56 protein-coding genes, 1 tRNA gene, 1 other RNA gene and 1 pseudogene (2 of these 59 only partly in view) are annotated in these 57671 nt (G+C 45.3%); 8 read left to right on the forward strand and 51 right to left on the reverse strand.

Annotated elements, in window-relative coordinates; genetic code table 11:
* From DP120_RS14800 to DP120_RS14835, 7 genes are all read right to left on the reverse strand, one after another.
* On the reverse strand, window positions 1–187 hold the 5' portion of the coding sequence (locus tag DP120_RS14800) for a thioredoxin family protein (protein ID WP_112224448.1). It extends 125 nt beyond the left edge of the window; the window shows 187 of its 312 coding nt (coding positions 1–187); its start codon is at window positions 185–187; its stop codon lies beyond the left edge, outside the window.
* A gap of 6 nt (window positions 188–193) precedes the next feature.
* Complete coding sequence (locus DP120_RS14805) at window positions 194–532, reverse strand: toprim domain-containing protein (protein WP_112224449.1); 339 nt, start codon at window positions 530–532, stop codon at window positions 194–196.
* Window positions 533–710: 178 nt separating this feature from the next.
* Window positions 711–1091, reverse strand: coding sequence for a glycine cleavage system protein GcvH (gcvH, locus tag DP120_RS14810; protein WP_112224450.1), 381 nt, complete (start codon window positions 1089–1091; stop codon window positions 711–713).
* 78 nt (window positions 1092–1169) lie between these two features.
* Entirely contained in the window at window positions 1170–1523 is a 354-nt protein-coding gene (locus DP120_RS14815; protein WP_112224451.1) for an arsenate reductase family protein, read from the reverse strand.
* 98 nt (window positions 1524–1621) lie between these two features.
* On the reverse strand, window positions 1622–3403 hold the full coding sequence (locus DP120_RS14820; RefSeq protein ID WP_112224452.1) for an acyl-CoA dehydrogenase family protein: 1782 nt from the start codon (window positions 3401–3403) through the stop codon (window positions 1622–1624).
* Window positions 3404–3801: 398 nt separating this feature from the next.
* On the reverse strand, window positions 3802–4977 hold the full coding sequence (locus tag DP120_RS14830; protein WP_112224454.1) for an acetyl-CoA C-acetyltransferase: 1176 nt from the start codon (window positions 4975–4977) through the stop codon (window positions 3802–3804).
* Window positions 4978–5004: 27 nt separating this feature from the next.
* The gene (locus DP120_RS14835) at window positions 5005–7389 is read right to left on the reverse strand and encodes a 3-hydroxyacyl-CoA dehydrogenase/enoyl-CoA hydratase family protein (RefSeq protein WP_112224455.1); all 2385 of its coding nucleotides are present in this window, start codon (window positions 7387–7389) and stop codon (window positions 5005–5007) included.
* Between the two features lie 263 nt (window positions 7390–7652).
* Here DP120_RS14835 and DP120_RS14840 point away from each other — a divergent pair.
* From DP120_RS14840 to DP120_RS14850, 3 genes and pseudogenes are all read left to right on the forward strand, one after another.
* A pseudogene (locus tag DP120_RS14840) lies at window positions 7653–7982 on the forward strand (thioredoxin family protein); the annotation flags it as partial.
* A 178-nt stretch (window positions 7983–8160) separates the two neighbouring features.
* On the forward strand, window positions 8161–8625 hold the full coding sequence (locus tag DP120_RS14845) for an STAS domain-containing protein (RefSeq protein ID WP_112224457.1): 465 nt from the start codon (window positions 8161–8163) through the stop codon (window positions 8623–8625).
* Between the two features lie 27 nt (window positions 8626–8652).
* Window positions 8653–9168, forward strand: coding sequence for a cysteine peptidase family C39 domain-containing protein (locus tag DP120_RS14850; RefSeq protein ID WP_112224458.1), 516 nt, complete (start codon window positions 8653–8655; stop codon window positions 9166–9168).
* 232 nt (window positions 9169–9400) lie between these two features.
* Here DP120_RS14850 and DP120_RS14855 read toward each other — a convergent pair whose 3' ends face one another.
* From DP120_RS14855 to DP120_RS14865, 3 genes are all read right to left on the reverse strand, one after another.
* Complete coding sequence (locus DP120_RS14855) at window positions 9401–10276, reverse strand: 5'-3' exonuclease (RefSeq protein ID WP_112224459.1); 876 nt, start codon at window positions 10274–10276, stop codon at window positions 9401–9403.
* Between the two features lie 167 nt (window positions 10277–10443).
* Entirely contained in the window at window positions 10444–11940 is a 1497-nt protein-coding gene (locus tag DP120_RS14860; protein ID WP_112224460.1) for a glycine betaine uptake BCCT transporter, read from the reverse strand.
* Window positions 11941–12224: 284 nt separating this feature from the next.
* Window positions 12225–13001, reverse strand: a complete 777-nt coding sequence (locus tag DP120_RS14865; protein WP_233785934.1) for a class I SAM-dependent methyltransferase — start codon at window positions 12999–13001, stop codon at window positions 12225–12227.
* Between the two features lie 183 nt (window positions 13002–13184).
* On the opposite strand from DP120_RS14865, the gene DP120_RS14870 reads away from it, so the two are divergent.
* Window positions 13185–14039: an alpha/beta fold hydrolase gene (locus DP120_RS14870; protein ID WP_112224461.1), complete on the forward strand. Its 855-nt coding sequence runs from the start codon at window positions 13185–13187 to the stop codon at window positions 14037–14039.
* Window positions 14040–14126: 87 nt separating this feature from the next.
* Here the strand turns inward: DP120_RS14870 and DP120_RS14875 are convergent, their stop codons facing one another.
* The 15 genes from DP120_RS14875 to DP120_RS14950 all read right to left on the reverse strand — a co-directional run bounded on the left by DP120_RS14875 (window position 14127) and on the right by DP120_RS14950 (window position 28940).
* A complete protein-coding gene (locus tag DP120_RS14875; protein ID WP_112224462.1) occupies window positions 14127–15197 on the reverse strand; it encodes an aldo/keto reductase in 1071 nt (356 codons plus the stop codon).
* 111 nt (window positions 15198–15308) lie between these two features.
* Window positions 15309–15851 carry a dihydrofolate reductase family protein gene (locus DP120_RS14880; protein WP_112224463.1) on the reverse strand — a complete coding sequence of 181 codons (543 nt, stop codon included), beginning with the start codon at window positions 15849–15851 and terminating at the stop codon, window positions 15309–15311.
* 144 nt (window positions 15852–15995) lie between these two features.
* Window positions 15996–16349: a transfer-messenger RNA gene (gene ssrA, locus DP120_RS14885) on the reverse strand.
* A gap of 87 nt (window positions 16350–16436) precedes the next feature.
* On the reverse strand, window positions 16437–16901 hold the full coding sequence (gene smpB, locus DP120_RS14890; RefSeq protein WP_112224464.1) for an SsrA-binding protein SmpB: 465 nt from the start codon (window positions 16899–16901) through the stop codon (window positions 16437–16439).
* Between the two features lie 54 nt (window positions 16902–16955).
* Window positions 16956–19274 (reverse strand): ribonuclease R, encoded by a 2319-nt coding sequence (rnr, locus tag DP120_RS14895; protein WP_112224465.1) that lies wholly within the window; start codon window positions 19272–19274, stop codon window positions 16956–16958.
* Window positions 19275–19297: 23 nt separating this feature from the next.
* Window positions 19298–20044, reverse strand: coding sequence for an alpha/beta hydrolase (locus DP120_RS14900; protein WP_112224466.1), 747 nt, complete (start codon window positions 20042–20044; stop codon window positions 19298–19300).
* A 572-nt stretch (window positions 20045–20616) separates the two neighbouring features.
* Complete coding sequence (secG, locus tag DP120_RS14905; RefSeq protein WP_008429540.1) at window positions 20617–20844, reverse strand: preprotein translocase subunit SecG; 228 nt, start codon at window positions 20842–20844, stop codon at window positions 20617–20619.
* Between the two features lie 103 nt (window positions 20845–20947).
* A complete protein-coding gene (gene eno, locus DP120_RS14910; RefSeq protein ID WP_112224467.1) occupies window positions 20948–22243 on the reverse strand; it encodes a phosphopyruvate hydratase in 1296 nt (431 codons plus the stop codon).
* A 15-nt stretch (window positions 22244–22258) separates the two neighbouring features.
* The gene (gene gpmI, locus DP120_RS14915) at window positions 22259–23791 is read right to left on the reverse strand and encodes a 2,3-bisphosphoglycerate-independent phosphoglycerate mutase (protein ID WP_112224468.1); all 1533 of its coding nucleotides are present in this window, start codon (window positions 23789–23791) and stop codon (window positions 22259–22261) included.
* Window positions 23784–24545, reverse strand: coding sequence for a triose-phosphate isomerase (gene tpiA / locus DP120_RS14920; protein WP_112224469.1), 762 nt, complete (start codon window positions 24543–24545; stop codon window positions 23784–23786). Before tpiA ends, gpmI begins: the two co-directional genes overlap by 8 nt.
* Window positions 24546–24595: 50 nt before the next feature.
* The gene (locus DP120_RS14925) at window positions 24596–25783 is read right to left on the reverse strand and encodes a phosphoglycerate kinase (protein ID WP_112224470.1); all 1188 of its coding nucleotides are present in this window, start codon (window positions 25781–25783) and stop codon (window positions 24596–24598) included.
* A gap of 111 nt (window positions 25784–25894) precedes the next feature.
* A complete protein-coding gene (gene gap / locus DP120_RS14930; RefSeq protein WP_112224471.1) occupies window positions 25895–26902 on the reverse strand; it encodes a type I glyceraldehyde-3-phosphate dehydrogenase in 1008 nt (335 codons plus the stop codon).
* 1 nt (window position 26903) lies between these two features.
* Window positions 26904–27947, reverse strand: a complete 1044-nt coding sequence (locus DP120_RS14935) for a sugar-binding transcriptional regulator (RefSeq protein WP_112224472.1) — start codon at window positions 27945–27947, stop codon at window positions 26904–26906.
* A gap of 107 nt (window positions 27948–28054) precedes the next feature.
* Window positions 28055–28285, reverse strand: coding sequence for a glutaredoxin family protein (locus tag DP120_RS14940; protein WP_112224473.1), 231 nt, complete (start codon window positions 28283–28285; stop codon window positions 28055–28057).
* Between the two features lie 583 nt (window positions 28286–28868).
* Window positions 28869–28940 (reverse strand) — tRNA-Arg (locus tag DP120_RS14950).
* A gap of 168 nt (window positions 28941–29108) precedes the next feature.
* Here DP120_RS14950 and clpP point away from each other — a divergent pair.
* The gene (gene clpP / locus DP120_RS14955; RefSeq protein WP_112224475.1) at window positions 29109–29723 is read left to right on the forward strand and encodes an ATP-dependent Clp endopeptidase proteolytic subunit ClpP; all 615 of its coding nucleotides are present in this window, start codon (window positions 29109–29111) and stop codon (window positions 29721–29723) included.
* A gap of 158 nt (window positions 29724–29881) precedes the next feature.
* Here the strand turns inward: clpP and DP120_RS14960 are convergent, their stop codons facing one another.
* The 20 genes from DP120_RS14960 to hprK form a co-directional block, all read right to left on the reverse strand.
* Window positions 29882–30139, reverse strand: a complete 258-nt coding sequence (locus DP120_RS14960) for an HPr family phosphocarrier protein (RefSeq protein ID WP_112224476.1) — start codon at window positions 30137–30139, stop codon at window positions 29882–29884.
* Between the two features lie 75 nt (window positions 30140–30214).
* The gene (gene whiA, locus DP120_RS14965) at window positions 30215–31165 is read right to left on the reverse strand and encodes a DNA-binding protein WhiA (RefSeq protein WP_112224477.1); all 951 of its coding nucleotides are present in this window, start codon (window positions 31163–31165) and stop codon (window positions 30215–30217) included.
* Window positions 31166–31188: 23 nt separating this feature from the next.
* Complete coding sequence (locus DP120_RS14970) at window positions 31189–32184, reverse strand: gluconeogenesis factor YvcK family protein (RefSeq protein WP_112224478.1); 996 nt, start codon at window positions 32182–32184, stop codon at window positions 31189–31191.
* Window positions 32185–32188: 4 nt separating this feature from the next.
* Window positions 32189–33070: an RNase adapter RapZ gene (gene rapZ / locus DP120_RS14975; RefSeq protein WP_112224479.1), complete on the reverse strand. Its 882-nt coding sequence runs from the start codon at window positions 33068–33070 to the stop codon at window positions 32189–32191.
* Window positions 33060–33548, reverse strand: coding sequence for an NUDIX hydrolase (locus DP120_RS14980; RefSeq protein WP_112224561.1), 489 nt, complete (start codon window positions 33546–33548; stop codon window positions 33060–33062). Before DP120_RS14980 ends, rapZ begins: the two co-directional genes overlap by 11 nt.
* A 1037-nt stretch (window positions 33549–34585) precedes the next feature.
* On the reverse strand, window positions 34586–35539 hold the full coding sequence (gene trxB, locus DP120_RS14985) for a thioredoxin-disulfide reductase (RefSeq protein WP_112224480.1): 954 nt from the start codon (window positions 35537–35539) through the stop codon (window positions 34586–34588).
* Window positions 35540–35607: 68 nt separating this feature from the next.
* Window positions 35608–37134 (reverse strand): tetratricopeptide repeat protein, encoded by a 1527-nt coding sequence (locus DP120_RS14990; protein WP_112224481.1) that lies wholly within the window; start codon window positions 37132–37134, stop codon window positions 35608–35610.
* A gap of 62 nt (window positions 37135–37196) precedes the next feature.
* A complete protein-coding gene (gene hisIE / locus DP120_RS14995) occupies window positions 37197–37841 on the reverse strand; it encodes a bifunctional phosphoribosyl-AMP cyclohydrolase/phosphoribosyl-ATP diphosphatase HisIE (RefSeq protein ID WP_112224482.1) in 645 nt (214 codons plus the stop codon).
* Window positions 37838–38590 carry an imidazole glycerol phosphate synthase subunit HisF gene (gene hisF, locus DP120_RS15000; RefSeq protein WP_112224483.1) on the reverse strand — a complete coding sequence of 251 codons (753 nt, stop codon included), beginning with the start codon at window positions 38588–38590 and terminating at the stop codon, window positions 37838–37840. The genes hisIE and hisF overlap by 4 nt, the downstream gene beginning before the upstream one ends.
* Window positions 38584–39312 (reverse strand): 1-(5-phosphoribosyl)-5-[(5-phosphoribosylamino)methylideneamino]imidazole-4-carboxamide isomerase, encoded by a 729-nt coding sequence (gene hisA, locus DP120_RS15005; protein ID WP_112224484.1) that lies wholly within the window; start codon window positions 39310–39312, stop codon window positions 38584–38586. The genes hisF and hisA overlap by 7 nt, the downstream gene beginning before the upstream one ends.
* Window positions 39281–39934, reverse strand: a complete 654-nt coding sequence (hisH, locus tag DP120_RS15010; RefSeq protein WP_112224485.1) for an imidazole glycerol phosphate synthase subunit HisH — start codon at window positions 39932–39934, stop codon at window positions 39281–39283. The genes hisA and hisH overlap by 32 nt, the downstream gene beginning before the upstream one ends.
* Entirely contained in the window at window positions 39931–40518 is a 588-nt protein-coding gene (gene hisB / locus DP120_RS15015) for an imidazoleglycerol-phosphate dehydratase HisB (protein WP_420812450.1), read from the reverse strand. The genes hisH and hisB overlap by 4 nt, the downstream gene beginning before the upstream one ends.
* Window positions 40515–41798 carry a histidinol dehydrogenase gene (hisD, locus tag DP120_RS15020; protein WP_112224486.1) on the reverse strand — a complete coding sequence of 428 codons (1284 nt, stop codon included), beginning with the start codon at window positions 41796–41798 and terminating at the stop codon, window positions 40515–40517. The genes hisB and hisD overlap by 4 nt, the downstream gene beginning before the upstream one ends.
* 8 nt (window positions 41799–41806) lie before the next feature.
* On the reverse strand, window positions 41807–42421 hold the full coding sequence (hisG, locus tag DP120_RS15025; RefSeq protein WP_112224487.1) for an ATP phosphoribosyltransferase: 615 nt from the start codon (window positions 42419–42421) through the stop codon (window positions 41807–41809).
* Window positions 42414–43577: an ATP phosphoribosyltransferase regulatory subunit gene (locus DP120_RS15030; RefSeq protein WP_112224488.1), complete on the reverse strand. Its 1164-nt coding sequence runs from the start codon at window positions 43575–43577 to the stop codon at window positions 42414–42416. The genes hisG and DP120_RS15030 overlap by 8 nt, the downstream gene beginning before the upstream one ends.
* Window positions 43578–44088: 511 nt before the next feature.
* Window positions 44089–44610, reverse strand: a complete 522-nt coding sequence (locus tag DP120_RS15035; RefSeq protein WP_112224489.1) for an acyltransferase — start codon at window positions 44608–44610, stop codon at window positions 44089–44091.
* On the reverse strand, window positions 44607–45260 hold the full coding sequence (gene ppaX, locus DP120_RS15040) for a pyrophosphatase PpaX (RefSeq protein WP_112224490.1): 654 nt from the start codon (window positions 45258–45260) through the stop codon (window positions 44607–44609). The genes DP120_RS15035 and ppaX overlap by 4 nt, the downstream gene beginning before the upstream one ends.
* Window positions 45257–46192: a nucleoside recognition domain-containing protein gene (locus DP120_RS15045; RefSeq protein ID WP_112224491.1), complete on the reverse strand. Its 936-nt coding sequence runs from the start codon at window positions 46190–46192 to the stop codon at window positions 45257–45259. Before DP120_RS15045 ends, ppaX begins: the two co-directional genes overlap by 4 nt.
* A gap of 42 nt (window positions 46193–46234) precedes the next feature.
* On the reverse strand, window positions 46235–47098 hold the full coding sequence (gene lgt, locus DP120_RS15050; protein WP_112224492.1) for a prolipoprotein diacylglyceryl transferase: 864 nt from the start codon (window positions 47096–47098) through the stop codon (window positions 46235–46237).
* A 21-nt stretch (window positions 47099–47119) separates the two neighbouring features.
* Window positions 47120–48046, reverse strand: a complete 927-nt coding sequence (gene hprK, locus DP120_RS15055) for an HPr(Ser) kinase/phosphatase (protein WP_112224493.1) — start codon at window positions 48044–48046, stop codon at window positions 47120–47122.
* A 215-nt stretch (window positions 48047–48261) separates the two neighbouring features.
* Here hprK and DP120_RS15060 point away from each other — a divergent pair, with 215 nt between their 5' ends.
* Both DP120_RS15060 and DP120_RS15065 read left to right on the forward strand, forming a co-directional pair.
* A complete protein-coding gene (locus DP120_RS15060) occupies window positions 48262–48687 on the forward strand; it encodes a DUF1801 domain-containing protein (protein WP_112224494.1) in 426 nt (141 codons plus the stop codon).
* 148 nt (window positions 48688–48835) lie between these two features.
* Window positions 48836–49450 carry a YIP1 family protein gene (locus DP120_RS15065; protein WP_112224495.1) on the forward strand — a complete coding sequence of 205 codons (615 nt, stop codon included), beginning with the start codon at window positions 48836–48838 and terminating at the stop codon, window positions 49448–49450.
* A 63-nt stretch (window positions 49451–49513) separates the two neighbouring features.
* On the opposite strand, the gene DP120_RS15070 is transcribed toward DP120_RS15065, so the two are convergent.
* From DP120_RS15070 to DP120_RS15085, 4 genes are all read right to left on the reverse strand, one after another.
* Window positions 49514–50680: a DUF4097 family beta strand repeat-containing protein gene (locus DP120_RS15070; protein WP_112224496.1), complete on the reverse strand. Its 1167-nt coding sequence runs from the start codon at window positions 50678–50680 to the stop codon at window positions 49514–49516.
* Between the two features lie 75 nt (window positions 50681–50755).
* Window positions 50756–53638 (reverse strand): excinuclease ABC subunit UvrA, encoded by a 2883-nt coding sequence (gene uvrA, locus DP120_RS15075; RefSeq protein ID WP_112224563.1) that lies wholly within the window; start codon window positions 53636–53638, stop codon window positions 50756–50758.
* Between the two features lie 5 nt (window positions 53639–53643).
* Window positions 53644–55626: an excinuclease ABC subunit UvrB gene (gene uvrB / locus DP120_RS15080; RefSeq protein ID WP_112224497.1), complete on the reverse strand. Its 1983-nt coding sequence runs from the start codon at window positions 55624–55626 to the stop codon at window positions 53644–53646.
* Between the two features lie 139 nt (window positions 55627–55765).
* Window positions 55766–56005, reverse strand: coding sequence for an IDEAL domain-containing protein (locus tag DP120_RS15085; protein WP_112224498.1), 240 nt, complete (start codon window positions 56003–56005; stop codon window positions 55766–55768).
* A 177-nt stretch (window positions 56006–56182) separates the two neighbouring features.
* On the opposite strand from DP120_RS15085, the gene DP120_RS15090 reads away from it, so the two are divergent.
* Window positions 56183–56734 (forward strand): competence protein ComK, encoded by a 552-nt coding sequence (locus DP120_RS15090; protein ID WP_112224499.1) that lies wholly within the window; start codon window positions 56183–56185, stop codon window positions 56732–56734.
* Here the strand turns inward: DP120_RS15090 and DP120_RS15095 are convergent.
* Together DP120_RS15095 and DP120_RS15100 are read right to left on the reverse strand one after the other, a co-directional pair.
* Complete coding sequence (locus tag DP120_RS15095; protein ID WP_112224500.1) at window positions 56731–57096, reverse strand: YhjD family protein; 366 nt, start codon at window positions 57094–57096, stop codon at window positions 56731–56733. The genes DP120_RS15090 and DP120_RS15095 overlap by 4 nt on opposite strands.
* Window positions 57097–57264: 168 nt before the next feature.
* Window positions 57265–57671 carry the 3' portion of an ABC1 kinase family protein gene (locus tag DP120_RS15100; RefSeq protein ID WP_112224501.1) on the reverse strand. Its footprint extends 1210 nt past the window's final position, so the window shows 407 of its 1617 coding nt (coding positions 1211–1617); its start codon lies beyond the right edge, outside the window; the stop codon is at window positions 57265–57267.

Below are 57671 nucleotides of genomic sequence, written 5' to 3' on the forward strand. Positions count from 1 at the left end.
AAGCGATTTCCTGTACATAATTCAAGTTTGCTTTGCCAATCGGCAAATCCGGCATGGCCGCGACTACAACTTCAAGCATTTTTGAAGCCAGCTGGCAAGTGCCGCACATGGGTGTGTATAGGTAATAAGCCGCCAGCTTATTGGTGTTTTTTGCTTTGCTCCACTCTTTATGGTTCCATTCTTTCATGTTTCGTCATCCTTCGGCTAATAGGTTATTGACTCGGACATTTGCTGCAATAAGAACATCAGTAAGAATACGCAAAGGGGTTGTAGCCACTTCCTTGTAGCTCCGATCAATATAAAAATGGCGGGCTTCCGGAAATTCACGTTTGACCAGCTTCCTGAGCTTTTCACCTGATTTATCTGCATCCACCAAAACAATGATATCCTGCCCTTCAAATGGCAACAGCAATTCTTCGAGCCTGGTTGCACTCACTGTACCATTTGTGCAAAGAATCGTCACGGATTCTGCAATGAGCGGCGCAATTCTGTTTTTATCCGAAATTCCCTCCACCACAATCACTTTATCCATAATCCAACACCCCACTGAATAATTGGAATAGAAAGCATGTCGATATCTATCTATATTATATACCCGTTACACCCTTATCAATTGATATGCTCGCCTCATCGATCAGTATTTCAAATATGATTCCCGTGCAATAAATGCTTATTAAAAAAAGCGCCGAAAAACAGGCGCTTACTGGTTCTTACTCGTTTGTCATTTCTTTGTATTGGTCAGCATCCATCAAATCGCCCATTTCATCTTCAGAAGGAGCTCCAATGACTACCATCCAAGCCTGCTCGTATGGAGACTCGTTAACAAATTCCGGGCTGTCTTCCAGCTCAGAGTTAACTTCAACCACTTTGCCGCTGACTGGTGCATATAGTTCCGATACCGTCTTAACAGATTCAACGCTGCCGAATGGTTCATTTTTCTTAAGTTCGTCGCCGACCTGCGGCAATTCAACGAAAACGATATCTCCAAGCTCAGCTTGCGCGAAATGAGTAATGCCGATGCGTGCTTTACCATCTTCAAGTTTTACCCATTCATGTTCTTTTGAATAACGAAGTTCTTGTGGTGTGCTCATCCAAACGCCTCCAAAATATGTAGTAGCTTCAATTTCAGTTTGACATATTAACCGTCCAATTACAAGATTGCACATTACTTAAGACCAGGTATTTTTATAACTCTCTTCCTTGAATCCAACAGTCGCCTCCGTGCCATTCCATGCGAGCGGACGCTTGATCAGCATGCCATTTGAAGCCAGCAGTTCCAGCTTTTCATCTTCGGACATTTCAGGGAGCCTATCCTTTAACTGAAGTTCGCGGTACTGCTGCCCGCTTGTATTGAAAAACTTCTTCAAATCGATTCCGCTGGCATCCACCATTCTTCTCAACTCATCCTTTGCCGGCGGGTTATCGACGATATGTATTTCCTTGAAGTCCACCCCGTTCGCGGTCAACCACTTTTTCGCTTTTTGGCAAGTACTGCATTTCGGGTACCAATAAAAATCCAACATATTTAAAACCTCCTTCTCATTACTATTCTAGCAAAGGCATGGTATGCGGGCGAATAAAAAAGAGCCGCCAAAAAGATGGCGGCCTTTCAAATAGTCTATTAAACTACGTATTTTTCAACATCGATCAACTTAACAGCAGCTTCGCGTTTTTTAGCGATTACATTGTAAGGAGTTGAACGAGTCAATTTGCGTAATGCTGAAAGCATCATGCGCTGGTTGTCGCCATCAATTGCAGCGATCAAAGTTTCCTTCGCATCTTTTTCGATCTTGTCGAATGCTTCCTGGCAATAGATTTGTGTATAAAGAAGTTTTTGCTTCGCTTTTTCTTCACCTGAAGCAGCGATTGCTTTCTCAGTACGCAGAACAGCTGATTCCATAGCGAATACATTGCTGACGATATCAGCGATGTTCACAAGAACTTCCTGTTCCTGTTCCAATTTCGTGCCGTAAATTTGAGCAGCAAGGCCAGCAGCAAGGATTGCGATTTTCTTCGCGTTGCCTACCAGATATTTTTCCTGAGCCAATGCTTCAGTGCCGACTTCTTCCGGCATCATCATCAACAACTCTTCCTGAAGTTTTTGAGCGTGCTGCAATAGTGGCAATTCGCCTTTCATTGCTTTACGCAACAATGTACCAGGAACCAGCAAACGGTTGATTTCGTTTGTTCCTTCAAAAATACGGTTGATGCGTGAGTCGCGGTAAATGCGCTCGATTTCATATTCCTGCATGAAGCCGTAACCGCCATGCAGCTGAACGCCTTCGTCAACGATAAAGTCCAGTGTTTCTGTACCGAAGAATTTATTCATCGAACATTCCACTGCAAATTCAGCGATTGAATCCGCAACCAATTTACCGTTCGCGTGTTCTTCATCCGTAAAGCCGCTCATGCGGTCCTCGAATAAACCAACAGTGCGGTAAACCGAGCTTTCAAGTGCATACAGTTGTGAAGCCATCGTCGCAAGTTTTTCACGAGTCAGGTTGAATGATGAAATAGGTGTTTTGAATTGCTGGCGCTGGTTCGTGTAAGGAATCGTGATTTCCATCGCACGTTTTGAAGCTCCGATAGTGCCTACTCCCAATTTGTAACGGCCAATGTTCAGGATGTTGAAGGCGATGATGTGTCCACGGCCAGCTTCTCCCAACAGGTTTTCAACAGGCACTTCTGCATCTTCAAGGATCAGTGTACGAGTTGAAGATGATTTAATCCCCATTTTCTTCTCTTCAGGTCCTACAGAAACGCCTGTGAATTGGCGCTCAACGATGAATGCAGAGAACTGCTCTCCGTCGATTTTCGCGTAAACTACGAATACATCCGCAAATCCAGCGTTTGTAATCCATTGTTTTTCGCCGTTCAATACGTAGTGTGTGCCTGCTTCGTTCAACTTGGCAGTCGTTTTAGCGCCAAGTGCATCCGATCCAGAGCTTGGTTCAGTCAATGCATATGCAGCGATCATTTCACCAGTTGCAAGGCGTGGCAGGTAGCTTTGTTTTTGCTCTTCGTTACCGAAAAGAACAATCGGCAATGAACCGATACCAACGTGGGCACCGTGAGTGATCGAGAAACCGCCTGCTTTGGACATTTTTTCAGCAATCAAAGCTGAAGCGATTTTATCGAGGCCTAAACCACCGTATTGTTCAGGAACGTCAGCTCCTAAAAGACCAAGGTCTCCTGCTGTTTTCAGAAGGCGTATGGAATGGTCGAATTCATGGTTTTCAAGGTTTTCAACAACCGGCATTACTTCTGTGTTCACGTAATCCTCAGTTGTTTTAGCGATCATCTTATGTTCTTCTGTGAAATCTTCCGGTGTAAATACGCGTGAAAGATCAGCGTCTTCGATCAGGAAGCTTCCGCCTTTAATTAATGTTTTTGATTCTGACATTTTATATTCCTCCTATTTTATAAAGCCTTATGAGATAAAAAAGCAGTTACTTTATACACCGTTTCGGCGCTTTGAACAGTGCAAAGATTATGCTCCTGCGCACTGCTCGTCGCAAAGGATACGCCATCTTCGTATGGCGAACCTTGCCTCCCACAATAAGCCGAGAAGACCACTCGTCTTTGCTCCGTCGGCATTCGCCTGCTCCTGAGCCGCGCCGGCACTTAAAGAATGGCTTAGATATGGAGCAAAACAGCGCAGACGCCCAGGGGAGCCCCCAGGCAAAACCATTGTGCTCCTGAATCGCTACGCTGCTTCGTCGCAAAGACTTAGCCTTGCAAGCTTCGGCTAATGTCTTCGAAGCTGTTTTGCGGAATATCGGTTATACATTTTAATGAATCCTACAGCATTTCAAAGACGCCTGCTGCGCCCATTCCTCCGCCGATGCACATTGTGACTACGCCGAATTGTTTGCCTTGGCGCTTCAGTTCACTCATCATACGGATTGTCAGGATTGAACCGGTTGCACCCAGTGGGTGCCCAAGCGCAATTGCTCCGCCGTTCAAGTTGACTTTATCGATGTCGATGTTCAATTTTCTGATGACTGCAAGTGATTGTGAAGCGAAAGCTTCGTTCAGTTCCCACACATCAATATCACTGACCGACAGGCCAGCAAGTTTCAATGCTTTTGGAATCGCTTCAATCGGTCCGATTCCCATTACTTCCGGCGGCACGCCGCCTGTAGCGAATGAACGGAATTTCGCAATCGGTTTGAGGCCGAGTGCTTCCGCTTTTTCACGTTCCATTACAAGCAAAGCACCTGCGCCGTCGGATGTTTGCGAAGAGTTACCCGCTGTTACTGAACCGCGTGCAGAGAATGCCGCGCGCAGTTTGTTCAATGTCTGCACAGTCGTACCGTGGCGGACGCCTTCATCCATTTCGAACATGAAAGATTTTTCCTGGTATTTATTGTTTTCATCAACGTATCTTTTCGTAACTTCAACAGGCACGATTTCTTCATCAAAATGCCCTTTTTCAATAGCAGCTGCCGCATTTTCATGGGAGCGTACTGAGAAAGCATCCTGATCTTCACGGCTGACGCCGTATTGAGTCGCTACCTGCTCAGCTGTGTGGCCCATGCTCATGTAATACTGAGGAGCTGTTTCAGCCAATTTCGCATTAGGACGGATGACATTCCCCATCATCGGCACCATACTCATCGATTCAACACCGCCAGCGATGATCGCTTCGGCGTGTCCAACCATGATGCGTTCTGCTGCATAGGCGATTGTCTGCAAGCCTGATGAACAGAAACGGTTGACTGTTACGGCAGGTGTCGTATCCGGCAAGCCTGCCAACGCTCCGATGTTGCGGGCGATGTTCATGCCTTGCTCGGCTTCCGGCATTGCACAGCCCATGATCAAATCATCTATAGGGCCGTCGTATCCGCCTGCCCGTTTTAATGTTTCCCGTACAGCGAGTGCACCGAAATCATCCGGGCGCACCGATGCAAGAGAACCTTTTTTCGCTTTTCCGACCGGTGTTCTGGCACTGGCCACGATTACTGCTTCGCGCATATTTTTTCCTCCTTTAATATCTTTGGATCAGTTGCGTAACGGTTTGCCTTTGACCAGCATATGCTGCATGCGCTGCTGTGACTTCGGCTGCGCCACTAAGCTCAGGAATGCCTGGCGTTCAAGGTCAAGCAAATATTGTTCATCCACTTTCGTGCCGTATGGAACTTTGCCTCCCGATAGTACAAACGCCAATTTCTGGGCGATTTTTAGATCGTATTCGCTGATATAGCCTGACAGGAACATTCCTTCCGCTCCAAGCAATAAAGTCGCGTATCCCGGTTCACCGGTAACAGGCACTTTTTCACGTTTCGGAGCCTGGTAGCCGTTTTCAAACAAAGACAATGCAGCCTGTTTTGCATCATAGATAAGGTGGTCGCTGTTGACGCTGATGCCATCGACAAAGTTCAGGAAGTTATTTTCACGCGCTTCTTCTGCAGAAGTCGAAACTTTTGCCATCGCGATTGATTCGAAAACTTTGCTTGCTACATTCTGCAAGTCGAAGTCGATGCCATTCGGCAATCCTTTTAAGTGTTTCATATAAAGTTCTTTGTTTCCGCCGCCGCCAGGAATCAGCCCAACGCCCGCTTCTACTAAGCCCATATAAGTTTCCATTGAAGCCTGGATATGTGCAGCTGGAAGAGCCACTTCCGCTCCGCCTCCAAGTGCCATTCCAAATGGTGCCGCTACTACAGGTTTTGAACTGTATTTGATTTTCATCATTGCCTTCTGGAATGTTTTGATAGTGAAATCAAGTTCGAAGATATTATCATCCTGAGCTTCCATCAAAATCATGCCCAGGTTTGCACCGACGCAGAAGTTCTTGCCCTGGTTGCCGATTACAAGCCCTTTGTAATTCTTCTCGACTTCATCAATCGCAAAATTGATCATTTGCATGATATCAAGGCCGATTGCATTCGATTGTGAATGGAACTCCAGAAGCGCAATGCCGTCTCCAAGGTCAATCAGGCTTGCACCAGAATTTGATTTGATGACGCCATGTTTTTTCTTATAACGTTTCAAGTCGATCACTTTTTCATTGACCGGAACAGCTTCGTAATCTGAACCATTGAAGAAATGAAGATCGCCGTCAACTTCTTTATAGAAAGTTTCGTTGCCGCTGTCCAGCAGGCTTTGGGCGAAAGCAGGAACGTTATGTCCTTCTTCTTTCATTTTTGCAACGGATTTCTGAACGCCGATTGCATCCCAAATTTCGAAAGGTCCTTGGTTCCAGCCGAAGCCCCATTTCATGGCATTGTCGATAGAGACGATGTCATCTGCGATTTCGCCATTCAATTCAGCGGAGTAGCGAAGAACCGGAGCCAGGATGTTCCATAATAATTCACCTGTGCGGTCATCTGCATAAACAAGCGTTTTCATCTTCGCAGAAAAACCTTTTTGTGCTTTAGCCATTTCCTGTGAAGGCGTTTTCAATTTGCCGGCAGGGCGGTATTCCAAAGTTTCAGGATCCAGTTCAAGAATTTCTTTGTCTTTTTTAAGGAAGAAACCTTGGCCGGATTTAGCGCCGATCCATCCGTTCTCAACCATTTTTTTCATGAATTCAGGAGCTTCAAACACTTTTTGCTCTTCGCCTTCGGTTTTATCGTAGACGTTCTTCGCAACGTGCATGAATGTATCGAGGCCAACTACGTCCAATGTACGGAATGTCGCCGATTTCGGACGCCCGATTAAAGGTCCAGTGACGGAATCCACTTCACCGATTGAATAGCCACGGTTCTGCATTTCACGAAGTGTAACCAATAAACCATAAGTGCCGATGCGGTTTGCAATAAAGTTAGGTGTATCTTTTGCGATAACTACGCCTTTGCCAAGAACATCTTCACCGAAAGCAGTCATGAACTCAACAACTTCAGGTGCAGTAGATGCCGCTGGAATTACTTCCAAAAGTTTCAGGTAGCGCGGCGGGTTAAAAAAATGAGTACCCAGGAAATGCTTGCTGAAATCCTCTGAACGGCCTTCAGCCATCGCATCGATGCTGATTCCCGAAGTGTTGGAGGATACGATTGTGCCAGGCTTTCTTACAGCATCAATTTTTTCATACATAGATTTTTTTACATCGAGATTTTCTACGATTACTTCAACGACCCAATCAACGTCTGCAAGTTTTTCCAGATCGTCTTCAAGGTTTCCGGGTGTGATAAGATCTAAATTCTTTTTGGCTGTCAGAGGAGCCGGTTTCTGTTTCAGTAATTTCTGGATTGAAGCTGTTGCGATACGGTTGCGAACTGCACGATCTTCAAGCGTCAGGCCTTTCGCCTGTTCCGCTTCCGTTACTTCACGCGGAACTATGTCTAGTAATAATACTGGAATTCCTATGTTTGCAAGATGCGCTGCAATCCCTGATCCCATTACTCCGGATCCGATTACTGCTGCTTTTCTTATTTGGTATGCCACTAGCAAACCCTCCTCATATTTTTTGAATGAATCCTCATTCATTTTTGAGCTAAAAAAAATAGAACGTTCTCTATATCCCTTAGTGTAAGTTATTTTCCTTTTTTTCGCAATATTTAATCCTCAATTTTTTTAGCCGACAAGTTTCTTTTCTTTTCGAAAATGCCTATGAAAGGTACACTATAAAAGTTGAGTCAATAGACTGATTGTGGTGACGATCTTATCAACCATCCGTTCATTTCTTATTATCATAGAAACAACAGGAGGAAAAATTTATGAAATCCCTAACTACCAATGAAGAATTCCAACAAGCCATTACAGGCGACGAGCCGGTAATCGTCAAATTCCAGGCTGGATGGTGTCCGGATTGCACACGCATGGACATGTTCATCGATCCCATCGTCGCTGAGTATAATAAATACCAATGGTTCGATTTGAACCGCGATGAATTGCCGGAAATCGCCGATAAATACGAAGTCATGGGAATTCCAAGCCTTCTTATTTTCAAAAACGGTGAAAAAACAGCACATCTCCATAGCGCAAACGCAAAATCTCCTGAAGATGTTACTGACTTTCTATCTAACCAACCGGAATAGGCTCATGCCTATTCTTTTTTTATGCTTAATTGACTGCGATTTCTCCAAACTTGGATCTTTCGGAACTTGTTTTGTTATGACCAGCTATTCAGGTTTGACAAGCCTTTTTCACATCTTCACGGGCACTTCCTCTTCTAATATTGTATACTGGAGTTACCAAATTTAATGAGGTGGCACCATGGATCCCCAAAAAGAAATAAGTGAATTAAAAGATCTTGTAAAATATTACGAAATGGTCATCAAAAATATGTCTGCACCCATCATTCCATCAATTGTTCCAAAAACGATTCTAATGCCGATTGCCGGATTGATTTCGAGCGAGCGATTCGAATTGATCCGCAGCAAAGCATTGCAGCACGCAGGCGATCACCGCGAAACGGAATGCGTCATCTTTGATTTTACCGGCGTCCAGTCCGAAGATATCCAGACTTTCGATTATAATGAGCTGGCAAATGAACTGACTGCGTTGAACAGTGCATTGAAATTGATGGGGCTCCGCCCAATCTATGTTGGATTTAATCCACGCTTTGTCCGTGAAATCGTACATGCCGGCATTCAGGTGGAACTGGAAGTTTATCAAACCTTCCGCGCTGCTTTAAAAGAATTGCTCGATGAAAAGAAAGAAAGCATTTCTTCGAAATGACGTAAATTCAGTTTGGAGGCGATGGACTTGAAAATTCTTCTCCCTTTTGAAGGAATGTCACAATATGATTCAGAGATAAACGATAAAATACGCGGCTCCGCCTGTGGGCCTGTTACTGCAGCCGCCATTTTTAACTTTCACGAAAATGTATCCCTTGGCATCAATGACGTATACCGGCTGCTGGGCACTACAGCAATCGGCCTCTTTACCTGGAGGCTTGTGCGGAATTTCCGCAAGATCGCCGGCAGCCAATATGTCATCCAAAAAACCCGCTCCCTTTCCGAAGTAAAACGGGAACTTCGGAGCGGCAGGCCACTGGCGATGAAGTTCGACCGCTATTTCACATTCCGCTGGTTTTCAAAACCCCTGTTCAATTATCATTGGGTGCCGCTTGTCGGCTTTGAAGACACAGACGGCGATGTACTCCTCTATTTCCATGACAACGGAAAAAGAAACCGCCCGAGTAAAATCCGGACAGTTTCCTATAATGAACATCGTTCATTATTGAGTTTTGTAAAAATCATTCCGCGAACATCGGGATGATTTTTTTATGGTTAAGAAAGTATATTCTCAATAGTTTAATGATTCTTAGACAAGAGTATTCCAATGTCCAGTTTCCAGCGCCTAGCTCTTCGGGTCATAAGCCGGTCCGTGCTCCTGTCTCTGCATCGCTGACGCTAGCTTCGAGACATGAAAGTGCGTTACATCGCTTCGCTGCTTCGTCGCAAAGAGTTGGGCCCATAAACATTAGGCCCACTCTTCGCTTCCGCTTTTCTTACAGACTTTTTTCCAATTGCCTAGCCAATAAATTCAATTGCTGGTCTTCGCAGATGCGGATATGCTCTTCGGTATATTGCTGAACTTCGATTTTTTCCAGTGGAATATCAAGCTCAATATCACATTTAATCACGGCAAGTTCCTTCGATAGGAGAAGCATCTCTTTGTTTTCTTCTATCTTTTTCTTTTGCGCCGGTTTCAGCTCATCAATCGCTGCGAGAACTCCGTCAGTCGAACCGTATTTCTGGATCAGCTGCAATGCTGTTTTCGGCCCGATACCTTTGACGCCCGGGTAACCGTCACTGGCGTCCCCCATAAATGCTTTAACGTCCGCAAACTGATTCGGTTCAATGCCATACTCTTCCTTAAAACGGTCATCGGTGTAAACATCATATATATGGAAACCTTTTTTCATGAAAGCGATTTTTACTGAAGGCTTGAGCAGCTGAAGCATATCTTTATCCCCAGTGATGATGGTGAAATCGACTTCACCTTCCCATTGTTTCGTGAAAGAGCCGATAAAGTCATCAGCTTCAATTCCCGCTTCCCCGAAATTCTGCCACCCCAATTGTTCGGATACGGTTTTCGCCATATCGAATTGGTGCAGCATATCTTCCGGTGGTGCTGGACGGTTTGCTTTATAACCATCAAACATATCAGTGCGGAAAGTGTGGGCGCCCATGTCCCAGCACACAGCCATATGTGTCGGTTTCATCATTGTCTTAGCAGCAAGTACGTGGCGGGTGAATCCCTGGACGCCGTTGGTCGCAAGCCCATCAGTTGTTCTGAAATACTGGCCGACTGCTGAAGTCGCGAAGAAGGAACGGAACAATAAAGCCATTCCATCAACCAATAATACGTGCGGTTTTTCCATAAAAATTATTCCTCCATTCAATTAATCCCATAACCCATTATACGCTTCTAGCCAGAAAAAAACCGCCTGTTCGGCGGTTTTATCCCGTTTTAACAGTCAGTATAACTCCCATTTCATAAAGCGGGAGATTTACTGACTGTAAAAACCCTATTAAATGAAGTTTCTCATTAACGTTTGCGTTTAATTGCTTTGTATTCGATATTCAAAGCCTTATAGAACGAAGCCATCATCAGTAGCATTATAAATGAGAATGGGAATGCCGAAATGATTAACGCGGTCTGAAGCGCATCCAGCCCACCGGCTGACAGCAGGATGACTGCAATTGACGACTGTGCGACTCCCCATGTCAGCTTGACGGCATTGGCAGGATGCAATGAACCATTTGTCGTTTGCATGCCCAAAACAAATGTCGCCGAATCCGCGGATGTAATGAAGAATGTCGTCACCAGCAGAATGGCGATAATCGACAATACCACACCGAGTGGTATTTCATTGAATACACCGAACAGAACTTCAGAAGTTAATAATCCTGTTAAATCGACGCCGCTGTTTTGAACGTCAATAGCGGTTGATCCGAATGCAGCAAACCAGATGAAACTGATCAGCGTCGGAATCATCAATACACCAAATAGGAATTGGCGGATAGTACGCCCTTTGGAAACACGTGCGATAAAGATCCCCACGAATGGTGACCACGAAATCCACCATGCCCAATAGAAGATTGTCCAACCATCGATCCAGGCGCGGTTCTCTCCATCAATAGGAGCAGCCCGGAAACTCATCTTAACCAGGTTCTGGAAGTAAGCACCAAGACTTTCAGTGAACATGTTCAGGATTAATAAGGTTGGCCCCAAAATTATGACCAGAACCAGTAAACTGATTGCAAGCACCATATTGGTATTTGATAAGTACTTGATTCCTTTACTCAATCCACTCCAGGCAGAAATCATGAACAATATTGTGACTACTGCAATGATAATCATTTGAACAGTGAAATTATCTCCTGGAATTCCATCAAACAGGTAAGCCAGACCTTCATTGATTTGAATCGTCCCGAAGCCTAATGTCGTCGCAACACCGACCGCTGTAGCGAAAACGGCAATGACATCAACAAGTATGCCGAGTGGACCGTTCATCCGATCGCCAAACAATGGCTTTAAGGTAGCGGAAATAAGTCCCGGCTCTCCTTTTCGGAACTGGAAATAAGCAAGCGGCAGAGCCACTACCGCGTAAATTGCCCAAGCATGGATTCCCCAGTGGAAGAATGTGAATCGCATCGATTCACGGAATGCTTCAGCCGTTCCAGGTTCTGCGGTAGCTGGATCGATTGCAAAGTGGGAAAGCGGTTCAGCCGCACCCCAGAATACAAGCCCGATTCCCATACCTGCTGAAAACAGCATGGCAACCCATGTAGCAAAAGAAAATTCCGGTTTATCGGTATCTTTCCCCAATTTGATCTGCCCCATCGGACTGATCAGGAAGTACAGGCAGAATAGAACCATGACAGAAACGATCAATAAATAATACCAGCCGAACGAAGTTGTCAGGAATCCTTCAATGTTGCCTGTAACTTCCGCAAAATTAGTCGGTGCAAGTGCCCCATAGGCAACTGCAAGCAGCACAAGCGCAAGAGCTATCCAAAAAACACTGGTAACTTTTTTCATATAAGCGTCCCCCTTTTCAATTCTCTGTTTAAAAGATTGATAATTTCACAGCCATACCAATCAAAACAGAATCTCAGATTTATTCAACAATATTCAAGACTACGGAAAATAGAAGTCGAAGTCAAGTGAGCAAGCCACTCAGCCCCCAAAAAAGAAATGGAATATGTAAGTGAATGTAATAGTGCACTTTATTTAATACCCTATTCATTTTTCACTAAAACCATTTCAAAGCCCGATTCATCCTGGTTTTGTTTTATCGCTTTTCCGCCCTGCACAAATTACTTTTAGACTGTCACTCGAACTATATAACGCGAATGAGTGATTGCCAGGCCTTTTTCGGCAGCTTCCCTCTTGAATATTCCCTCGATCGCTGACAGGTTCTCTCTTTCCACAGCAGAAAAAACATTCAAAGTTTGCCCAAAACAACAAAATCTTATAACATCCATTGACGCATGAAGATATTCCACAGTTTCATAAATTTCGATTTCTGTTTTACTGAATGAACAACCCACAAGAATTCGATTAATCTTTTCCAGTATTGGTGTCCGTGGCGAAAACTCGAACAGTCCTGGAAAGTAGTCAGCCAGCTCTTTACCGGAAGCATCACCTGGATGGAGTCCCAGCACTTGACCATTTTCTTTTACCACCCGTTTCAAATGAGGATATGCAGAAGTCGGGCCTTTCCTAATATATGCGACGTCGAATTCATCTCTGCCGAATGGCAGTCCCTCTTTTGTATTGCCGAGTACAAACTCCAGGTTCTCTCGGGGCTTTTGCATTCCACTTTTCAAAAATGAATCTATCACATCAAAACCAACCACTTTATCAGCGGCGCTGCTGCAATGCAAAGCGAATTCCCCGTGTCCACAGCCCACATCCAATACTTTCTTATCCCTGACCATCTGATATAACTCATCGTCATAGATGGATTCACCATTGGGAGTTTCAATTGTGGACGTCCACGGATAAGAATATGCCTGGTATTTATCGCCAAGCTGCTGATACCATTTCAGAGAATGAGGTTCCAGCCATTCTGGATGTTTTCTTGGGTCTGACAACAAAATGACCGACCTCCCTTTCAACTTTCACATTAACTATTTTCTTAACCATTTAAAATAACTGTTATATTAACTATAGCCAATTTTTTATTTAAACTCCATATAGCTTTCCCAGTAATCTTGTATAATTAACGCAGAACAGAAAGACAATAGATCCATTAATTCCTTTTTATCGGAGGCCGAAAATTGCAGAATCATGAAATTGAAACCGAGCAAGGAACAGTAAATTACATAGAGTACGGAGATATAAATAGACCGACAATCGTTTGTTTGCACGGACTTGCCGGCAATGGCCTTTATAGTTTTGATGAGCTCTCTGGTTATTTGGAAGACCATTTTCATCTTATCGTTTTGGATATGCCGGGTCATGGAAGAACAAGCCCTCTGCCCAATGAGGAAGATTACCTGTACTCAAATTTGGCAAAATGGCTGCAAGATGTCCTAAATATCATCACCAATAAGCCTTTCTTTATCATTGGCCATTCTTGGGGAGCTGATGCCGCATTGCATTTCACCCGTCATTTCCCTGATAACGTTCAAGGCTTAATTCTGCTTGACGGCGCATTCACTTTTCCGCAGAATCAGCCTGAAATGACTTTCGACTATGCCTATTCCGGATGGACCGGCTATATGGATAAGTCTGTTTATCGATCTGAAAATGATTTTTTCAGTGAATACCGCAGCTTTACGCAAAATTGGGATGCCCGGAGAGAAAATTATGTCCGCTCCATTTTCGAAAAGAGGAATGATAATCAATACGAATTGATTGCGTCGAAACACACAGTGCTTTCCATCATCAAAGCTTTTTATGAAGAACCTTTTGCTGAAGCTTATCCTTACATAAAAGTTCCCACTATCCTCATTCATGCGGAGCATCCAGTTGAATTAAACGAAGCAAGGAATAAAGGAATCAGTCAATTGAAAACTGCGATTGAAGACGTGACTGTCTTGTCAATTCCTGACTCCGCCCATTTGCTTCAATGGGATCATCCGAATCAACTATCAACGATGATTAAAAAATGGATCAGTGAAAGATTTTAAGAAGATGAACATCTTGGAAACAAACCAAAAAGACACGGCCACATCCCTCTCGGAACACGGCCGTGTCTTTTATTGATGACAGAAACTTCAATCGTCCATTCCCATCGATTTTTCATAAGCCTGCAAGTACCCGATTTCAGAAGGGCTTCCCATCTGCGGAGCGCTCATCGCCCGGTGCCAATGTGGATAAATCGGTGCAGGACGTGCGACTGACTCTATCTTATCATGCTCTTCTTTCGTCAATTGAATATCAAATGACGCAATATTTTCTCTCAGTTGCTCTTCATTTCTAGCTGCGATTACAATCGGTCCGACGTTAGGACGGTCCTTGACCCATGTGTAAGCGATTTGCGGCACGGAGGCATTGTGATTCTTCGCTACTTCCTCCAGCGCGTCAATCACCTGGTAAAGCCGCTCCTGGTCCATCACCCATGGCTCCGGCCATCCGCCGCCTTGACGTGTATCTTCCGGCGCTTCCTTGTCTCTTCCGATTTTACCGTTCAATAATCCTTCACCCAGCGGACTCCAAATCATGGAACCGACACCCAATTCGGTACCGGCCGGAAGAAGTTCATATTCCGCTTCACGCGCTTCAGGCGTATAGTAGATCTGTTGTGTAATCGGCGGAATAAAACCGGCCTGTTTTGCATAAGTATGCGTCTTCGCAAGCGCCCAGCCACTGTAATTCGAAACGCCCCAGTGACGGATCTTCCCTGATTTCACCAGGCTGTCCATCGTCTCGACCGTTTCTTCGACCGGCGTCTGTCCATCCCATAAATGCACAAAATATAAATCCAGATAATCCGTGCCCAGACGCTCCAATGATTGATCAATGGATGTCAGGATGTTATTGCGTGAAGCTCCCTGGCCATTCGGATTTTCACTGAGAGGAAACCCGGTTTTGGATGTGAGAAGCACTTCATCACGCCGGCCTTTGATTGCTGCACCAAGCACCTTTTCCGCATCTCCCTGCGAGTATAAATTTGCAGTATCAAACATATTAATGCCCGCTTCCAGAGATATGTCCACCATACGTCGCGCTTCTTCTTCCTTCACATTGCCCGCTGCTTCAAAACCGTTTGTTCCACTGAAAGGGATGGTTCCCAATATATATTTAGGAACCCGGAGACCTGAGTTGCCAAGATAAATATATTCCATCGAATCCTCCTCAAAATGTCTATTTACTAATTGTTGACAGTAGTTATCTACCCGTCATTTTCATCAGTAAAACAGAATAGAACATTTTGGGATTTATCAGCTTTCGAAAAGTTAAATTACCTTGTACCATATCTCCACTTGCCGGTCAGTCTCGATCGTTTTTGTTTTTTCCAGCTCAATCTCAAAATCATCCAGATGCTCGAAAAAACGGAGCCCTTTGCCGAGTAGTATCGGAGCCACGGCAATCTGCAGTTCATCCACCAGTCCTGCTTTCAGCGCTTGCTGTCCGGTACTCGCGCCTAACACCACCACGTCTTTATCACCCGCTGAATCCTTTGCCTGGCGTATGGCATTCTCGATGCCGTCAGTGACAAATGTGATCGTCAAGTCTGCGTTCTCTTTTGGATGTCTGGCCGGCGGGTGATGCGTCAAGATATACAGCGGCACCTGAAACTCATAATCATCCGCATAGGCATCCGTGACTTCCGTGCTCTCAAAACTGTTGCGTCCCATCACAACAGCTCCGGTATTGCCCATCGCCGCATTGATTTCGTCGTTCGGCTCGAAACTGGTGTACAATTTATCCAGACTGCCGTGCCGATCATTGATGAACCCATCCACCGACATGATCATGCCCCATACCACTTTTGCCATAATGCTCCTCCTATTTTAATGAAATTTTTTCTTCTGATGAATCTAACTCCTTCTATATAACAGTAATTCCTGCTTTTAGTTAAAATGAAAAAAACGCCAAAACCCAGTTAAAGGTTTTGGCGTTCTTATGTAGCTCCATAAAATCTATGGAGACGGCGGGAGTCGAACCCGCGTCCAGAGACTCAGCTACTTGAGCATCTACGCGTGTAGCTTATCCATTTAAGTTTCGCGCAGCACTATGCCGATAAGCAGGCGTCATGTGCGCTAACTTGAAAATCTCCTGCCGGCAGCTCAAGTTGCACTGCCGACTGTATCCCACTAAAGTTGAGCTCTACATAGCCACATGGGCGATGGATACATAGAGCAGATCCGAGCTTACGCTGCGAATGCTAGGTTTTGGTTTGTTTTGCCAGTTGTTATAGTTACGTTGGTGACGAAGCCGATCCTCCGACGCGCAACCCAAGCCCTGATCATCCCTGTCGAATCCGTAACGTCCCCTCATTATAAGAAGACACGGAAAGAGTATGACTCAATCGTGCTTGTGTTATAAACCTATTATAAGACAAAGATAGTCAGACTTCAAGCCTAACGGCTGCGTTCTTTCATCGCACGGTCAATTTCCCGTTTGGCGTCTTTCCTCTTCAGATCTTCACGCTTATCATAGTTTTTCTTACCTTTACCCACACCGATTAAAACTTTGGCGAAACCGTCCTTCAAATACATCTTCAAAGGGACAATCGTGACACCTTGTTCTTTCGAATGGGATTCCAATTCCAGGATCTGTTTCTTATGAAGCAGCAATTTTCGTGAACGTGTAGGGTCGTGATTAAAGATATTGCCTTGTTCATATGGACTGATATGCATATTGGAAATCCAGGCTTCCCCGCCGCGAATGCGGACGAAAGCATCCTTCAATTGGACTTTGCCGTTTCTTGCAGACTTTATCTCCGTGCCTTGCAGCACAATTCCGGCTTCCATTGTTTCTTCAATAAAATAGTCAAAACCGGCTTTTTTGTTCTGGGCAATTACATTGCCTGATCCTTTTGCCATTGATTCCACCTCAAATTAGTTGAAAAGAGCGGCTCGTGAGCCGCTCCTTGCTCATTACTTTTTGCGCTTATTCTTCTTAGCTGCGCCTTCATAGAATTTCTTCTTCGGATTCTTGCCCTTGCGGGTCGGTCCGCCGTCTTGTTTCTTGCCATCACGGCCAACTTTGCCGCTGCCTTCTTTTTTCGAAGCACGGATGACTTTCGGTGCGTCTTTTCTTGTACGGCGGACATTTTGTGTCATGCCGACAATTTCAAAATCGATAGCTGATTCCTCAGGTTTAACACCGATTACTTTAATTTCCACTTCATCACCAATTCGGAACTGGCGGTTGCTGCGTTCGCCGATCATCATCATCTGGCGGTCGTCGAAACGGTAGAAGTCATCCGTCATATTGGAAACATGGACCAGTCCTTCAATCGTATTCGGCAATTCCACAAACAAGCCGAAATTGGTGACTGAAGATATAATACCGGTAAATTCCTCACCGATTTTATCAACCATAAATTGAGTTTTCTTCAATGCATCCGTATCCCGCTCAGCTTCCACTGCACGTCTTTCGCGTTCTGAAGTATGGGTTGCAATATCATCCATATTGGCTTCCCAGTGCATCAATGTCGACTTCGAAAGATCTTTTTCAATCAGATAAGTGCGGATTAATCTATGGATAACCAAATCCGGATAACGGCGGATCGGTGATGTGAAGTGCGTGTAGAACTCAGTTGAAAGACCGAAATGCCCAAGACTTTCTGCTGAATACTTCGCCTGCTGCATTGAACGGAGCAGCATCGTCGAAATCACCGGCTCTTCCGGAGTGCCTTCAATCGATTCCACGATTTCCTGCAAGGCACGCGGATGAATATCATTGCCTGTACCTTTTACAACGATACCAAAATTAGTTACAAATTCAAAGAAACGCTGCAGTTTTTCAGGCTTCGGATCTTCGTGGATACGGTAAAGAGACGGCACTTCCATGTGATGGAAATGTTCTGCTACTGTTTCGTTGGCCGCCAGCATGAACTCCTCGATCAAGCGCTCTGCAACCGTACGCTCTCGAACGACAACGTCAGTCGGATTACCATCTTCATCAACCAATACTTTTGATTCTTTAAAATCAAAATCGATGGCGCCGCGGCGCATGCGTTTGTCACGCAGAATACTGGCCAATTCCTTCATCAATTCGAACATCGGCACTAATTCACTGTACTTCTCTTTCAATTCCTGGTTGTCCTGTTCCAGAATTTCGTAGACATCAGTATACGTCATACGTGCTGAAGTCCGGATGACACTCTGGAAGATTTCATGCGACAGGACTTCCCCTTGATCATTGAAAATCATTTCACAGGATAACGTCAGACGATCAACCTGCGGGTTCAATGAACAAATACCATTTGAAAGGCGATGAGGAATCATCGGAATTACGCGGTCAGTCAAATAAATGCTTGTAGCGCGGTCATAAGCTTCCCGGTCAATTTCCGATCCTTCAGTGACGTAATGGCTGACATCTGCAATGTGGACGCCAAGCTTATACGTACCATCGTCTAATTTTAATACCTGGACAGCATCATCCAAATCTTTTGCATCTGCTCCGTCAATCGTAACAATCTGTTCATCGCGCAAGTCTCTTCTATCATTCAAGTCCTCAGGGTCGATTTCATCAGGGACTGCGTTCGCTTCATCCAGCACAGCTGGAGGAAATTCTGTTTCAATTCCGTATTTATGGATGATGGAAAGAATATCCACGCCCGGATCGTTTTTATGCCCTAAAATCTGTTTGACCATACCGGTTGCCGACTTTCTGCCTTCCGGCCAGCCCGTAATTTCCACTACCACTTTATGGCCGTCAATTGCGCCAAGTGTATCATCTTTGGCAATGAAAATATCCATGTTCATCTTTTTATCATCGGATATGACAAAACCGAAGCCGCGGTTGTCCTGGAAAGTTCCTACAACCTGAGTTGTGCCGCGTTCCAAAATACGGATGATGTCACCTTCACGGCGGTCTCCGCCCGATGATTCAGAAATTCTCACCATTACTCTGTCTCCGTTAATCGCGCCGTTGACTTCTGTCGGCGGGATGAAGATATCATCCTGTCCAGCTTCATCATAAGCTACAAAACCGAAGCCGCGTGGATGGCCGATGAACTTGCCGCTCATCAGGTTCATTCGTTCAGGAACCCCGTAACGATTGGCGCGTGAACGCACCAACAATCCTTTTTCTTCCAACTTAACTAATGTTTTTACCAATTCTTTAAATTCATCAGCGTCTTCAAAGCCGAATTGCTCTTCAATTTCCTGAACGGTCAAGGGTTTGTAAGCATCTTCGCGCATAAAGGCTAATAATCTTTGGTCCAATGAAATCTCATTATTTCCCATCTATATTCCTCCTTCTGGCGTTCTCACACGCTCCAATCGAGCGATTCGAGAAATTCCAATACATCTTCGTGCAATTGTTCTTTTTCTTTATCAAGGGTGATGACATGACCTGATTTCTCGTACCATTTAATTCTTTTATCAAACGATTCCACTGTATCATATATGATATTCGCCGAATCGGTATCAATAACATTATCCAGCGAACCCTGCACGACGAATGTCGGTGCATAGACATGATCCGCATGGTCCCTTACATCCTGCACCAATTCACGCAGGTCTGAAAGCGAACGCATGCCATGTTCACGCAGGCCCTTTATTTCTTCTTCTATAACATCGTCTTCTTTTCCTTCTAGCTTCTTATAATTGCGGGCATAATTGATAACCCCTTCAAACAGAAGATCAGTCGATTTCATAATCATTGGTGAGCACATTGTAAATACACCCTTTACAGGGAATGTATACCCAGTTTTCAGTGACAATACGCCACCGAGCGACAATCCGCCGACTGCAATTTCCGAATAACCTTCGTCTTTCAATTGCTGATAAGCCTGTTCGACTTCTCGCCACCAGCCTTCAGGTCCGCTTTCCACTAGTTTTTCAGGTTCAACCCCGTGCCCTTCCAAATGGGGGGCAATCGATGTATACCCTTTCTTTTCAAGAAAACGGCCAAGCATCCTTACATCAGCAGAGTTGCCGGTAAAGCCGTGAAGCAACAGAACCGCCCGCGGTCCTGCTTTGAAGAAAAATGGTTTTGGCGGTGTAATCCTCATGCAAATCCCTCCAGAAATTAATATCAATGTACTGATTTCCGTTCCAGGCGGACGCTTTCCGCGGGAGTGGCCTGAGCCTCCTCAGTCGCTTTCGCTCCTTACGGGGTCTCAGGACTCACTCTATTCCCGCAGGAAACGGTTTGCGCTTGCGCAAATCGTTTGCGACGAAGCAGCATAGCGATGCAGGAGCATCTCTTTGCCCTTCGCTGCCTTTCACTACAATTGATAATAAAATATCAATTCAAATTAGAAATATATATTTTTATATAGCTTAGATATGGAGCAAAACAGCGAAGACTCCCAGGGGAGCAGAACTGGAGTTGGCTTTCCAACTCCAGTTCGAGCGAAGTGCTGAGATCCACTCGGACGAAGTGAAACGAGTACGAGTTAGCTCAGCGCAAGCCAAGAGTTGGCCGTAGCCTGCAAGGCCGGCTCTTTGCGACGAAGCTAGCGCAGCGATGCAGGAGCACGGGTTTGGGAAAGCGCAGCTGTTTTGCGAAATATCGATTATATTACCACTATAAAAGAAAACGCCCAACCAGTTTATTGGTCAGGCGATTTAGTCATCTACATTATACTTTCGTTACGGCGATAGCCAAAATAAAGAATAAGGCAGCAAGTACAATCGTTACACGATGAAGGACAAGATCAAGTCCCCGTGCTTTTTGCTTGCCGAAAAGTTGCTCAGCTCCACCGGAGATGGCTCCTGAAAGACCTGCACTTTTTCCTGATTGTAATAATACGACAACGATTAATGCGAGCGATACGATGACGAGTAAAGTCATTAACAACGTATGCATAAATTCCACCTCCTGAATAAAACCTTCACAACAAGAATAAGTTTATCAAAAATTGTGACCTATGACAATAGCAATAGAAAAAAGAGGCAATGCCTCCTTTTTTCTATTTATTCAGGTTGTAGAAAGTTTTTACGCCAAGGTATTTAGCCGTATCATGCAATTGATCTTCAATGCGCAATAACTGGTTGTATTTCGCAACGCGGTCCGTACGTGAAGGAGCACCGGTTTTGATTTGGCCTGCATTTGTCGCAACTGCGATGTCTGCAATCGTTACGTCTTCAGATTCACCTGAACGGTGGCTGATGACTGCTGTGTAACCAGCGCGTTTCGCCATTTCAATTGCATCAAACGTTTCAGTCAATGTACCGATCTGGTTTACTTTGATCAATATTGAGTTGCCGATTCCCTGCTCGATTCCTTGAGCAAGCTTTTTAGTATTAGTCACGAATAAGTCATCCCCGACCAATTGTACTTTATCCCCGATACGGTCCGTCAATAATTTAAAGCCGTCCCAGTCGTTTTCATCCAGTCCGTCTTCAATCGAGACGATCGGGTATTTGTTAGCAAGCTCTTCATACCAGTCGACCATTTCTGCTGAAGTCTTCGTTGTATTATCGCCCGCCAGTTTGTAGATTCCTTTTTCTTTATCGTAAATTTCGGAAGCCGCTACATCCATCGCAAGAAGTACATCTTCTCCTGGCTTATAGCCGGCTTTTTCGATAGCCGTCATGATTGTTTCAAGCGCTTCTTCGTTTGATCCAAGGTTTGGCGCAAAGCCGCCTTCGTCTCCGACAGAAGTGTTATAGCCTTTGTCTTTTAATACCGTTTTCAGGTTATGGAAAATTTCTGCTCCCATGCGAAGTGCATGGCGGAAAGATTCAGCTCCGACCGGCATAACCATGAATTCCTGGATGTCCACGTTATTGTCGGCATGTTCACCACCATTTAATATGTTCATCATTGGAACAGGCAATTGCTTCGCGTTGAATCCTCCAAGATATTGATAAAGTGGAAGGTCCAAATAATCTGCAGCAGCATGTGCTACAGCCATCGAAACGCCAAGAATTGCGTTTGCGCCTAGACGGCCTTTGTTTTCAGTGCCATCAAGTTCAATCAATGCCTGATCGATTGAAACCTGGTCCAATACTGAATAATTCCCTTCAAGCTCTTCAGCAATTTCATTGTTTACGTGTTCAACTGCTTTTAGAACACCTTTGCCCAAGTAACGGCCTTTGTCACCGTCACGCAATTCTACTGCTTCGTGTTCGCCTGTTGATGCACCAGATGGTACGATTGCGCGTCCAAAAGCGCCGCTTTCAGTGAATACTTCCACTTCTACTGTCGGATTTCCCCGTGAGTCAAGAACTTCGCGTGCTAAAATATCTGTAATGATTGGCAATATAAACAGCTCCCTTTAGAATAATGGTTTTCCGGTCATTTCTGCCGGTTGTTCGATATCCAATAACTTTAAGATGGTTGGTGCCAAGTCGGCAAGAATGCCATCCGGCTTCATTTCCAGACCTGATTTCGTAATGATTACCGGTACCTGATTGGTCGTATGCGCCGTCATAGGCAAGCCTTCAGTGGTCAGCACTTCGTCTGAATTTCCGTGATCGGCCGTAACAATCGCCGTTCCGCCTTTAGCGTGCAAGGCCTCGATAATTCTTCCCAAACACTCATCGACAGCTTCAATCGCCTGAATAGTAGGTTCCAACAATCCGCTGTGCCCTACCATATCCGGATTGGCAAAATTGAGGATGATGGCATCGTGCGCTTCCGCTTCGATCTGTTCGACAAGTTTATCAGTTAATTCATATGCGCTCATTTCCGGTTGAAGGTCGTAAGTCGCCACTTTCGGAGAATCAACAAGAATCCGTTCTTCCCCCGGAAAAACCTTCTCTCTCCCGCCACTCATAAAGAAAGTGACATGAGGATATTTTTCCGTTTCCGCGATGCGTAATTGGGTCAATCCATTCGCTGAAATCACTTCGCCGACCGTATTTTCAAGATTCAACGACTCAAAAGCGATCCGGGTCGGCAAAACATCACTATAAGAAGTGAACGATACAAAAGTCAGTCTGTCGGGATGATTCGGGCTCAACGGAAAACCGTTAAACTCGTTGGTGATTAATGTTGACGTCAATTGAATCGCACGGTCCGGCCTGAAATTGAAGAAGATCAGGGAATCCTGCGACTTGATCGTTGCAACGGGTTCGCCATTCTCTTCTATATAAAAAGGTACGACGAATTCGTCCATTACTCCCTGATCATAGGAGCGAACAACCCCTTCGCTTGCAGTGGAGGCATAAAGCCCAGTTCCATCCACTAATACACGATAGGCAGTTTCTGCACGGTCCCAGCGTTTATCGCGGTCCATTGCATAATAGCGTCCGCTGATCGATGCAAATTTACCGACCCCTATTTCCGCCATTTTTTCTTCTGTTTTTTCGATATACTGCAGGGCAGTTTGCGGGCCGACATCTCGGCCGTCCAAAAAGCCATGGACATAAACTTCATCCAATCCTTGCTGTTTGGCCAATTCCAATAGAGCAAAGAGATGCTCATAATGGCTGTGGACGCCGCCGTCTGACAGTAAGCCCATCAAATGAAGAGCGGAGCCGTTTGATTTCGCTTTGGCGATAGCTTCCAGGAATGCTGTATTCTGAAAGAAGTCCCCTTCCCTGATCGCTTTATTGATACGTGTCAGGTTCTGATAGACAATGCGGCCTGCACCAATATTCAAATGGCCCACTTCCGAGTTTCCCATCTGGCCGTCCGGCAATCCCACCGCTTCACCTGAAGCAGTAAGCAACTCATGCGGATAGCTATTCCATAATTTATCGAAATTCGGTTTTTTTGCCTGTGCAACTGCATTGCCAAAAGTTTCTTTCCGGCAGCCAAAGCCGTCCAGGATGATCAAAGCCACCGGATTTTCTGTATTACGCATTTGCACCAGCCTCCAGTAATTTGAGGAATGACTCAGCTTCGAGACTTGCTCCTCCGACCAAAGCCCCGTCAATATGCTCCATATTCATCAGTTCTTCGATATTCGCCGGTTTAACACTGCCGCCGTATTGGATCCGGACTGCACCAGCTGTTTCTTCATTATAAAGAGATTCGATTTTTTTACGGATGATGCCGCATACTTCATTGGCATCCTCTGCCGTAGCCGTTTTACCAGTTCCGATCGCCCAGATTGGTTCATAAGCGATCACCAGTTCAGCCGCCTGTTCAGCAGATAGTCGAGCCACGCCTTTTTCGACTTGCGCTTCAACTACATTGCCGGTATCTCCACTGTCACGTTGTTCGAGCGATTCACCGACACATAAAATCGGTTTCAAACCGTGTTCAAAAGCAGATACTACTTTTCTGTTCGCCGATTCATCAGTTTCATTGAAATATTGACGGCGTTCAGAATGGCCGATAATAACGTATTCAACACCCAAATCTTTTAATTGGACAGGGCTTACCTCTCCGGTAAACGCCCCTTCTTTTTCTTCATGCATCGTCTGCGCACCGATTTTCAAATCAGTATTTCCAGCAGACTCCACTAAATTTTGAAGAAATAAAGCAGGTGCACAGATAACGGCGTCTACTTTCTCAGCCGAAGGCAATGCTGTTTTAACTTCCTCTGCAAAAGCTTTTGCTTCAGCTGCTGTTTTGTACATTTTCCAGTTTCCCGCGATAATCGGTTTTCTCAAAAAAACACTCCCTTTCTCATAATGTGGCAAACTATTAAAGTTGTAAGTTCTTACTTCTTGTCTGTAAGTGCAGTTACACCAGGCAATTCCTTGCCTTCCATGAATTCAAGCGAAGCTCCGCCACCCGTCGAGATATGGTCCATTCTTTCGGCTACATTGAACTTCTCAACTGCTGCCGCAGAATCTCCTCCTCCGATGACTGTATAAGCCTCAGTTTCGGCCATCGCCTCTGCAACGGAACGTGTTCCATTTGCAAATGGCTCCATTTCAAAAACACCCATTGGCCCATTCCAGATAACCAGCTTCGAATCTTTTATGACATTCCGGTAGAGCTCTACAGTCTCAGGCCCAATATCAAGCCCCATCCAATCGGAAGGGATTTCTTCGATTTTCACTTGCTTTGTTTCAGCATCTTTTGAAAATTCGCTGGCTACAGTGGCATCGATTGGAAGATAGAATTTCACGCCTTTTTCTTCAGCTTTTTGGATAAAGGTTTTAGCCAATTCCAATTTATCTTCTTCCACAAGTGAATTTCCGATTTCATAGCCTTTTGCTTTAATGAACGTGTACGACAATCCGCCGCCGATCAACAGGTTATCCACTTTATCAAGCAAATGATCGATGACACCGATTTTATCTTTCACCTTGGCACCGCCAATGATAGCGGTAAATGGACGTTCCGGTTCAGACAACGCTTTTCCGAGGACATCCAGTTCTTTCTCAAGCAAAAGTCCTGAAACTGATGGAAGATGTTTCGCAATGCCTGCTGTAGAAGCGTGAGCGCGGTGCGCTGCTCCGAAAGCGTCATTGACAAAGACATCTGCGAGATCAGCAAAGGATTTTGCCAGTGTTTCATCGTTCTTTTCTTCTCCTGCATGGAAGCGGACATTTTCTAATAGAAGGATGTCGCCTTCCTGCATATTGCCAATTTCTTTTTCGACAGTTTCGCCGACTGATTCTTTCAGGTTTTTAACATCTTTATGTAGCAATTCACTCAAACGAGCCCCTGCCGCAGCAAGCCTCGTCTCTTCATTGACTTCGCCTTTTGGACGCCCCAAATGGCTTGCCAATATTACTTTCGCCCCGTTTTCAACCAGATATTCGATGGTCGGGACAGCTGCGCGGATTCGTGTATCATCCGTCACTTCTCCGTCTTTCATCGGTACGTTGAAATCGACTCGGCAAAATATGCGTTTCCCTTTCAAATCCAAATCTTTCATGGTCATTTTCTGCAGCATGAAAATACCTCCTATTTGTATTCAAAAAAATAAGGGGCGGGGTAAATTCCCCACCCCTTTTATCCTCTTTTATTATAGAGGTTCATCGGTAATTAAGCTATGATTTTGGGATTACAGCCCTTTGCTGTGCATGTGCAAAGCAAGATCGATGCAACGTCCTGAATAACCGGACTCATTATCATACCAAGCCAATACTTTGACCATGTTCCCGCCAAGTGCCATCGTTGATAAACCATCGACAGTGGCAGAAGCCGTGTTGCCGTTATAGTCTTTTGAGACAAGTGGAAGATCGCTGTACTCCAAAGTGCCTTTCAATTCGTTCTGAGTAGCTTCTTTCAGAGCTGCATTCACTTCTTCAACAGAAACTTCAGTATCCAATTCTGCCACAAGGTCGATTAGAGAGACGTTTGAAGTTGGAACGCGGATTGCCATTCCATCAAGTTTGCCTTCCAGTTCAGGAAGCACTTTAGTAACAGCTACCGCAGCTCCTGTTGTTGTAGGAATCATGGATTCTGCAGCTGCACGTGCGCGGCGGTAATCCTTGTGCGGAGAATCCAATAGAATCTGGTCATTCGTATAAGAATGGATCGTCGTCATCATGGCTTTCTTGATGCCGAATTTATCATTCAATACTTTTGAAATTCCTGCAAGGCCGTTTGTTGTACAAGATGCGTTTGATACAACATCATGCTCTTCCGGATTGTAAGTGTCATGGTTAACGCCCATAACAAGTGTTTTCATACCATTTTTGCCTGGAGCCGAAACGATGACTTTTTTCGCTCCTGCTTCGATATGTTTTGAAGCAGATTCAGAATCTGTAAAGAATCCAGTCGATTCAACAACGATATCAACTCCAAGGTCTCCCCAAGGAAGGTTCGAAGGATCTTTTTCTGAGAATACACGGATTGTTTTGCCGTTGACAACAATGTTATCGCCTTCAGCAGAAACTTCAGCATCCAATGTTCCGTGAATTGAATCGTATTTCAATAGATGCGCAAGCATTTTAGCATCTGTTAAATCGTTTACTGCCACAACTTCCACTTCGTCGTTTGTCATTGCTCCACGGAATACAATACGTCCAATGCGGCCAAAGCCGTTAATCGCTAATTTTAAAGTCATTTCAATTTCCTCCTATGTTTTCAATAAGTTTAAGAACTTCTGTCGCAGCACCTTCATCGGTAACCAATACTGTTCGTTCTGGTGCGTTTTTGAAATAAGAAAGTATCGCTTTCGCTTTCGAATGTCCGCCAGCTACTGCAATAATATTGGGGGCTTTTTGCACTTGTTCCAATTGGATTCCCGCTGAACGGATGCGGTAAACAACATTGCCTTCTGCATCAAAATAATATCCGAAGGCTTCACTGACGGCACCGCCTTCAGTGATCATCTGAACTTCTTCCGCGGTTGACTGACGCCTTAGGGCCAATTCTTCGGCATTGCCGATTCCATGGACAACCAGATCAGTTTGTTCATAAAGATCCATCATTTCCTTGATGAGCGGTTCTTTCATCATCATGGCATAGGCTTCTTCACTTAGATGATCAGGTAAATAAAGCGTCTTAAATGAACCGCCGGTTTTTTCAGCAAATGCGGAAGCAATGGTATTCGCCTGATGCAGAACATCTTCACCCAAGCCGCCGCGCGCTGCAATGAATTGCAGGGAAGGATAAGCTTTTTCGCCTTTCAGTTCTTTGGCGATTGCCGCCATCGTACTGCCTCCCGTCACGGCAACTTTGGTTTCACCGGTGAAATTCATTTCAAGGAGCCGTGCAGCTTCTTTTCCAATCTGATTTTTAACAGTTACTGCTGTATCAGAATCCAAAGGAACCACAATGACATCCGAAATCTTCAATTGCTTTTTCAACTTGTCCGCGAGATCAGCAATTCCTGTCAGCTTTTGCATGAAGGATTTTAATGAATCGAGAACTTCTTCGCCTTGCCTGGTTATCACCATGCCTGCGGATTTCATCTCGATTAATTGCTGCTCACGCAACAGGTCGGTTTCTTTTCGGATATCACGTTCTGTCATTCCGGAAAATTCACTTAAGGTTCTCCTGCCAATCGGCTGTTCCTGATTAATTGTCTGCAGGATCTGGTAACGTTTTTTCAGGAGCACGGACATTTCCGGCAACAGTTTATTCTGTGCTGAAGATAAAGCATCCATAGATTCACTCCATTCCAGCTGGACAAAATTTATCCCACCGATAAATTTTCTGTCCCACTAAATTCATTCTACCTAATAGTAATTCTGAATGCAACAAAAAAGAAGCATCAGTAACCCAACGCTTCCAAAATTTCGGCATATCCGATATTGCCATATATTAAGATTTTGCCTTCTTGTTCAAGGACCGGTATCATCAGCATGTATTTCTCGTGCAGCCGGTCATCCTCTTCTATATTGACTTCCTTGAATTCCACCGGGAAATCTTCCTGGATCAGTTTAAGCATCAATTTCGCTTCTTCGCATAATGGGCAATTCGGACGCGTATAAAGTGTCAGCATGGGTAACCTACTTTCTTTTATGTATTATATTATTTGAACTAAAAATCTATAGCAACCGATATTCCGCAAAACAGCTCCGAAGACATTAGGCGACGCTTACGAGGTTAATGTCTTTGCGACGAAGTGCGCAGCACTGCAAAGCTCTTTCATGTCTCGAAGCTAGCGTAGCGGTGCAGAGACAGGAGCACGTGATTTTTATTTCAACATGCTGGTCCTGCACTAACTTAAACCCATGCTCCTGCATCGCTGCGCTAGCTTCGTCGCAAAGAGTCGACCTTGCAGGCTTCGGTCGACTCTTCGCTGTTTTGCTCCATATCGCTAGAGTTCCTTCTAGCGCCGGCGCGTCTATGGAGCAGGCGAATGCCGACGGAGCAAAAGACGAGTGGTCTTCTCGGCTTATTGCGGGAGCTAAGGTGCGCCATAAACTTTCGGCGCCACCTTTGCGACGAGCAGTGCGCAGGAGCATAATCTTCGCCCTGTCCTAAGCGCCGAAGCGGTATATATAGTGTATTTAATTAGCTTGCAAAAATCCTAAAAGAAAAAACCCGCTCCGCCAAATTTTGGCAAAGCGGGTCTCATCATATGCCCTCGGAGGGGATCGAACCCCCATTACAAGAATCGGAATCTTGGGTGTTATCCATTACACTACGAGGGCGTTTCTGTCTTAGCGACTTTACCAGTATACAAAATATACAGGCACATATCAAGTTGATATTTTTAATTCGTTAGATTTGACCTTCATTGACCAAGATGTGTATGATAATAATACAGCTGAAATGTATTTCAGTGCTGAATGTTATCACTTACACAAGGAGGATTTTCTATGAATTTAATTCCAACAGTAATTGAACAGACGAGCCGAGGCGAGCGCGCTTACGACATTTACTCGCGTTTATTGAAAGACCGTGTCATCATGCTCGGCAGCGGTATTGATGATAACGTAGCAAACTCCATCGTTGCACAGCTTCTATTCCTTGAAGCGGAAGATCCTGAAAAAGACATTTCAATCTATATTAATAGCCCAGGCGGCAGCATTACGGCTGGTATGGCAATTTATGATGTTATGCAATTCATTAAGCCTGACGTTCAAACTGTCTGCATCGGTATGGCAGCTTCCATGGGTGCATTCCTTCTTGCTGCTGGTACTAAAGGGAAACGTTACGCGCTTCCAAACGCAGAAGTTATGATTCACCAGCCACTTGGCGGTGCCCAAGGCCAGGCTACTGAAATCGAAATTGCTGCAAAACGCATTTTGTTCCTTCGCGAAAAATTGAATCAGATTCTTTCTGAACGCACTGGCCAGCCACTTGAAGTCATCTCAAAAGATACAGACCGTGATAACTTCATGACAGCTGAACGTGCTTTGGAATACGGATTGATCGATCAGATCATTACACGCAGCAAGTTGCCGGGTGATCACGAAAAAGAAGATATTTAAAGAAAAGCGTAAGCGCCCGTTCAGCTCTGTGCTCCTGCATCGCTGCGCTAGCTTCGTCGCAAAGCCTTGACCTCGCAGGCGTCGGTCAAGACTTGGCCGCTGGAGTCTGGACAATAGAAAAGCATAAAAATCCCGCAGCCTTAAGCTGCGGGATTTTTTTATGCTTCTTTTTCGATTAATGCAGACAAGGCTTCGACTGCTGATTCTTCATCAGAACCGTCTGCAGAAATAATGACATCAGTGCCTTTGCTGATTGCCAGGCTCATTATGCCCATGATGCTTTTTGCATTTACTTTCTTTTCTTCTTTTTCAAGATAGACATCCGAATTATATCTGTTTGCTTCTTGTACGAATAACGCTGCCTGTCTGGCCTGTAAACCAGATTTCAATTGAACGTTCACTTGTTTCTCAACCATGCATATCCTCCTCAGAAAATTGACTGTACTGCTCGAAAGGTGATTTTATTGCTTTATATGAAAGAACTGCGGCAGTTAACCGCCGATCGTTTCGCCTTTTCTCAATGATTCAGCGATTTCGTCAATCTTGCGAAGGCGATGATTGACACCTGATTTGCTGACTTTCCCGGTTGATACCATTTCCCCGAGCTCCTTCAGTGTAACATCCTGATACTCGACGCGCAGCCTGGCAATTTCACGCAGGCGATCCGGAAGTTGTTCAACTCCAATTACTGAGTCGATAAATCGGATGTTTTCCACTTGGCGTAATGCCGCATCGATGGTTTTATTGAGATTGGCTGTTTCACAATTGACCAGCCTGTTTACGCTGTTGCGCATATCCCTGATAATACGGACATCTTCGAATTTCAGCAATGCTGAATGCGCCCCAGCGATGCTGAGAAAATCGGAAATCTTTTCAGCTTCTTTCAAATAGGTGACAAAACCTTTTTTCCGCTCGATCGTTTTGCTGTTCAAATGGAAAAAATTCATCAATTCTGTGAGAGAATCCGCATGGTCCCGGTCCGACGAATAAACTTCAAGATGATAGGAAGAAGTTTCCGGGTTATTGACCGAACCTCCAGCCAAAAATGCTCCGCGCAGATAGGCACGCTTGCAGCAATTCTTCTCAATCAATGCTTTATCAATCTCCTGCTGAAACTGAAAGCCTTCAGTGATGATCAATAAATCCTCGAGTATATGTTTAGAACCATCCCGAAGCCGGCAAATGTACACATTATTCTTTTTAAGGCGCATCTTCTTCCTTACCAATAATTCTACCGGATAAGGCGGGTAGAACCGCTTTAGAAGCGTATATATCCGGCGGGCAATCGCAGCATTTTCTGTCTGTATATCAACGCTCAATTGCCTGCTGGAAAAAGATAAAGTTCCATTCATCCGGATCAGAGCCGATAATTCGGCTTTCCCACAGCACTCATCCACTTCAATCTGAGTCATTTCTTTTTTTGTTTCCGAAGCGAACGACATTTCATTCCCCTCCTTTCAACCCTTTAAAAAAATCGATAAGGTGTATCTTCTTTCAATTGGCCTCCAGCATATTGAAAAAGCCATTCAGCCACTTTCCTTGGTTCGTGGCGGACAGCATTTTCAAAAATATTGGCTATATCTTCACGATGGATTTCCAGGCTGAACTCTGCCAAACGTTCTTCGTCATACGCGACAGGCCGTGCTCTTTCCTGTTCGTAAAGTTCCACTACATTCGAAGGCATTTCCGCTTTATCCAGCAGGACAGCGTCTAAAAACGGCTCGCCTACATGTTCATATAAAGCTTTGACATGATCAGCAGCTGAATACATATACGTTTCTCCAGCTTGCGTCATAAGATTACAGATGTAAATTTTCTTGGCTTTTGCTGCCAACAACTCTTTTCTAATATCCTTAACCAATAGATTCGGAAGAATACTGGTATAAAGTGAGCCGGGGCCAATAACGATAATATCCGCCTGGCGGAGAGCCAATACTGTATCCGGCAAAGTTTTAACATCGACAGGTTCAATGAAAACGCGTTTAATCGGCTGCAAATAAGCTGGGATTTTCGATTCTCCACTGACAATCGTGCCATCTTCAAACTCTGCATTAAGCGTCACCAATTGATTTGCAGCTGGAATAACCGTGCCATTAACGCTCAAAACACGGCTCATTTCCCTTACTGCATGCGAAAAATCACCCGTTAAATCGGTCAATGCAGCGAGCATCAGATTGCCCAGTGAATGGCCCCCAAGATCAATTGATTTGCTGAAACGGTATTGAAACATTTCCGCTACTAACGGTTCTGCGTCGGATAAAGCTGCCATGACATTGCGTATATCTCCAGGTGGTGGAATATTAAGGTCATTGCGGAGCCTGCCGGAACTGCCTCCATCGTCTGCGACTGTTACAATCGCCGTCAGATCCATTGGAAGTTTTTTCAACCCCCGCAGCAATGTGGACAATCCGGTCCCCCCGCCTATAATGACGAGCTTTTTTCGTTGGGTTGCATTTTCCATGCGCTCAGACCTTTCTCGTTTTGACATCGCGATGAGTAATGATGGTTTTATTGTTTTCAGCAAATAATTTTCCATAATACTCCGCTAAGGTGACTGAACGATGCTGGCCGCCGGTACAACCGAACGCAATAACTAATTGTGCTTTGCCTTCGTTTTTATACCGGGGAATCATAAATTGAAGCAGGTCGGTTAGTTTTTCGATAAGCATTTGGGTTTCATTCCATTGCAGAACATAGCTAGAAACTGGTTCATCGAGACCCGAAAGCGGCTTTAACTCTTCTATATAATAGGGGTTTGGCAGAAAACGAACATCAAAAACCAAATCGGCATCTATTGGAATTCCGTGTTTAAATCCAAAAGAAATAACATTTACAGTAAAGACATTGCTCGTATTTGTGGAAAAATCGGAAATGATTCTTTCTTTAAGTTCCCGAGGGCTCATTTGAGAAGTGTTGTAGATGTATTTTGCACGCCCTTGAAGGTCAATCAGCATATCCCGTTCTTTTTTAATGCCGCCAAGAACCAGTCCGCCTGGTGACAATGGATGTGAACGGCGCGTTTCTTTGTAGCGGCTTACAAGCGTCTGGTTATCTGCATCCAGGAAGAGGATTGTTACAGACACTTTCGGCTCTTTCGACAGATTGTCAATTGCATCGACAAGGCTGTCGAAAAAGTCGCCTCCACGCAGATCCATTACAGCTGCAACCCGTTTCATCGATTTCCCCGAATCGCGCATCAATTTGATGAACGTCAGCAGCAACGCGGGCGGCAGATTATCAATTGTGAAAAAGCCAAGATCTTCAAAGCTTTGGATTGCCACCGTTTTGCCGGCACCGGACATTCCGGTGATGACGATCAATTCTGTTTCTTCTGTCTTATTGTCCATACTGGCGGTTCACCTCTTCTGTTGAAGTTTGTATCATTTCTTTCAGCAGTTCAAATTCCATTGTGTAATGGAATGTCCCGTATTGGACTCCCGGCTTACTGACAGCGAAAAGAAGGTTTGTACGGTCGCCTTCTGCCATCGGCAATGTTGCGAGGCTTTCAATTGGGTGCCATTCCAGAATTCCTTCTCTTGTTTCAACAAAAGGGGTTCCGTTTAAATCTTGTGCGACAAAAGTGAAAAGCATCCATTCATCGACCACTTCACCTTCGTCTTCTATCATCATCGTGTAAATTCCTTTGACGTGGGTGTCCAAAGGTTCTGCGTTTGTTTCTTCTTTAAATTCCCGGATCGCCGCTTCATATACGGACTCCCCGGCTTCCATCTTTCCGCCGGGTGCCACATACCAACCGCGTCGGGGTTTTTTCAATAATAAGACCTTGCCATTTTTAATAACTAATAAATTTGCGATTCGCTGCACACTCGACACTCCGTATCTATTATAAACTTTCTCCATTATACAACTATCCTGGCGTGTCATGCAAAAAAAGAAAAGCGGCAGTGCCCGCTAAGCCCCGACAAGCGCTGGAGGACTTGAAAGTAATAGCGTTCTTTGCCATTACTGGCAAGATCGAAGCGACTCGAGGGGCTGGGCCACTGGAGTCTGGACAGAGGAAAAGGGGAAGTGCCCGTTAAGCTCTGAAAGGCATAAGACGATCTGGCGGAGCGACGTCTTTTGCCGCAGAGCCAGAGTGGCTTATGACCCGAAGAGCTGGGCCACTGGAGTCTGGACAAAAAAGAAAAGGAATAAACATTAGCTAGTTGAGAAAGAATAAATGAAAACCGATATTCCGCAAAACAGCTCCGCGAAAACAGGTGCTCCTGCATCGCTTAGCTAGCTTCGTCGCAAAGACTTGGCCGAACTCCCTTCGGCCAAGTCTTTCCTGGTGGCTCGCGCTGAGCTAACTCGGTCTCGTTCCACTTCGCCCGAGTGGATCTCAGCACTTCGCTTAGTCACCTGGGAGTCTTCGCTGTTTTGCTCCATATCTTCAATCACCTTCTGTATAAAATATTCATTTCAGCTTATTTTAAGTCTAGGAGTAGATTCTATATCCCTAAACAGAATCAAAATGAAGTGACAGACGGTGACTCCTGCGGGAACAAGAGCGAGTCCTGAGACCCCGCAGGGAGCGTAGCGACTGAGGAGGCTTAGGCCGCTCCCCGCGGAAAGCATCCGTCTAGAACGTAATGATTAAATAAGTTGAAGATTTCTCGACAGCCTAAAATATACATACCAGCCTCTTTCCAAAGTTTTGTCGAATTAACATATATAATTAAACTTCACCAGTCATTTACAATCCGCCTTATAAAAATAGTGAACACAAAAAAAGAGGCTGCTTTCCGATGTTGCGGAAAACAGCCTTTCAAAACTTCTATAAAAAGGGGGTCAATTTACTATTCTTACTATACCTCTTATACATGTCAAATGTATTACAGCTACATTAAGAAAGCATTAAATTAAACGTTTTGACCGATTTTTTCAACCAATTCTTCGATATAATGCTGTGCAGCCTGTGCTGCAATGCTTCCATCACCCGTAGCAGTAACTACTTGGCGCAATGTTTTATCGCGAAGATCCCCTGCTGCGTAGATTCCTGGAACCGATGTTTCCATTTTTTCATTTGTCACTACATATCCTTCGTCATTCAGAATACCCAGGTCTGCAAATGGTTTAGTCAACGGCAGCATGCCGATATAGATGAATACGCCATCGATTTCTTTCTCTGTTTCTACACCATCTTTAGTGGAAACCAGGGTCACGCCGGAAACTTTTCCGTTTTCGCCTTTGATTTCCTTCACTGTGTGGCTCCAGATAAAATCGATTTTGTCGTTTGCAAAAGCACGATCCTGAAGGATTTTCTGTGCACGCAATTCATCTCTTCTGTGAACGATAGTCACTTTATCAGCAAAACGCGTCAAGTAGACACCTTCTTCGACAGCGGAATCTCCGCCTCCGACCACAACAAGGTTTTTCTGTTTAAAGAACGCTCCGTCGCAGACAGCACAATAGCTGACACCGCGGCCGCCAAGTTCTGTTTCACCAGGAATGCCCATTTTTTTATATTCAGCACCAGTTGTCAGGATGACTGCTCTGGCTTTGTATTCTTTGGAACCGGCTGTGATGGTTTTGTATTCTTCGCCATCAACGATTCCTTTGACATCGCCATAAGCATATTCTGCGCCAAATTTCTTGGCATGATCGAACATTTTTGTAGATAAATCAGGTCCAAGGATGTGTTCAAATCCCGGATAATTCTCTATCTCTTCCGTGTTGGCCATTTGGCCGCCCGGGATTCCACGCTCAATCATCAAAGTGGATAAATTGGCCCGGGAAGTATAAACAGCTGCAGTCATTCCAGCTGGCCCAGCACCAATAATTACAACATCATAAATTTTTTCAGCTTCAGTCATAGTCGAGTCCTCCTAACATTCAATAGCTAAATCGTATAAGATTCAGCCAAAACCATCAACTTTTATGCCTATGATTCAAATAACGGCAGAAACTCGATCATCTCATTAATGTACTTTGTTAAGGTGGCAGACGAAATGCCGAACTCTTCAGCCGTCGACTTTTTCGTGATGCTGTGATCTCGGGAAGACTTCACCATATAATGAACCGATGCTGCCAGCGCATTGGGATTTTTGAAGGGATAATTTCGTTGAAAGGCGTTATCCACCAGCATAAACCACATTTGAAAAGCATATGAGCCTTGTTGCGTGACCATGCCTTCTTTCTCGTAGAGTATCTCGGTGGCTTTCATTGCCCGTAGAAATGCCCGCTCTTCCGGCACGGAATCTTTGAATGGATGTCCAAGTGCGTAGCCTAGCATAAACGTTTCGATTACGGTAGGCTGTTCACTTTTCAACAACTTCGGATGCGCGATGATTTCCTGTTTGTGTGATGATTTACCAAGAAGAAACAGACCATATAAACGTTCGCTGCGATGTGAATGATCCAATTTCTCGACCAGGTAATCACGATTGTGCTCCAGTGCGTCCGAATGCGGCATCGTCACATTTTCCTGCCACGGTTCATATCCTTCTTTTCCCGGGTCCATTGCAGTTAATTGTTTCCATGCCTGTCTTGCGACGTCTTCATGGTTTGAATGATACGCTGCATGCGACAACCAGAAATAAAACGCAGGGTCTCCGTCAAATCCTCTTTTTTGCAAACTTCTCAACCAGCGATAGGCTTCTTTGTATTTACCGACAAGAGCAAAAGTTGCCCCTAACTTGTATCGGTGCTCAAACACATAAGGCTGGATTTTCTTGAGCAGATCCAGTATATCTTCCAGCTCGTCATTCTTTTCGTAATAATGAAAGACTGCCAGATTGCATAATGCATGAAGATTACCGGTGTTCCGTCTCAAGACATCATGCAGCAAAGCTTTCGCCATTTCTGTTTCCCCAACATAAAAATAGGCAAGCGCCAGATTGTTATGGGCTCCCCAGAAATCGGGCTTGTCAGCAACCAGGTCTTCCAGCATTTTAATCGCATCAGTGAAATTCCCCTGCTCCATCAGGCGCCGTGCTTTTTCCTGAAGATAGAAATATTCACTGTCCTGAGCTTCGCCTTCGTCATCCAGGAGCTGCCAGTCTTCCTGTTCTGCAAAATCGATGATTTCCATCGCTTCTTCTGCGTACTTGCCTTGTACATCAGCTTCGACATAACGTTTCGCATATTTCCGCGCATCAAGAAATAAACCCATATGGGCATGTACTTCTGACAGGAAAAACAGGATGTCTGTTTCTTCCGGATCCAGCGCTTGAGCTGTCCGCAGAACATCCATAGCCTGTTCGAATTCCTGCATTTCCATCAGTACAATGCCAAACTGCATCATGATCAGCGGATCTTCCGGACTCAATTCCGTTGCCCGCTGCAGATACTTATGAGCTTTCGGGTAATTTTCACGCTGCAATTCCTTGAGCGCTTTTTTATAATAATATTCACCTGTAGGAATGAATGACAGAACATTCTCGTGGTTGTTTTTCTTTTTATTCTCCAAAATAAGCCTCCGAAAAAGTTATAGGATCGATTTTACTCGCCCTTCCCTTTAATATCCTTTAATTATAGCATATCCTCTGCTCCTTTACTTGCAGTTTTTGTCTGGTGGCGGTCCTTCAAAACTGCCATGACCTGATCCAAATCAACGCCTTGTTCCTGCAGCAGAACCATCACATGATAAAAAAGATCGGCGGTTTCCATTGATAATTCTTCTGCATCCCGGTTCTTCGCGGCAATGATTACTTCAGCTGCTTCCTCTCCGACTTTCTTACAGATCTTATCTACGCCTTCTTCAAAAAGATAAGTCGTATATGCGCCTTCCGGCATTTCACTTTGGCGATTGCGGATCAACTCTTTCAGCTCTTGCAGCATGTCTGTTGCTGATTCCCGCTGTTCTCCGTAAATCGTTTCGCTGAAGCAGGTTTGTTCACCGGTATGGCAGGCTGGTCCGTTTGGAATCACTTCGTAGATAACTGCATCAGCATCACAATCCGCTTGCACCGAAACGACTTTTTGTGTGTTGCCGCTGGTTGCTCCTTTATTCCATAATTCCTGCCGGCTTCTTGAATAGAGCCAGGTTTCGCCGTTCTCCATCGTCTTTTCGATTGCCTGCTGATTGGCATATGCCAAAGTCAGCACCTGTTTTGTTTCGCTGTCCTGTATGATTACCGGCACTAAGCCGTCCTGATCGTAATTCAATTGTTTCATCTGACATTCACTCCTTCTGTGCGCAGGTAATCTTTCACTTCTGCTATGCTGGTTTCTTTATAATGAAAAATTGATGCAGCAAGCGCTGCGTCCGCATCCACTTTCTCAAAAACTTCTTTGAAATGTTCGCGGCTTCCCGCTCCTCCACTGGCGATGACCGGAACTTCAACAGCACTTCTCACTGCATCAGTCAACGCCAGATCGAAACCGTCCTTGGAACCATCTTTGTCCATGCTTGTCAGCAGCAATTCGCCTGCGCCGAGTTCAACGCTGCGTTTTGCCCATTCCACAGCATCCCATTCGGTTTTATTGCGGCCGCCATGGGTATAAACATCCCAGCCTTTTCCGTTCCACTTGGCATCAATTGCTACGACGATGCATTGCGAACCGAAAAAGTCGGCACCTTCTTTGATCAGTTCCGGTCGGTCAAGTGCCGCTGTATTCAATGAAACCTTATCTGCTCCTGCCCGTAGCATCCTTTTCATGTCTTCAAGAGAACGGATTCCGCCGCCCACAGTAAATGGAATCGATAACTCGCTGGCGACAATTTTCACAACTTCGACCATTGTTTCTTTTCCTTCGTGTGAAGCCGATATATCCAGGAAGGTCAGCTCATCTGCTCCCTGCTTGTCGTAAAATCTGGCAAGTTCAACCGGGTCACCCGCGTCCCTCAAAGAAACAAAGCTGACGCCTTTGACAACCCGCCCTTCCTTTACGTCCAGACAAGGGATAATTCTCTTCGTCAGCATGTCAAAGCCTCCTCTAATGTAAAACGTTTTTCGTAAAGCGCTTTCCCGATAATCACTCCGGCAATCGCACTTCCTTCTGCTGCCGCTTTGACATTCTGGACATCTTCTATTGTTCCGATGCCGCCGGAAACAATGACTTCTGCCGTTCCTGCATCGACCAATTGTTTATTTGCTTCAATATTTGGGCCTGCTAGTGTCCCGTCGGTCGCGATGTCAGTGTAGATAAAATGCTTCGCACCTTTTGACACAAAAAATCGTGCTACTTCAGCAGCCGGTTTCACAGATGTTTCCGTCCAGCCTTCAGTAGCAGCCATTCCATTTTTCGCGTCGATACCGATGACAATATGATCTGCACCGAATTCTTCGATAAAAGAAACGACCAGTTCCGGTTCTCGGATTGCCAGACTTCCGATGATGACACGGGAAACTCCATTTTCAAGATAATAACGGACATCTTCCTGTGTACGGATGCCCCCGCCCACCTGAACTTCAATACCAAGTTTTGCAGCTTCAATTACCACTTGAGCATTTACGCGACGACCTTCCTTTGCGCCGTCCAAGTCGACCATATGCAGCCATTCCGCTCCTGCACCAGCAAATTGTTTCGCCATATCCACAGGCGAATCGCCGTAAACCGTTTCCTGTCCATAATCTCCCTGGAAAAGCCGGACACATTTGCCGCCTCTCAGGTCAATTGCCGGATAGATTTGAAAGTTGCCCATTGTTATCCCCCTTGATGTTCGCAATCCATTGCTCTAATAAATAATGGCCAAAATCACCGGATTTTTCCGGGTGGAATTGCATACCAGTGACGAGGCCTTTGCCGACAACTCCCGGAACTTTAATATTGCCGTATTCAGCTTCAGCAAAAATTTCTGTCTCTTCCGCTTCCGTAACATAAAATGAGTGCACAAAATAAACATGGGTATCAACTTGGAGACTGTCCAGCCAAAACGGCATTCGCGGAAACTCCAGGCGATTCCATCCCATATGCGGAATGCGGTATGTGCCTTTTTCAAAACGGCGGATTTTGCCTTTCAGCAAACCGAGCCCTTTTGTCATTCTGACTTCCAAACTGTCTTCATACAGCAATTGCATGCCCAGGCATATACCGAGCAGCGGTATTCCCTTTTCAGGCAGTGACCGGATAAATTCCGACAGGCCTTTTGAATTGAGCAGTTCCATAGCATCTGGAAATGCCCCGACGCCCGGCAATAAAATCGCTTCCGCTTCCAGCAGCGTTTCCGGATCATCGGAAAGGATAACTGTACAGTCAAGCTTCTTTAATGCCTGCTCGACGCTGAAAAGATTGCCCATGCCGTAATCGATGATGCCGATGATCATGTCAACAGCCCCTTCGTCGAAGGTACACCTTTGACACGCGGGTCAATTGAAGTTGCTTCATCAAGCGCCCGTGCCAGTGCTTTGAAAACAGCTTCGATGATATGGTGTGTATTTTTCCCGTAATGGATGATAACGTGGACATTCATGCGTGATTCAAGTGCGAATTTCCATAGAAATTCATAAACCAGCTCGGTATCGAAAGTACCGACTTTTTCATTTGGAATATCTCCTCTGAATTCAAGGTGTGGTCGATTTGAACAGTCGATGACAACTTGTGCCAGTGCATCATCCATCGGCACAAATGCATTGCCATAGCGACGTATGCCTTTTTTGTCGCCAAGTGCTTCTCTGACAGCCTGGCCCAGCACAATCCCGATATCTTCCGTCGTATGGTGGTCATCAATGTGTGTATCGCCATCCGCTTTGATATCTCCATCAAATAAACCGTGCTTGATGAAAAGATCGAGCATATGGTCCATGAACGGAACACCGGTCTCGATGTCCGCCTTGCCTTCACCGTCCAGTGAAAATGCGATATCTATTTTCGTTTCATTGGTATTCCGCTTCAATTCCGCTTTTCTCATAATCGATTCTCCTTTTTCCATTGCCGCGATTCGACTGCGCGCGCATGGGCTTCCAAGCCTTCCAGCCTCGCCAACCGGGCAATCTTCTCTTTATTGTCCTGCCATGCCTGCTCGCTGTAATGGATGATGCTCGTCCGTTTCAAAAAGTCATAGACCGACAAAGCGCTCGAAAACCGCGCTGTGCTGTTGGTCGGCAAAACATGATTCGTACCGGCAAAATAATCGCCGATCGGTTCTGACGAATACCGTCCGATGAAGATGGCACCGGCGTGCTTGATTTTCTCAGCGTCTACTGCTGCATTAGCCGTCATTATCTCCAAATGTTCAGGGGCCAATTGATTGGCTGCATCTATCAGTTCCTCCATTGTTTCCCCGAGATAAATTGTGCCGAATCCATCGATGGCGGCTCTGGCAATCGATTGCCGCGGCAACTCTGCCAATTGCTTTTCGACTTCATCGGAAACTGCTTTCGCCAATACTTCATCAGTCGTCAATAATACGGAACTCGCCATCGGATCATGTTCAGCCTGCGACAAGAGATCTGCCGCAATTTCGTCCGGGTAAGCCGTTGCATCAGCGATAATGGCGATTTCACTTGGACCTGCAATCATGTCGATTGCAACATCTCCATTCACTTCGCTTTTGGCCAGCGCCACGTAAATGTTGCCGGGCCCGGTTATCTTATCGACCGCTGCGATGGATTCTGTACCGTAAGCCAGTGCCGCAATGGCCTGCGCTCCGCCGGATTTATATATTTCATCAATGCCAAGAATATGGGCTGCCGCTAAAACACCATCCGACAACGAACCATCCGCAGCCGGAGGTGAGAGCAATACAATGCGTGGTACGCCAGCCGCCTGGGCAGGAATGACGTTCATCAGCACCGAGGAAGGGTAGGCTGCTGTGCCGCCTGGTACGTACAGCCCGGCAGATTCGATGGCCGTTACGCGCTGCCCGACATATGAACCGTTTTGCTCGGTTACTTTATAGCCTTCCTGCTTTTGATTGTCATGGTACTTACGAATATTTTCAGCAGCTTCCGTCAGGTCATTCAATAATTGGGGATCGAACCGGGTCACCGCTTGGTCAATTTCTTCCCGTGAAACGCGCAAATCGGATAAATCGGCGTTATCCCATTTTTTCGCAAAGCGGATCAGAGCAGCATCCCCTTCTTCACGCACTGTCTGAATAATCCTTTTTACAGCTTCTGTTTGTTCTGGTGTCGCATTTCCGCCGGTTCTTCTGATTGAAACGGCTGACGACAATCGGGTAATTTTCATGTTAACGCCTACTTTCTTAACCGCTCCACGATTTCATCGATCCTTTTCTGTTTCAGCCGGTAGCTGACCGGGTTCGCAATGAGACGTGAAGTGATGTCTACAATTTTATCGTATTCAACCAATCCATTTTCTTTCAGGGTTTTTCCTGTCGAAACAATATCGACAATCCGTTCCGCCAAACCGATCATTGGAGCCAGTTCAATCGAACCATTGAGCTCAATGATTTCAACCTGCTCTCCCCGGCTTCTGAAAAACTGGGAAGCAATATCCGGATATTTAGTGGCAATACGCGGAGTCATTTCATCCATCGCCGTATCCGGCAGGCCCGCAGTTGCGATATAGCAGCGGCTGATTTCGAGATCCAGCAGCTCATGGATATCACGCCCCTGCTCGAGCAGCACATCTTTTCCGGCAATACCGATATCGGCTACTCCATGTTCCACATAAACAGGCACATCCATCGGTTTCGACAAAATAAAGCGAAAACCTTCATTTGGCGCTTCCACAATCAATTTGCGGGAATCATCCAATTCCTCAGGCAAGTCAAACCCCGCTTTAACGAGCAGTTCATATGCTTCTTCAAATATGCGTCCTTTCGGCATCGCGATTGTCAGCTTATCCATTGTTTTCACCGTCCATCCGAATCACTTTTGAGAACAGTGAACTGAATTCTTCCTGAGCTTTCACAGCAGGAGCGAATTGAAGTGTCACTCTCGTACCGGCCGTTCTTAATTTTTCTGCCTCTTTATGAGCGTTCTCTTCATTTTTTTCATTATATAGTATCAACGTCTGTTCCGGGTTTTCCTGCTCAGCAGGCATTGCTTCCAGCAGACGGTCTACACGCAGGCTGAAGCCGGTAGCTCCGACATGTAATCCGAATTGCTTCATCAAGCCGTCATAACGGCCGCCGTTGCCGAGTGGAAACCCGCTGCCTTCTCCGTAAATTTCAAAAACCATGCCGGTGTAATAAGTCATATGACTGGTAAATGAAAGATCGTAAGTGACAAAATCCGCTAAGCCGTTGCGGTCCAGGATGGTTTTCAGTTTGCGTATATCTTCATAGAGCGACCGCTGAACCGGATCTGTTTGATCGATCCACTGCTGCCAATCTTCAAGACGAGTTGTGTTCATAATCATTTTAAGCGAACTTTTTGCCTCAGCATCATCGACCAGGGTGTCAACCATGTTTTCATAAGCTACCTTGTTTTTCGCAACCATTTCAGCGCGCAATTTTTCTGCCAGTGCAGCGTCAAGCCCATATCCCCGCAATACTTCCTGCAGCAATTGGGTATGGCCAATAACAATGCGTCCGGATTCAACCTTAAGGCCGCGAAGAATTTCTGTCGCCAAGAGAATTACTTCTGCATCGGCGTACAGCGATTCATCCCCAATCAGTTCAACACCTATTTGCTCAAACTCTGCAGGACGTCCGCCTTCTCTCAATTGGGCACGAAATACATTTGAATAATAACCGAGTCTTACAGGCATTTTTTCCTTTAATAATTTTGAGGCGGCAACACGGGCGATCGGCGAAGTCATGTCCGGCCGCAGCACCAGTGTCTGCCCTTGATTGTCCAGCAATTTGAACAGCTGATTGTCGGCAATCGCCGAAATCTTGCCGATGGTTTCGTAATATTCCAAACTTGGCGTCTGCAGCATCTCGTAGCCGAATTGCTCCATTATCTTTATACCCACTTTGCTGAGTTTTGATTTCCTTTTAACTATTGAAGGAAAATCATCGCGCATGCCGAGTGGCTTTTCGAACATCTGGATTGTCATAAATTCACTTCCTATTTATGGATATTTTACTTTAGTTCGCTAATGTAATAAAGTAATTATTATTTTATCGTATATTATGGGAGAAGGTCAAGAATAAGGCAAAAAATTACCTACTTCTCCAATCATTCCGCTGGGAGCTGCCTGAGCCTCCTCAGTCGCTACGCTCCCTGCGGGGTCTCAGGACTCGCTCTGAATCCAGCAGGAGTCGCCGCCTGCCGCTACATTTTAATGTATTGCAAAACCGTGTGAGAGCTTAACCGCTAATTAGTGGATGGGTAAATTAATGCTTATAGAAGGTGTTTTTTAAGATATGGAGCAAAACAGCGAAGACTCCCAGGGGAACAGAACCGGAGTTGGCATTCCAACTCCGGTTCGAGCGAAGTGCTGAGATCCACTCGAGCGAAGTGGAACGAGCTCGAGTTAGCTCAGCGCAAGCCCCCAGGAAAGCGAGCTGTTTTGCGCAATATCGGTTTTCACTTTTAATTTCATACAATCTAAAAAACCCCGAGAGCTATTGCTCCCGAGATTTTTCCTCGCGTTCGGCCATTTGTTCAGCTGTATAAATAATTTGCATCGGGTTGCCCCCGACAAATGCTCCGGCCGGCACATCCTTATGCACAAGCGTAGCGGCGGAAACAATTGCTCCGTCCCCTATAGTGATGCCTGGAAGAATCGTGCTGTTCGCACCGATCATGACGCGATCGCCGATAATGACATCACCCAGACGGTATTCTTCAATCAGATATTCATGTGCCAGAATCGTGGTATTGTAGCCGATTACTGAATTTTTGCCGACCGAAATGCGTTCCGGGAACATCACATCAAGCATCACCATTAACGCGAATGATGAATGTTCCCCTACCTTCATGCCGAGAAAATTCTTATACAACCAGTTTTTCATCGGCAGAAATGGCGTATAGCGGGCCATTTGGATAACGACAAAATTCCTGGCGACTTTCCAAAAAGGCACTGTTTTATAAACATGCCAAAGTGAATTCGGACCGGTCACGAAATGGCGTTCTGTCCTTCTCATGCCGTTTCCTCTTTAACCAATTCAAGAAGGTCGCTGATATGCTGCAGCATATAATCAGGTTTGAAAGTGGCAAGATAATCCTCGCCTTTAGCCGACCAGGCAACTCCTGCCGTGCGAACCCCTGCATTTTGGCCGCCTTCTATATCATGGGAGTTGTCTCCGATCATCAGGGATTCCGCAGCACTTGATGACAGTTCCTTTAACGCTTTCAAAATCGGTTCAGGATCCGGCTTCGGATTTTCAACGTCATCCAGACTGATGACGGTATCAAATAATTCAGATACGCCCATAAGGCGGAGTCCATGAAGAATAGTATCTCTTTTCTTGGTCGAAACAATCGCCATCTTCATTCCTCTGTTCTTCAAAAGGTAAAGCGTTTCTTCTACTCCATCATAGACTGAAACCATCTCATCATGGAGAGCAAGATTCAATTCGCGGTATTCCTTGATCAACTCTTCTGTTCTTGAAGGAGCTATCGTTTCGAATGTCTGTTTCAAAGATGGGCCGATAAACTTCAGAATATCTTCTCTTCCATAGCTATTCGGGAAATGCTTGTCCAGCACAGTCGAGAATGTATGGATGATCAGTTCATTCGTATTTAACAGGGTTCCGTCAAAATCGAATAACAAAGTTGTGATGTCTTTCGTCATGCAGAAAACACTTCCTTCCGGTTTTCTTCAGATTTGCGCCACAGATAAGATACAAAGATCGTCAATACAAGCGCGGTAACAACGCGTATTGCGAGAAGCGGCCAAATCGGGATGCCGAGCGGAATAAAGATCAGCGTATCCTCTACAATCGCATGGCAGGCAACCAGAAAGATAAAGGCGAGCGTCGCATCTTTTTTACTGACTCCATCTTCCTGCACCGCCTGTATCATGACGCCCGCTCCCATCGCCAGCCCGAAAATCAAGCCGGATGCCAATGTCAGCGAAGCGTTTTTCTGAACACCAAGCAGCCGGGTAAGCGGCCCCATCATATCGGAAATACGGTTGAGGTATTTCGTATCTTTTAAAATTTGAATTGCAAGCATCAGCGGAATTACGATAATTGCCAGCTGAAGAACTCCGAATCCTGCTTTCTCCAATCCTAATAAGAAAATAGCCAGCCAGCCTTCAGGTGCAGCCGCTACTTCGGGCGTAAAGCCGTATTGCGCGATTTCACCGCCGCCAGGCCAGACTAGATTGATGATGATGCCGGAAAGTGCGGCAAGCCCGAAACGGACAACAAGCACCACCCACAGCTTGACACCAACCTTCAGAGCCACTCCTGTTTCAATGAACATATTATGGGAAAAGGACAACATGACTGCAAGGATGAAGACTTCCTTTACCGTCAATTCGAGTGACAGAATACCCGCAATTCCGGCGTACAGATTTAACGCGTTCCCCAAAACCAAGGGAATCGCCGCGTCACCGCTTAACCCGAATATGCTCATGAACGGGGCCACCAAATCGACGATAAACGGCAAAACCGGTGTAAATTGGAGCATTGTCACCAAAAGTGTTATCGGAAAAATGATTTTCCCCAACGCCCATGTTGTTTTTAAGCCTGCCAACAGGCCATTTTTCAAAGTCGACATTCGTTTATCTCTTCTTTCTATTTGGCAAAATGATGTGCGTTTTTATTTCTTTTTTGACTTCTTATTTGATTTCTTTTTTGGTTCCGCCGGTTCGTCCAGATATCTTGGCGGATTCTTAATCGTTACTCGGCGATAGATGATCAGCACAACCGCAATGATGATTGCGAGTATCGAGACCAGCTGCGCTGTTCTTAAACCTTCAATCCCAAATACATAAAGGCTGTCAGTACGCATTCCTTCGATGAAATAACGGCCGACAGAATACCATATCATATAGAAGAAAAACATTTCCCCGCGGACAAGGTTGACCCGGCGCAGCAACAGCAGAATGATGATGCCGACGAAACTCCATAAAGATTCGTAAAGGAATGTCGGATGATAATAGGCTCCATCTATGTACATATGATTGATGATCCAATCCGGTATGAAGAGGTTTTCAAGAAATGCTCTTGAAACTTCCCCGCCGTGTGCTTCCTGATTGATGAAATTTCCCCAGCGGCCGATTGCCTGGCCAATCAGGATGCTCGGCGCCAGGATATCCGCTACTTTTAAAAACGGTGTATTGCGTTTTTTGGTAAAAATATATGCGACGATAACCGACATGATCAAGGCTCCGTGAATGGCCAAGCCGCCATTCCAAATCGCTATGATCTCTCCGGGATTGTCTTTATAATTATCCCATTCAAATATTACATAATAGATTCTCGCTCCGACTATCGCCAAAGGTACAGCCCAAATCAGCAGATCCGTTAAAAACTCGGGATGCATTCCGCGTTTGACCATTTCCCGTTGCCCGACCAGAAAAGCGATGACAATCCCGGTAGCAATGATAACACCGTACCAATGAACAGAAATCGGCCCTAAACTGAACGCAACCGGATCAATTGACCCTAAAACTGAAAACATTTACCGCACCTACCCATTCCTTTAATTTGTATCCATAGAGATTACATCGTCCAAGCGTTTTGAAAATTCTTCAGCTGCATTGACGCCCATCCGTTTTAGACGGTAATTCATCGCAGCAACTTCGATTATAACCGATAAGTTCCGCCCTGGACGGACAGGAATAGTAAGCTTCGTCAAATCCGTGTCGATGATGCGCATCTTTTCTTCTTCCAATCCCAGACGATCGTAGGTTTTTTCAGCATCCCAAAGCTCAAGGTCAATGACCAGGGAAATCCGTTTGAATGTACGGACAGCGCTTGCGCCGAATAAAGTCATGATATCAATGATGCCTACACCACGAATTTCAAGCAAATGCTCAATCAATTTAGGCGGATGGCCGACAAGCGTATTTTCACCTTCCTGGTGGATTTCAACGCAATCATCTGCCACTAAGCGATGGCCTTTTTTGACAAGTTCCAACGCGGTTTCACTCTTACCAACCCCGCTTTTTCCAGTAATCAATACCCCTACACCATAAATATCCACCAACACTCCATGGACTGCGGTAGTAGGCGCCAATTGGCTTTCCAGATAATTCGTCAGCAAACTGGAGAACCTGGTTGTCGACATTTTTGTGCTCATGACCGGTACATGCCGTTTCGAAGAAGCATCAATCAGTTCCTGTGGCACCTTTTCATCATGGGAGACAATAATTGCAGGTGTATCATCCGTGCATAGTTTCATCATCCGGTCTTTTCGGTCTGCAGCATCCAGCATGGCGAAAAATGATAATTCGGTCTTCCCGAGCAATTGCACCCGGTTTGCCGGATAATGTGTGAAATACCCCGCCATTTCAAGACCCGGCCGTGAGATATCGCTGATCGGTATATGGCGGCCAATGCCTTCTTCACCGCTGATCAACTTCAAATCGAATGTTTCCATTACTTGTTTCGTTGTTACCTGGCCCATCTTTTCCCCTCATTCCTTCTCTATGAGAATTCCGATATATCACGGTTCCCCTTTGTTTTCATGCATTAATGATATTATTTTAACATGGAAAACTTCAAATTAAAGCAAACGTGCCCCCTTTTCCCTTTTCTTTCATTTATATTCTTTTCAAACCTGCTAGACTGCAAGTAACAGAACTCTTTATTTTCCAACAAAAAATGAAAAGAGGGATTACGATGTACGAGCAAAAAACCAGAGAAACAGATGCTGATGTCATTGAGTTTATCGAAAGTGTCGACAGTCCCAAAAAACGGGAAGATGCCTACCGGCTGCTTGAGATTTTCGAACAAACATCCGGATTTGAAGCGAAAATGTGGGGAACCAGCATTATTGGTTTCGGTTCCTACCACTATGTATATAACACTGGACACGAGGGAGATGCTCCGTTGGTCGGATTTCCCCCCCGCAAAGCAAAGATCAGCCTTTATTTTGCGACAGGAGACCAGGAACGCCAGGAGCTATTGAATGATTTCGGAACACACACTTCCGGCAAAGCCTGTGTCTATATCAATAAAATTGAAGATATCAATGTGGAAGTGCTGAAAAAGCTTATAAACCGTTCCATCCATTTTTTACAAGACCTATATCCTCCCCAAAAATAAAAACCTGTGAGCAGCTCATCTGCCCACAGGTTTTCTTTTTGCAGTTTTCTCCTTCCAAGCCTATTTTCCTCCATAATCGTATGGTACAATTTTACATATAGAGGTTAATCACATAAACCAATTAACCGGAAGCTCAGGGGGAATATTCATGAAAGCAAATCCTATACTATCAATTTGGACTCAGCCAAAAGAAACTGTCGGGCAACTTATTGACCAGAATAAACTTGGATTTTCAATGCTTCTTGTCTGTATTGCCGGAATCGGGGGGACAATAACCGCTTTACAGGATTCCGGTTGGTTCTTGGACCTGTCTCCAGCATTATTGGCAATCGGCATAATTTTTGCTGGCATCATCAGCGGCTTGTTGAATCTGGGAATCACCACTCTTTTATATACGGGCATCGGTAAATTATACGGTGGACACGGGAAACTGCGGGATATGGCGATTGCCATCGGGCCCATGATGATTCCACAGGTATTTGTGGTTCCGGTATTGATCATCTATGCATTTATATTCGGAAAACAATTTTTCACTTTGCCTGAAGCATTCAGTATTACTTCTATTCCACTGGGAGCCTATTTTTTCTTAACGCTGCTTACAGCTGTCGCTTCCATTTGGTCACTCGTCATTTCCTCCAAAGCCATTGGAGTTGTTCACGGATTCTCGAGTTGGCGTGGATTTGGGGTATTGATGACCCTACTGGGAATTGCAATCCTTATCGCTTTACTGATTGTAATGGGCATAATCATGTTCACGTTTTGAGCATAACTTCATAAAATGAATAGAAAAAAGCGGACGCATTGGATGCGCCCGCTTTTTCCTGTTTTATTCGACTGTCAGATAGCGGACCAATACTGATCCTGTTTTAGTTTCGCCATAGACGAGCATTGGTGCTGCTGTCGCAGCTCCGCCTTCTTTTGAAAAGCGGACGGTTTTCTGCATGAATTGACCTTGCTCATGGGTATGGTCAACATCAGACAGCATTACGTCCATCTTCCCAAGGTTGGAAGATACCTGGCCTTTTAACGGCAAATGGGAAGGGATATATAATTCCACATTGCCGGCCAAAGTTTTCGCTTCCACTTTCCGCGCTTCTTTGCAACGGGAAGTGACAACTACATTGCCGTTCAGTGATTTTGTCTCAATTGTCTGTATATCACCGTCAACATAAATACGGCCGTTCAAAGTTTCGGTTTCAAGAACCTTCCCTTTAACATCCTGTACCTGAATTGCGCCATTGGCAGTTTCAAGTTCTGCATCATCGAATTCACCATTCTTCAATTCGATTTTGCCGTTTGCCGTTTTTACTTTCAATAAAGCCGCATCGATCCGTTTCATCGAGAAGCCGCCATTGAACAAGCGGACTGTTACCTGATCGAACTGTTTTACAGGTACATAAAGAACAACATTGACCTGGGTAGTTTTCAATTCGCTGATAATGCGCAGCTTATTGTCATCAGCGATAAAAACGAATTTATCATGGAAGTCACGCTTTGCCTGCTCTTCGGATTCAGCGCGGTATGCTTTGACGCTGCACTCAGCACGGAGCATGCCGTCCTGTGAAGGATAAATTTCCAGCTGGCCATTGGCGATATCAGCAATTACCGTGCTGACTTCCGCTCCTTCTTCCGTAAAGCTTTCATTAAACTGGTAGGCTTCACCGAACGGTGAATCAAATTCCATCGTTTTCAATTTGCCGACGGAAGTTTGCATGAATTGCATCATCCGGTCGCCAAACTGGTTGATATCATTAGAAACATTTTTCGAGAAATCTTTTGAAAAGTCTTTGGAGAACTTCTTGACCATATCTTCAGGCCGGAAAAATCCTCTCTTTCCGCGTTTCTCGCGGCGGCCATAATCTTCACGGCCATATGAGGAATCTCTGCCTGAACCGCCTCCACCATCTATCGCTTTCAATAGCTCGACAGCTTCTCTTGCCGAAATTGTACCTTTTTCAACCATATCCAATATGCGTTCTTTTTCACTTTGCATGTATTGCGGCCTCCTCATCGTTCGTTTATAAAAATATTATTCTTATCATAGATACGTTCGGTGCCTGAAAAGGTTTCACTTAGCTACTTTTTTCCGGCGGCTTGCTTTGTTCACTTTCGCTTCCATTCTTGCCCGGTCGCGTTCCAGAATTGGCTTCAAGTACTTGCCGGTGTATGAATTTTCAACCTCAGCAATTTCTTCCGGAGTTCCGGTCGCCAGGATTGTACCGCCTTTGTCTCCACCTTCCGGTCCGAGATCGATTAGATAGTCTGCCGTTTTGATGACGTCCAGATTGTGTTCGATGGTCAGAACAGTATCTCCGTTATCAACCAATTTCTGCAATACTTTCAGCAAGCGGGAAATATCATCCGCATGCAATCCGGTTGTCGGCTCATCGAGAATATAGAAGGATTTGCCGTTTGAACGTTTGTGAAGCTCCGATGCCAATTTCACGCGCTGGGCTTCACCACCGGATAATGTGGTTGCCGGTTGACCCATCGTAACATAGCCAAGGCCGACATCAACAATCGTTTTCAGCTTGCGATTGATTTTCGGGACGTTCTCGAAAAACGAATACGCATCCTCAACCGTCATCGCCAATACATCCGCAATGCTCTTATCTTTATACTTCACTTCCAGTGTTTCCCTGTTATAGCGTTTGCCGTGGCATACTTCACACGGTACGTAAACATCAGGCAGGAAGTGCATTTCTATTTTAATAATACCATCTCCGCGGCAAGCTTCACAGCGACCGCCCTTGACATTGAAGCTGAAGCGCCCTTTTTGGTAGCCTCTGACTTTTGCTTCGTTCGTTTTGGCATAGACATCACGAATATCATCAAAAACCCCTGTATATGTCGCTGGATTTGAACGAGGTGTACGGCCGATCGGTGACTGGTCAATGTCGATGACTTTCTCCAGCTGTTCATAGCCTTTTACCGATTCAGCTTTGCCTGGTTTAATTTTCGCTTTGTTCAGTTTGCTCGCCAATGTCTTATAGAGGATTTCATTGACCAGCGTACTCTTACCGGAACCTGATACGCCGGTCACCGCTGTAAATACGCCGATCGGTATGTCGACATCCACTTTTTTCAGATTGTTTTCACTTGCGCCGCGGATTGAAATTGCACGTCCATCCGGCTCTCTGCGCTCAGCAGGAAGCGGTATGAATTTCTTACCGCTTAAATATTGCCCAGTAAGCGACTTTCTATTTTTCATCACTTTCTCAGGAGTTCCGGCGGCGATGATTTCTCCGCCGTGCACTCCTGCACCCGGACCGATATCGATCAAATAATCGGCTGCAAGCATAGTGTCTTCATCGTGCTCGACTACTATCAGGGTATTGCCGATATCCCGCATATTTTTCAATGTATTGATCAGCCTGTCGTTATCACGCTGATGAAGGCCGATTGATGGTTCGTCCAATATATAAAGGACACCTGACAGGCGGGAACCGATTTGCGTCGCCAGTCGGATCCGTTGCGCTTCCCCGCCGGACATGGTTCCGGAAGCCCTGTTCAAAGTCAGGTAGTCGAGTCCGACATTAATCAGGAAGCCGAGCCGCTCTTTGATTTCCCGGAGAATCAATAAAGAAATTTGCATATCTTTTTCCGACAGCTCCAGGTTTTTGAAGAATTCGTCCGCTTCGACAATCGAGAACTCCGAAACTTTACCGATATGCAGTCCATTTACTTTCACTGCCAGCGATTCCGGTTTCAGGCGGTAACCCGTGCACGCAGGACATGGCTGTTCAGCCATGTATTTTTCCATCTGTTCACGGGTATAATCTGATGAGGTTTCCCGGTATCGGCGGTCCACATTCGATAAAACCCCTTCAAAATTGATGTGGTTGTCCCGGATTTGTCCATAATCATTTTCATAGCGGAATCGGATTTTTTCACTTCCAGAACCACGCAGAACCAGATTCATGTGCTCTTCTGGAAGTTCACTGACCGGTGCATCCATATCGATTTTATAGTGGGTGCACAATGCTTTCAGTAATTGCGGATAGTATTGGGAACTGCTCGGTTTCCACGGAGCAACGGCATGTTCGTTCAACGACAGGCTCCAATCCGGTACGACGAGTTCCGGATCAACTTCCAGTTTATGGCCGAGTCCGTCACATTCCGGACAGGCTCCGAACGGAGAGTTGAATGAAAACATGCGGGGTTCCAATTCTCCGATTGAGAATCCACAGATCGGACAGGCATGATGTTCGCTGAACAATAATTCTTCCTGTTCCATTACGTCCACCAGCACGCGCCCGTCACTCAGACGCAAAGCTGATTCAAGCGAATCACTTAACCGCGGTGCGATGCCTTCCTTCATGACAATGCGGTCAATGACCACTTCGATTGAATGTTTTTTATTTTTATCAAGATCAATATTGTCATCCAGATCGAATAATTCGCCGTTAACTCTTACACGGACATACCCCTGTTTTTTAATGTCTTCAAATAATTTGGCGTGCGTGCCTTTTCTACCTGAGACAAGCGGAGCCAGAATCTGCATTTTGGTGCGTTCAGGATAGACAACCAGCCGGTCCACCATTTGCTCGATGGTCTGCGAAGAAATCTCGATGCCATGATTCGGGCAGATTGCTTTACCGACACGGGCATACATAAGGCGCATATAGTCGTAGATTTCCGTAACGGTCGCGACCGTCGAACGCGGATTTTTGCTTGTCGTTTTCTGGTCGATCGAAATCGCCGGCGACAAACCTTCGATCAAATCCACATCCGGCTTATCCATCTGCCCTAGGAACTGACGTGCATAAGAGGACAGCGACTCTACATAGCGACGCTGTCCTTCCGCATAAATCGTATCGAAGGCAAGTGAAGATTTCCCTGATCCCGATAGACCCGTCATAACGACCAATTTATCACGCGGGATGGTTATATCAACGTTTTTCAGGTTATGCGCTCGTGCGCCCTGTATCTTTATCTCTTGATTTCTCAATCCGATCACCCTTCCGCTTTCAGTTCAAGCACAGTATCGCGCAGCTCCGCTGCCCGTTCGAAATCGAGCGCTTTTGCTGCTTCTTTCATTTCTGTTTCCAATAAAGCAATCAGTTTCAGGCGATCTTCTTTTTTGAGTTTTTTGCCTGATGTCGCTTTTGATACATATTCTTCCGCTTCTTCCGACGCCACAGTTGCCCGGATAACATCGCGGATTTTCTTTTGTATGGTAATCGGCGTGATGCCGTGTTCTTCATTATATGCCGCCTGTATCGTACGCCGGCGCGTTGTTTCATCCATCGCTTTTTGCATTGAATCCGTTATTCTATCAGCGTACATGATAACCTGGCCGTTTGCATTCCGGGCGGCTCGTCCCATCGTCTGGATAAGAGCGCGTTCAGAACGCAGGAAGCCTTCCTTGTCAGCATCCAGAATCGTCACGAGGGAAACTTCCGGAATATCAAGTCCTTCCCGCAGCAAGTTGATGCCGACCAGTACATCATAGACACCCATCCGCAGTTCGCGGATAATTTCAATTCGTTCGAGCGTTTTGATCTCGGAGTGAAGGTAATTGACTTTGACTCCCGCTTCTTTTAAATATGCGGTCAGATCTTCTGACATTTTCTTCGTCAGTGTTGTAATCAGTACACGCTCATTCCGTTCCGCACGCTCCCGGATTTCATCCATAAGATCATCTATCTGTCCTTCGATCGGACGGATTTCGATGGTCGGATCCAGCAATCCTGTCGGACGGATGATCTGTTCCACCATTTCCGGTGTATGTTCCAGTTCATAAGGACCCGGCGTTGCCGAAACAAAAACGGCCTGATCGATATGCTCTTCGAACTCTGTAAAAGTCAGCGGACGGTTGTCCATTGCTGAAGGCAGACGGAAACCGTGGTCAACCAGCACTTTTTTTCTTGCCTGGTCACCATTGAACATGCCGCGAACCTGCGGCAGTGTAACGTGGCTTTCATCGACCACCAAAAGGAAGTCATCCGGGAAATAATCGATTAACGTGTAGGGCTGCGCCCCCGCTGGACGCAAAGTCAGATGGCGGGAATAGTTTTCGATTCCTGAACAAAAACCCATTTCGCGCATCATTTCAAGATCGTAGCGTGTTCTTTGCTCTAAGCGCTGCGCTTCCAGCAGCTTATCTTCAGCACGCATCTCTTTCAGCCGCTCTTCCAATTCCGCTTCGATATTTTCAATGGCCTTGACCATCTTCTCTTCACGCGTTACGAAGTGGGATGCCGGGAAAATGGCAGCATGTTCCCGTTCACCGATGATTTCACCGGTTAATGCGTCCACTTCCCGGATGCGGTCAATTTCGTCTCCGAAAAATTCGACCCGCAAACACCTTTCATCTCTCGAAGCCGGGAAGATTTCAACAACGTCTCCGCGCACACGAAATGTACCGCGAATGAAATTGATGTCATTGCGCTCATATTGAACATCCACAAGTTTGCGCAATAACTGGTTGCGTTCAATTTCCATTCCTTTGCGCAGGGATACCACGAGTTCCCGGTACTCTTTCGGGGAACCCAAACCGTAAATGCACGAGACCGAAGCAATGACGATTACATCATCACGTTCGAAAAGCGACGAAGTGGCCGAGTGGCGAAGCTTATCGATTTCGTCGTTGATGCTCGCATCTTTTTCTATATAAGTATCAGATTGGGGCACGTACGCTTCCGGCTGATAATAATCGTAATAACTGACGAAGTACTCAACCGCATTATCCGGGAAAAATTCCTTGAACTCGCTGTACAGCTGCCCGGCCAATGTTTTGTTGTGGGCCATGACGAGCGTCGGTTTCTTCACTTGCTGAATAACGTTCGACATCGTATACGTTTTCCCTGTACCGGTGGCACCGAGCAGGGTCTGGAACCGCTTGCCTTTGTAGATTCCCTTGGTCAATTCAGCAATCGCTTGCGGCTGATCGCCGGCAGGTTCATATGGAGCTTGCAAATTGAATTCCTGTTTCATTTATATAGTCCTCCCGTTTTTCAATACCTCTATTTTATCATATGCCCTAAAATTCCCCTAACAAAAAGCGAACGTATGTTTTTTCGTATAAATTAAAGGAATAAAAAAAGAACCGCTCCGAGGAGCGGCTCTTCTTTGATCAGGATTCTTCGCATTTTAAAGCCTGCAATTGCTGGCTGTATCGATTGAATGCATTACGGTCATTAGTGTCCAGGGCTTCATCTATAAGTTTCATGAGCTGTTCTTCCTGTTGCGAGCGGTGCACATGTTTAAGGAATAGATCGAGATAAATCTCGTTCAACAATTTTTCCGCTTCGGAAATCTTCTTCGTTTGAGCCATTGCCTTCATGAAATCAGCATAAGAATAATAGTTTTCCATTCTACCTCACCCCGAATGCTTTTCATTAGTATACATGATAAATAAAAAAAGAACAATAATTATTTAGAAAATTCCAACGATAATTATTCCGGCCTGTTTTAAAAATTAAAAAGATTGTATATTTTCCAATTATTATTATAATAGGTAGAGTAAAGTAAATTTTGGGGGTGTTTTAGCATGGGCCGAAAGATTTATAATCCCTTCTCTTATACAGTTTGTAATACTACATACGCATTAATCCCGCATATCGATGGTTCGCGCCTCGTGACCCGGGTGCTTGAAGACCGCAGTGAATTTCTGATAGAGCAAACCGCTTATAAAACGATTACTGGTTCATGTTCTTTTTATCGCGGCTCACTTGAAAGTGCTACTCTTTACGCCCAAAAAGCTGTAGGAGTCAAGCATAAGCCTCCAATCATCATTGGAGAATATTACGGCAATCCACTGATATTCTTTCCCACTCATTCACCAAAAAACAAAGAGTCTGTCTGGTTCAATTATGATGCCATCGATTTGATTGAAAGCGATGATCGCGGAGGCAGCGTAGTCTATCTTGGAAATGGCCAATCCGTCTGTTTGGATGTTTCTGCCATCGCCCTTCGAAACCAGCATTCATTTGCCGGGTCTTTGCGGCGCTATTTTAAAAAAGCGCAGAATCAGCATAGACAGCAGCTGACCTACGTCACCAAACGCCCGATGCCGATCCGTCCCCGGCATCCTTCCGATTAAACTTTCATTTCCGCCATTGACAGGTAGATGCGGATCAGTTCTTCCACCCGGTTGCGCAGGCGCAGGTTCAGGTAGCGCCGGTGGTCCTCATACCCGCCGTGATAAAATACATATTCGGTAAAGGTATCATCTCCTGCGCCGCGCATCACCTTCATCTGGCGCTTCCGCATATGTATTTTTGTTTCTTTCAATTCTTTCTGCACCTGGCTGATTGCTCCTTCGACCAATTCCAGATATGGACGCTTCAGCTTAAAAGAGCCATTTTCAAATAAGGTCCTGTCACGTTCAAGTACAATCAATACCATGGGCAGATAAATCATGTTCTCGAAATGGACGATTTCTTCCTGCGGAATCAAAGGCATATCTTCACCACCTTCACGAATTAGCCTTGATGTAAAGACCACTGCTATGTGGCTTCGACAATTAACACACTAAAGGGAACACTTGTTCTTATTTCTAATTGTACTCTCTATTTCCGGAATTGCAATATGCTAAACATAAAAAAGCTCCGCGCAACATGCGCGGAGCTTTTATTTTATCGAACGATAGACAATCAGGGATGCCACGAAGGCTCCTGATGAAACCCATAGATAAGGTTCGTGTGAAAACCAGACGGAAATGGAAATTCCCGTAAATGACAGGATACTGAAGATGCCGGCGAACATTCGGCTTTGAAGATCACGCCGGTATTCCCGCATGCGGCCGTCACGGTTTTCAAGATAATTGCGCATGCGCTCCGGTTCCTCAAGATAATTGATGACTTTCTGTGGAAAAACGCGGAGAGGACCAGTTGAATTGAGGATCCATCGTAATACATCCCCTCTTCCAAAAACCTTTTCCCCTTCTTTCTGTGACGATGCCCATTCCAATATACGCGGCCGGGCCAGCGCCATCAGATCAACTTTCGGATTGAGCACATGCAATACTCCGATAAATA

Source organism: Planococcus halotolerans, from assembly GCF_003289955.1.
Classification (GTDB): domain Bacteria; phylum Bacillota; class Bacilli; order Bacillales_A; family Planococcaceae; genus Planococcus; species Planococcus halotolerans.

Bases quoted from the DNA above. Each gene is read 5' to 3' on its own strand.
- DP120_RS14805 (WP_112224449.1), bottom strand. From the start codon at position 532: ATGGATAAAGTGATTGTGGTGGAGGGAATTTCGGATAAAAACAGAATT.
- gcvH (WP_112224450.1), bottom strand. From the start codon at position 1,091: ATGAGCACACCACAAGAACTTCGTTATTCAAAAGAACATGAATGGGTA.
- DP120_RS14815 (WP_112224451.1), bottom strand. From the start codon at position 1,523: ATGTTGGATTTTTATTGGTACCCGAAATGCAGTACTTGCCAAAAAGCG.
- DP120_RS14820 (WP_112224452.1), bottom strand. From the start codon at position 3,403: ATGTCAGAATCAAAAACATTAATTAAAGGCGGAAGCTTCCTGATCGAA.
- DP120_RS14830 (WP_112224454.1), bottom strand. From the start codon at position 4,977: ATGCGCGAAGCAGTAATCGTGGCCAGTGCCAGAACACCGGTCGGAAAA.
- DP120_RS14845 (WP_112224457.1), top strand. From the start codon at position 8,161: ATGGATCCCCAAAAAGAAATAAGTGAATTAAAAGATCTTGTAAAATAT.
- DP120_RS14855 (WP_112224459.1), bottom strand. From the start codon at position 10,276: ATGGAAAAACCGCACGTATTATTGGTTGATGGAATGGCTTTATTGTTC.
- DP120_RS14860 (WP_112224460.1), bottom strand. From the start codon at position 11,940: ATGAAAAAAGTTACCAGTGTTTTTTGGATAGCTCTTGCGCTTGTGCTG.
- DP120_RS14875 (WP_112224462.1), bottom strand. From the start codon at position 15,197: ATGGAATATATTTATCTTGGCAACTCAGGTCTCCGGGTTCCTAAATAT.
- DP120_RS14880 (WP_112224463.1), bottom strand. From the start codon at position 15,851: ATGGCAAAAGTGGTATGGGGCATGATCATGTCGGTGGATGGGTTCATC.
- smpB (WP_112224464.1), bottom strand. From the start codon at position 16,901: ATGGCAAAAGGATCAGGCAATGTAATTGCCCAGAACAAAAAAGCCGGT.
- rnr (WP_112224465.1), bottom strand. From the start codon at position 19,274: ATGGGAAATAATGAGATTTCATTGGACCAAAGATTATTAGCCTTTATG.
- DP120_RS14900 (WP_112224466.1), bottom strand. From the start codon at position 20,044: ATGAGGATTACACCGCCAAAACCATTTTTCTTCAAAGCAGGACCGCGG.
- secG (WP_008429540.1), bottom strand. From the start codon at position 20,844: ATGCATACGTTGTTAATGACTTTACTCGTCATCGTATCGCTCGCATTA.
- gpmI (WP_112224468.1), bottom strand. From the start codon at position 23,791: ATGCGTAATACAGAAAATCCGGTGGCTTTGATCATCCTGGACGGCTTT.
- DP120_RS14925 (WP_112224470.1), bottom strand. From the start codon at position 25,783: ATGCTGCAGAAAATGACCATGAAAGATTTGGATTTGAAAGGGAAACGC.
- gap (WP_112224471.1), bottom strand. From the start codon at position 26,902: ATGACTTTAAAATTAGCGATTAACGGCTTTGGCCGCATTGGACGTATT.
- DP120_RS14935 (WP_112224472.1), bottom strand. From the start codon at position 27,947: ATGGATGCTTTATCTTCAGCACAGAATAAACTGTTGCCGGAAATGTCC.
- DP120_RS14940 (WP_112224473.1), bottom strand. From the start codon at position 28,285: ATGCTGACACTTTATACGCGTCCGAATTGCCCATTATGCGAAGAAGCG.
- clpP (WP_112224475.1), top strand. From the start codon at position 29,109: ATGAATTTAATTCCAACAGTAATTGAACAGACGAGCCGAGGCGAGCGC.
- DP120_RS14960 (WP_112224476.1), bottom strand. From the start codon at position 30,139: ATGGTTGAGAAACAAGTGAACGTTCAATTGAAATCTGGTTTACAGGCC.
- whiA (WP_112224477.1), bottom strand. From the start codon at position 31,165: ATGTCGTTCGCTTCGGAAACAAAAAAAGAAATGACTCAGATTGAAGTG.
- DP120_RS14970 (WP_112224478.1), bottom strand. From the start codon at position 32,184: ATGGAAAATGCAACCCAACGAAAAAAGCTCGTCATTATAGGCGGGGGG.
- rapZ (WP_112224479.1), bottom strand. From the start codon at position 33,070: ATGGACAATAAGACAGAAGAAACAGAATTGATCGTCATCACCGGAATG.
- trxB (WP_112224480.1), bottom strand. From the start codon at position 35,539: ATGACTGAAGCTGAAAAAATTTATGATGTTGTAATTATTGGTGCTGGG.
- hisIE (WP_112224482.1), bottom strand. From the start codon at position 37,841: ATGAAACAATTGAATTACGATCAGGACGGCTTAGTGCCGGTAATCATA.
- hisF (WP_112224483.1), bottom strand. From the start codon at position 38,590: ATGCTGACGAAGAGAATTATCCCTTGTCTGGACGTAAAGGAAGGGCGG.
- hisA (WP_112224484.1), bottom strand. From the start codon at position 39,312: ATGGGCAACTTTCAAATCTATCCGGCAATTGACCTGAGAGGCGGCAAA.
- hisH (WP_112224485.1), bottom strand. From the start codon at position 39,934: ATGATCATCGGCATCATCGATTACGGCATGGGCAATCTTTTCAGCGTC.
- hisB (WP_420812450.1), bottom strand. From the start codon at position 40,518: ATGAGAAAAGCGGAATTGAAGCGGAATACCAATGAAACGAAAATAGAT.
- hisD (WP_112224486.1), bottom strand. From the start codon at position 41,798: ATGAAAATTACCCGATTGTCGTCAGCCGTTTCAATCAGAAGAACCGGC.
- hisG (WP_112224487.1), bottom strand. From the start codon at position 42,421: ATGGATAAGCTGACAATCGCGATGCCGAAAGGACGCATATTTGAAGAA.
- DP120_RS15030 (WP_112224488.1), bottom strand. From the start codon at position 43,577: ATGACAATCCAGATGTTCGAAAAGCCACTCGGCATGCGCGATGATTTT.
- DP120_RS15035 (WP_112224489.1), bottom strand. From the start codon at position 44,610: ATGAGAAGGACAGAACGCCATTTCGTGACCGGTCCGAATTCACTTTGG.
- ppaX (WP_112224490.1), bottom strand. From the start codon at position 45,260: ATGACGAAAGACATCACAACTTTGTTATTCGATTTTGACGGAACCCTG.
- DP120_RS15045 (WP_112224491.1), bottom strand. From the start codon at position 46,192: ATGTCGACTTTGAAAAATGGCCTGTTGGCAGGCTTAAAAACAACATGG.
- lgt (WP_112224492.1), bottom strand. From the start codon at position 47,098: ATGTTTTCAGTTTTAGGGTCAATTGATCCGGTTGCGTTCAGTTTAGGG.
- hprK (WP_112224493.1), bottom strand. From the start codon at position 48,046: ATGGGCCAGGTAACAACGAAACAAGTAATGGAAACATTCGATTTGAAG.
- DP120_RS15060 (WP_112224494.1), top strand. From the start codon at position 48,262: ATGTACGAGCAAAAAACCAGAGAAACAGATGCTGATGTCATTGAGTTT.
- DP120_RS15065 (WP_112224495.1), top strand. From the start codon at position 48,836: ATGAAAGCAAATCCTATACTATCAATTTGGACTCAGCCAAAAGAAACT.
- DP120_RS15070 (WP_112224496.1), bottom strand. From the start codon at position 50,680: ATGCAAAGTGAAAAAGAACGCATATTGGATATGGTTGAAAAAGGTACA.
- uvrB (WP_112224497.1), bottom strand. From the start codon at position 55,626: ATGAAACAGGAATTCAATTTGCAAGCTCCATATGAACCTGCCGGCGAT.
- DP120_RS15085 (WP_112224498.1), bottom strand. From the start codon at position 56,005: ATGGAAAACTATTATTCTTATGCTGATTTCATGAAGGCAATGGCTCAA.
- DP120_RS15090 (WP_112224499.1), top strand. From the start codon at position 56,183: ATGGGCCGAAAGATTTATAATCCCTTCTCTTATACAGTTTGTAATACT.
- DP120_RS15095 (WP_112224500.1), bottom strand. From the start codon at position 57,096: ATGCCTTTGATTCCGCAGGAAGAAATCGTCCATTTCGAGAACATGATT.